The sequence below is a fragment of the Streptomyces sp. NBRC 110028 genome (assembly GCF_001417735.1).
Classification (GTDB): domain Bacteria; phylum Actinomycetota; class Actinomycetes; order Streptomycetales; family Streptomycetaceae; genus Streptomyces.
This window is the reverse complement of the sequence record NZ_BBUZ01000025.1, coordinates 610,096-667,766: the sequence shown is the minus strand read 5'-3', so window position 1 is coordinate 667,766 and position 57,671 is coordinate 610,096. Positions and strand designations below refer to the sequence as shown.

General features: G+C 72.3%; 47 protein-coding genes (1 of these 47 running past the window's edge). 27 read left to right on the top strand and 20 right to left on the bottom strand.

Translation table 11 applies throughout. The annotated features are described in order from the left end of the window. Positions 1–173: 173 nt before the first annotated feature. Positions 174–305 (top strand): hypothetical protein, encoded by a 132-nt coding sequence (locus ASC60_RS43720; RefSeq protein WP_257231808.1) that lies wholly within the window; start codon positions 174–176, stop codon positions 303–305. 155 nt (positions 306–460) lie between these two features. Beyond that, positions 461–1,075: a winged helix-turn-helix domain-containing protein gene (locus ASC60_RS15120; RefSeq protein WP_055551146.1), complete on the top strand. Its 615-nt coding sequence runs from the start codon at positions 461–463 to the stop codon at positions 1,073–1,075. Positions 1,076–1,139: 64 nt separating this feature from the next. Here the strand turns inward: ASC60_RS15120 and ASC60_RS15115 are convergent, their stop codons facing one another. Then, a complete protein-coding gene (locus ASC60_RS15115) occupies positions 1,140–3,335 on the bottom strand; it encodes an MMPL family transporter (RefSeq protein ID WP_055550953.1) in 2,196 nt (731 codons plus the stop codon). A gap of 253 nt (positions 3,336–3,588) precedes the next feature. Between ASC60_RS15115 and ASC60_RS15110 the strand changes: the two genes are divergently transcribed. From ASC60_RS15110 to ASC60_RS15065, 10 genes are all read left to right on the top strand, one after another. Then, positions 3,589–4,866 carry a histidine kinase gene (locus ASC60_RS15110; RefSeq protein WP_055550951.1) on the top strand — a complete coding sequence of 426 codons (1,278 nt, stop codon included), beginning with the start codon at positions 3,589–3,591 and terminating at the stop codon, positions 4,864–4,866. Between the two features lie 85 nt (positions 4,867–4,951). After that, complete coding sequence (locus tag ASC60_RS15105; RefSeq protein ID WP_055551144.1) at positions 4,952–5,620, top strand: response regulator transcription factor; 669 nt, start codon at positions 4,952–4,954, stop codon at positions 5,618–5,620. Positions 5,621–5,720: 100 nt separating this feature from the next. Next, the gene (locus tag ASC60_RS15100; protein WP_055550949.1) at positions 5,721–8,858 is read left to right on the top strand and encodes an alpha-N-acetylglucosaminidase; all 3,138 of its coding nucleotides are present in this window, start codon (positions 5,721–5,723) and stop codon (positions 8,856–8,858) included. A 95-nt stretch (positions 8,859–8,953) separates the two neighbouring features. Continuing rightward, positions 8,954–10,930 carry a hypothetical protein gene (locus tag ASC60_RS15095; RefSeq protein ID WP_055550947.1) on the top strand — a complete coding sequence of 659 codons (1,977 nt, stop codon included), beginning with the start codon at positions 8,954–8,956 and terminating at the stop codon, positions 10,928–10,930. Positions 10,931–11,166: 236 nt separating this feature from the next. Continuing rightward, complete coding sequence (locus tag ASC60_RS15090) at positions 11,167–12,810, top strand: IS200/IS605 family element transposase accessory protein TnpB (protein ID WP_079038404.1); 1,644 nt, start codon at positions 11,167–11,169, stop codon at positions 12,808–12,810. Between the two features lie 247 nt (positions 12,811–13,057). Then, on the top strand, positions 13,058–14,719 hold the full coding sequence (locus tag ASC60_RS15085; protein ID WP_055550945.1) for a glycoside hydrolase family 13 protein: 1,662 nt from the start codon (positions 13,058–13,060) through the stop codon (positions 14,717–14,719). Between the two features lie 25 nt (positions 14,720–14,744). Further along, positions 14,745–15,770 (top strand): LacI family DNA-binding transcriptional regulator, encoded by a 1,026-nt coding sequence (locus ASC60_RS15080; RefSeq protein WP_055550944.1) that lies wholly within the window; start codon positions 14,745–14,747, stop codon positions 15,768–15,770. A gap of 94 nt (positions 15,771–15,864) precedes the next feature. Then, entirely contained in the window at positions 15,865–16,743 is an 879-nt protein-coding gene (locus ASC60_RS15075) for a phosphatase PAP2 family protein (protein WP_079038403.1), read from the top strand. Positions 16,744–16,911: 168 nt separating this feature from the next. Next, positions 16,912–17,712, top strand: coding sequence for a Cof-type HAD-IIB family hydrolase (locus ASC60_RS15070; protein ID WP_055551140.1), 801 nt, complete (start codon positions 16,912–16,914; stop codon positions 17,710–17,712). Positions 17,713–17,797: 85 nt separating this feature from the next. Further along, the gene (locus ASC60_RS15065) at positions 17,798–18,454 is read left to right on the top strand and encodes a transcriptional regulator (protein WP_234356949.1); all 657 of its coding nucleotides are present in this window, start codon (positions 17,798–17,800) and stop codon (positions 18,452–18,454) included. Between the two features lie 6 nt (positions 18,455–18,460). Here ASC60_RS15065 and ASC60_RS15060 read toward each other — a convergent pair whose 3' ends face one another. From ASC60_RS15060 to ASC60_RS15050, 3 genes are all read right to left on the bottom strand, one after another. Next, on the bottom strand, positions 18,461–20,038 hold the full coding sequence (locus ASC60_RS15060) for a hypothetical protein (protein ID WP_055550938.1): 1,578 nt from the start codon (positions 20,036–20,038) through the stop codon (positions 18,461–18,463). Further along, a complete protein-coding gene (locus tag ASC60_RS15055; RefSeq protein WP_055550936.1) occupies positions 20,035–22,194 on the bottom strand; it encodes a hypothetical protein in 2,160 nt (719 codons plus the stop codon). The genes ASC60_RS15060 and ASC60_RS15055 overlap by 4 nt, the downstream gene beginning before the upstream one ends. Positions 22,195–22,264: 70 nt before the next feature. After that, the gene (locus ASC60_RS15050) at positions 22,265–22,942 is read right to left on the bottom strand and encodes a response regulator (RefSeq protein ID WP_079038402.1); all 678 of its coding nucleotides are present in this window, start codon (positions 22,940–22,942) and stop codon (positions 22,265–22,267) included. Between the two features lie 158 nt (positions 22,943–23,100). Here ASC60_RS15050 and ASC60_RS15045 point away from each other — a divergent pair, with 158 nt between their 5' ends. From ASC60_RS15045 to ASC60_RS15035, 3 genes are read left to right on the top strand one after another with little or no spacing between them, the layout of a single operon-like run. After that, positions 23,101–24,096 carry a tripartite tricarboxylate transporter substrate binding protein gene (locus tag ASC60_RS15045; RefSeq protein ID WP_063787142.1) on the top strand — a complete coding sequence of 332 codons (996 nt, stop codon included), beginning with the start codon at positions 23,101–23,103 and terminating at the stop codon, positions 24,094–24,096. Continuing rightward, the gene (locus ASC60_RS15040) at positions 24,093–24,626 is read left to right on the top strand and encodes a tripartite tricarboxylate transporter TctB family protein (RefSeq protein WP_055550934.1); all 534 of its coding nucleotides are present in this window, start codon (positions 24,093–24,095) and stop codon (positions 24,624–24,626) included. The genes ASC60_RS15045 and ASC60_RS15040 overlap by 4 nt, the downstream gene beginning before the upstream one ends. 3 nt (positions 24,627–24,629) lie before the next feature. Then, complete coding sequence (locus ASC60_RS15035; RefSeq protein ID WP_055550932.1) at positions 24,630–26,126, top strand: tripartite tricarboxylate transporter permease; 1,497 nt, start codon at positions 24,630–24,632, stop codon at positions 26,124–26,126. Positions 26,127–26,232: 106 nt separating this feature from the next. On the opposite strand, the gene ASC60_RS15030 is transcribed toward ASC60_RS15035, so the two are convergent. Then, positions 26,233–26,433: a DUF397 domain-containing protein gene (locus ASC60_RS15030; RefSeq protein ID WP_055550930.1), complete on the bottom strand. Its 201-nt coding sequence runs from the start codon at positions 26,431–26,433 to the stop codon at positions 26,233–26,235. Between the two features lie 9 nt (positions 26,434–26,442). After that, positions 26,443–27,336, bottom strand: a complete 894-nt coding sequence (locus ASC60_RS15025) for a DUF5753 domain-containing protein (RefSeq protein ID WP_055551135.1) — start codon at positions 27,334–27,336, stop codon at positions 26,443–26,445. 173 nt (positions 27,337–27,509) lie between these two features. Here ASC60_RS15025 and ASC60_RS15020 point away from each other — a divergent pair, with 173 nt between their 5' ends. The 4 genes from ASC60_RS15020 to ASC60_RS15005 all read left to right on the top strand — a co-directional run bounded on the left by ASC60_RS15020 (position 27,510) and on the right by ASC60_RS15005 (position 31,994). Further along, on the top strand, positions 27,510–27,938 hold the full coding sequence (locus ASC60_RS15020) for an ATP-binding protein (protein ID WP_055550928.1): 429 nt from the start codon (positions 27,510–27,512) through the stop codon (positions 27,936–27,938). Further along, positions 27,935–28,249 (top strand): hypothetical protein, encoded by a 315-nt coding sequence (locus ASC60_RS15015; RefSeq protein ID WP_199830960.1) that lies wholly within the window; start codon positions 27,935–27,937, stop codon positions 28,247–28,249. The genes ASC60_RS15020 and ASC60_RS15015 overlap by 4 nt, the downstream gene beginning before the upstream one ends. A gap of 197 nt (positions 28,250–28,446) precedes the next feature. Beyond that, entirely contained in the window at positions 28,447–31,665 is a 3,219-nt protein-coding gene (locus ASC60_RS15010) for a bifunctional [glutamine synthetase] adenylyltransferase/[glutamine synthetase]-adenylyl-L-tyrosine phosphorylase (RefSeq protein WP_055550923.1), read from the top strand. A 119-nt stretch (positions 31,666–31,784) separates the two neighbouring features. Continuing rightward, positions 31,785–31,994, top strand: a complete 210-nt coding sequence (locus tag ASC60_RS15005; protein ID WP_055550921.1) for a hypothetical protein — start codon at positions 31,785–31,787, stop codon at positions 31,992–31,994. A 104-nt stretch (positions 31,995–32,098) separates the two neighbouring features. Here the strand turns inward: ASC60_RS15005 and glnA are convergent, their stop codons facing one another. Beyond that, on the bottom strand, positions 32,099–33,460 hold the full coding sequence (glnA, locus tag ASC60_RS15000; RefSeq protein WP_055550919.1) for a type I glutamate--ammonia ligase: 1,362 nt from the start codon (positions 33,458–33,460) through the stop codon (positions 32,099–32,101). 423 nt (positions 33,461–33,883) lie between these two features. Here glnA and ASC60_RS14995 point away from each other — a divergent pair, with 423 nt between their 5' ends. Then, positions 33,884–35,539: a multicopper oxidase family protein gene (locus ASC60_RS14995; RefSeq protein ID WP_055550917.1), complete on the top strand. Its 1,656-nt coding sequence runs from the start codon at positions 33,884–33,886 to the stop codon at positions 35,537–35,539. Positions 35,540–35,635: 96 nt separating this feature from the next. Beyond that, positions 35,636–37,396, top strand: a complete 1,761-nt coding sequence (locus ASC60_RS14990; protein WP_055550915.1) for an NAD+ synthase — start codon at positions 35,636–35,638, stop codon at positions 37,394–37,396. A gap of 120 nt (positions 37,397–37,516) precedes the next feature. Here ASC60_RS14990 and ASC60_RS14985 read toward each other — a convergent pair whose 3' ends face one another. Continuing rightward, positions 37,517–38,110: a TetR/AcrR family transcriptional regulator gene (locus ASC60_RS14985; RefSeq protein ID WP_055550913.1), complete on the bottom strand. Its 594-nt coding sequence runs from the start codon at positions 38,108–38,110 to the stop codon at positions 37,517–37,519. A gap of 80 nt (positions 38,111–38,190) precedes the next feature. On the opposite strand from ASC60_RS14985, the gene ASC60_RS14980 reads away from it, so the two are divergent. Next, positions 38,191–39,123 carry an NADP-dependent oxidoreductase gene (locus tag ASC60_RS14980; protein WP_055550911.1) on the top strand — a complete coding sequence of 311 codons (933 nt, stop codon included), beginning with the start codon at positions 38,191–38,193 and terminating at the stop codon, positions 39,121–39,123. A 55-nt stretch (positions 39,124–39,178) separates the two neighbouring features. Here ASC60_RS14980 and ASC60_RS14975 read toward each other — a convergent pair whose 3' ends face one another. From ASC60_RS14975 to ASC60_RS14960, 4 genes are all read right to left on the bottom strand, one after another. Beyond that, positions 39,179–40,384: an MFS transporter gene (locus ASC60_RS14975; protein ID WP_055550909.1), complete on the bottom strand. Its 1,206-nt coding sequence runs from the start codon at positions 40,382–40,384 to the stop codon at positions 39,179–39,181. Positions 40,385–40,516: 132 nt separating this feature from the next. Then, a complete protein-coding gene (locus ASC60_RS14970) occupies positions 40,517–41,542 on the bottom strand; it encodes an endonuclease/exonuclease/phosphatase family protein (RefSeq protein WP_055550907.1) in 1,026 nt (341 codons plus the stop codon). Positions 41,543–41,771: 229 nt separating this feature from the next. After that, positions 41,772–42,371 (bottom strand): TetR/AcrR family transcriptional regulator, encoded by a 600-nt coding sequence (locus ASC60_RS14965; protein WP_055550905.1) that lies wholly within the window; start codon positions 42,369–42,371, stop codon positions 41,772–41,774. After that, positions 42,368–43,963 carry a DHA2 family efflux MFS transporter permease subunit gene (locus tag ASC60_RS14960; protein ID WP_055550903.1) on the bottom strand — a complete coding sequence of 532 codons (1,596 nt, stop codon included), beginning with the start codon at positions 43,961–43,963 and terminating at the stop codon, positions 42,368–42,370. Before ASC60_RS14960 ends, ASC60_RS14965 begins: the two co-directional genes overlap by 4 nt. 189 nt (positions 43,964–44,152) lie before the next feature. On the opposite strand from ASC60_RS14960, the gene panB reads away from it, so the two are divergent. The 3 genes from panB to ASC60_RS14945 all read left to right on the top strand — a co-directional run bounded on the left by panB (position 44,153) and on the right by ASC60_RS14945 (position 46,976). After that, entirely contained in the window at positions 44,153–45,013 is an 861-nt protein-coding gene (panB, locus tag ASC60_RS14955; protein ID WP_055550901.1) for a 3-methyl-2-oxobutanoate hydroxymethyltransferase, read from the top strand. Positions 45,014–45,132: 119 nt separating this feature from the next. Beyond that, entirely contained in the window at positions 45,133–46,155 is a 1,023-nt protein-coding gene (locus tag ASC60_RS14950; protein ID WP_055550899.1) for an ATP-binding cassette domain-containing protein, read from the top strand. Beyond that, a complete protein-coding gene (locus ASC60_RS14945) occupies positions 46,152–46,976 on the top strand; it encodes an ABC transporter permease (protein ID WP_055550897.1) in 825 nt (274 codons plus the stop codon). Before ASC60_RS14950 ends, ASC60_RS14945 begins: the two co-directional genes overlap by 4 nt. Positions 46,977–46,984: 8 nt before the next feature. On the opposite strand, the gene ASC60_RS14940 is transcribed toward ASC60_RS14945, so the two are convergent. Together ASC60_RS14940 and ASC60_RS14935 are read right to left on the bottom strand one after the other, a co-directional pair. After that, complete coding sequence (locus tag ASC60_RS14940) at positions 46,985–50,305, bottom strand: BTAD domain-containing putative transcriptional regulator (RefSeq protein ID WP_055550895.1); 3,321 nt, start codon at positions 50,303–50,305, stop codon at positions 46,985–46,987. A 42-nt stretch (positions 50,306–50,347) separates the two neighbouring features. Then, a complete protein-coding gene (locus ASC60_RS14935) occupies positions 50,348–50,902 on the bottom strand; it encodes a Uma2 family endonuclease (RefSeq protein WP_055550893.1) in 555 nt (184 codons plus the stop codon). Between the two features lie 153 nt (positions 50,903–51,055). Here ASC60_RS14935 and ASC60_RS14930 point away from each other — a divergent pair, with 153 nt between their 5' ends. After that, on the top strand, positions 51,056–51,853 hold the full coding sequence (locus tag ASC60_RS14930) for a site-2 protease family protein (protein ID WP_055550891.1): 798 nt from the start codon (positions 51,056–51,058) through the stop codon (positions 51,851–51,853). On the opposite strand, the gene ASC60_RS14925 is transcribed toward ASC60_RS14930, so the two are convergent. From ASC60_RS14925 to ASC60_RS14900, 6 genes are all read right to left on the bottom strand, one after another. After that, positions 51,843–52,031: a hypothetical protein gene (locus ASC60_RS14925; RefSeq protein WP_055550889.1), complete on the bottom strand. Its 189-nt coding sequence runs from the start codon at positions 52,029–52,031 to the stop codon at positions 51,843–51,845. The two genes, ASC60_RS14930 and ASC60_RS14925, sit on opposite strands and share 11 nt — an antisense overlap. Before the next feature lie 111 nt (positions 52,032–52,142). Further along, positions 52,143–52,880 carry an NADPH-dependent F420 reductase gene (gene npdG, locus ASC60_RS14920; protein WP_055550887.1) on the bottom strand — a complete coding sequence of 246 codons (738 nt, stop codon included), beginning with the start codon at positions 52,878–52,880 and terminating at the stop codon, positions 52,143–52,145. A 24-nt stretch (positions 52,881–52,904) separates the two neighbouring features. Next, positions 52,905–53,735, bottom strand: coding sequence for a carbohydrate ABC transporter permease (locus tag ASC60_RS14915; RefSeq protein WP_055551134.1), 831 nt, complete (start codon positions 53,733–53,735; stop codon positions 52,905–52,907). Positions 53,736–54,013: 278 nt separating this feature from the next. Continuing rightward, positions 54,014–54,946 (bottom strand): carbohydrate ABC transporter permease, encoded by a 933-nt coding sequence (locus ASC60_RS14910; protein ID WP_055550885.1) that lies wholly within the window; start codon positions 54,944–54,946, stop codon positions 54,014–54,016. Then, on the bottom strand, positions 54,943–56,280 hold the full coding sequence (locus ASC60_RS14905) for an ABC transporter substrate-binding protein (RefSeq protein WP_107097080.1): 1,338 nt from the start codon (positions 56,278–56,280) through the stop codon (positions 54,943–54,945). The genes ASC60_RS14910 and ASC60_RS14905 overlap by 4 nt, the downstream gene beginning before the upstream one ends. Next, positions 56,277–57,386 (bottom strand): exo-alpha-sialidase, encoded by a 1,110-nt coding sequence (locus tag ASC60_RS14900; RefSeq protein ID WP_055550881.1) that lies wholly within the window; start codon positions 57,384–57,386, stop codon positions 56,277–56,279. The genes ASC60_RS14905 and ASC60_RS14900 overlap by 4 nt, the downstream gene beginning before the upstream one ends. 219 nt (positions 57,387–57,605) lie before the next feature. On the opposite strand from ASC60_RS14900, the gene ASC60_RS14895 reads away from it, so the two are divergent. Further along, positions 57,606–57,671, top strand: the beginning of a protein-coding gene (locus ASC60_RS14895; RefSeq protein ID WP_055550879.1) for a hypothetical protein. It continues 543 nt past the right edge of the window; the window shows 66 of its 609 coding nt (coding positions 1–66); its start codon is at positions 57,606–57,608; its stop codon lies off the right edge, out of view.

Genomic DNA, 57,671 nt, shown 5'->3' with positions numbered 1-57,671 from the left:
AGTCTGACCGCGCAGTGCGGCAATATCACCGCACCACCATTGTGCGCCTCGCCTTGCTTTATAGGTAGATGTCTGTTTGAGGATGCTGTCCACCGTTCCGCCATGAATCCGCAGGGGCGGACAGGGTCGCCGTCTCGATGTGCCCCGGCCCCTTCTTCTGCTTCAATGGGGGCATGGTCAGCCTCATCAACGCCGCGACGGGTCGTCTCGACCTCGAGCCGTTCTGGCCGTCCCGGCAGGCGCACCACTTCGACCGCGAGTGTTGCCGCGCATCCGTTGCGCGGGCCCGCTCGCTCGGCTGCTGACGCCGCCCACCCGGCCGCTCAGCCCGCCGCCCGGCTCCGGGGCATCGTTCTCCCCGGTCCGGTTCCCCGGCCCAGCCCGCGCGCATGACGTCCACCGACGCCCCTCAAGCGCGAAAGAGCCGGTTCCCATGACGAACATGACGAACGTGACGAACGTGACGAACGTCCGTACCCTCTCCGCCTCCCCGGCCACCGCCCCCGCGGCCACCGCCCCGGCCACCGCCGTGCCAGGGCGGGCCCCGCTCAGCGCCCGCCAGCGGCTACGAGCCGTCGCCCGGGACGAGGTGCCCCCGGTCGACGACTTGCTGCACCCCGGCGCCACCTGGCTGCCCGCTCCCCCGCACACCGTCCCCGCCCTGCCCGGGCACCCGCCGATGATCGGCTACCTGGTGCTGGTCCCGGCCGACCTGCGGGAGCCCCGGGCCGCCGCGGCCACCGCCGCGCCCACCACGCCCCCCGCCCCCGCCCCGCTCACCGTCGACGACGGGCCGGTGAGCGTCGACCCCGAGCAGCGGACCGCGCGGGTCGCGGGGCGTCCGCTCGACCTCACCTATCTGGAGTTCGAGCTGCTGGCCCACCTCGTCGCCCATCCGCACCGGGTGCACACCCGCGATCAGCTGGTGACGACGGTGTGGGGCTACGGGCACGTCGGCGACGGCCGGACCGTGGACGTCCATGTGGCCCGGCTGCGCCGCAAGTTGGGCGCGGAGCACCGGGCCTCGATCGTGACCGTGCGGCGCGTGGGCTACAAGTACGTCCCGACCGCGTAGCGCGGCGGCGAAGAGCGCCGTACGGGCCATGGCTCGGCCCGTACGGCGCTCGCGCGACCGGCGGTCAGCGTTCGGCGCCCACCAGCGGGCGGGACTCCTCGGCGGCCGGAGTGTCGCCGTGGCTGACGTTCGGCAGCCACCGCAGCGCGCGCGGCAGGTACCAGGTGCGCTCGCCGAGCAGCGCCATCAGCGAGGGCAGCAGCAGCATCCGTACGAGGGTGGCGTCCACCAGCACCGCGACCGCGAGCCCGACGCCCATCTGCTGCATGTCCTGCATCCGCAGCAGCGCCAGGACCGCGAACACCGCGACCATGATGGTGGCCGCCCCGGTGACGGATCCCGCCGTCGTGCGGATGCCCTCGCGGATCGCGTCCCGCGTCGTCAGGCCCCGCTCGTGTGCCTCACGGATCCGCGAGACCACGAAGACGTGGTAGTCCATCGACAGCCCGAAGAGGATGACGAGGACGAACAGCGGCATCCACGACTCGATCGCCCCGGCCGGTTCCATGCCCATCAGCTCCGCGCCCCAGCCGTGCTGGAAGACGGCGGTCATGGTGCCGTACGCGGCGCCCACCGACAGCAGGTTGAGCAGGATCGACACGATCGCGATCGGCAGCGAGCGGAAGCACACCAGCATGAGCAGGAAGGTGACCGCGGCGATGAAGAGGAAGACCGGCGCGATGTCGGTCTTCAGCTGGTCGGTGAAGTCGATGTTCGAGGCGAGTTCACCGCCCACGTACGCCTTGTCGGAGACCGGGCCGAGGACGTCCGGCACCAGGTCCTCGCGCAGGGTCTCCAGCGCGCGCCGCGACTCCGCGTTCTCGCCGTTGCCCGCGAGCGGCACCTCGATACGGGCCACGCCCTGCCGGGGGTGCAGATCGACGTCGACGGCCTTGCCGAACCGGCCGGAGTCGGCCAGCTGCTTCTTGAAGTCGGCGACGGCCGCGCCGAAGCGGGGCGAGGAGATGTCGTCGGCCCGCAGCACGACCCGGGCCGGGGCCGGGCCGCCCGGGAACGCGCTGGTGATCTCCTTGTACGCCACCGTCAGCGGGGCGTCCGAGCCGAACTGCTTCTCCATGCCGAGCTGTTCGGTCTTCATCCCGAGCGCGGGGGCGCACAGCACCAGCAGCAGGGCGGCCGAGATGGCGGCGAACAGCTTCGGCCGGGCCAGCACCGGCTTCATGAGGGTGCCGGAGATCCCGCCGCTCGCCTGGACGCCCTGCTTCCGGCGGCGATTGAGCAGCGGCACCCGTCCCTTGTCGACCCGGTCGCCGAGCCAGGACAGCGTGGCGGGCAGGACCGTCACCGACCCCAGCATCGCCATCAGGACGACCAGCAAGGTGGCGACCGCGAAGCCCTGGAAGAGCATCAGCCCGGACAGGAACATGCCCGACATCGCCAGCATGACCGTGATCCCCGAGACCAGCACCGCCCGACCGCTGGTCTCCGCGGCGATGCGCAGCGCGGTCTGCGGGTCCCGGCCCGCGGCCCGCTCGTCCCGCTCGCGCCGCAGGTAGAACAGGCAGTAGTCGACACCGACGGCCAGCCCGACCAGGAACATCACGGAGTTGGTGGAGTCGTACAGCGGCAGCTTGTGGCTGACCAGGGCCAGCAGCCCGAAGGTGCCGATGCAGGCGGTCACCCCGAGCAGCACCGGCAGCAGGGCCGCGACCAGCGCCCCGAAGACCACCAGCAGGATGCCCAGCGCCAGCGGCACGGCCGTGAACTCGGCCTTCTTGAAGTCGTCCTTCAGCATCCCGTCCAGCTCGTGCTGGGCGGTGGCGTCGCCGAACTCATGGACGGTGATCCCCCGGTGCGCGGACCCGGTCGCCGCCACCGCGTCCAGGACGGGCTTCACCCGCTCCCCGGCGGTGTCCGGATCGCCCTTCATCTGGAAGGTGACCAGCCCCTCACGGCCGCCGGCCGAGCGCACCGGCGGCTGGACGCGCGCGGTCTCGCCGGTCTTCTCCAGCCGGCCGGCGAGGTCGCGGGCCGCGGACCGCCAGCCGTCCGGGTCCGTGCTGCGCAGCATCACCATCTCGCCGGCCGGTGTGGTGAGCCCGGAGTCCTCGAGGATCTTCTGGGCGCGTGCGGAGTCGCCCGCGCCGTTCTCGGAATTCGTCATCTGCCGGGATCCGGACATGCCGCCGACGACGGCGACGACGACCACGAACAGCAGCCATCCGATGATCGCGGACTTGCGGTGACGGGTGCTCCACCCGCCGAGCCGCACGGCCAGGCCTCGCCTCGTTGCGCTCATGGCGTCTCTCCCACTGGGGATGCGTACTGGATACGGACCGGATCGGTCATGTCCTCGACGCTAGAAAAAGGCGCGGTCCCGCCCCAGCCGGTCAACACCCGAATCCCCGAGGCGTAGGGCGAGGCCCGGGGGTGGTGTTAGGTGTACCCCCGGACGGGGCGCGGCCCCCGTGACCGATCATGCGGCGTCCAGCAGACTTGAGCCATCGAAGAAGCGGGAAGCCGCACAGCTGAAGAACCCTGGAGGGCGTGCGATGAAGGTCCGCGACAGACTGTTGGCCGCTTTACGGGGCCTCGCCCTGGCGTTCGTCACGCTCGCGGGGTCGATCATCCTGTTCGTGCTGACGGTGCTGTCCGTCGTCCTCATGCCGCTGGGCCTGGGTGTCCTCACCACCCCCGCGATGATCGGCTTGGTGCGCAAGCACGCCAACCAGCGGCGGCTGCTGGCCGCCCAGTGGTCCGGGGTCCAGATCCGGCTGCCCTACCGGGCGCTCCCCGCCGACCGGCGTTCCGGTCTGACCGGGCAGGTGGAGCTGTGCACCCATCTGCTGAAGGACCCGGCGACCTGGCGGGACCTGCTGTGGCTGCTGGTCGACATGACGGCGGGCTGCGTCACCGCGATGCTCGCCTGCGTCTTCCTGCCGTACGGGGTCGAGGGCTGGGTGCTGGCCGCCGGGGTCTGGGAGCCGATCGTCGACGCGGGCGGCACGTACTGGTACGCGTTCGTCCCCGTGGAGTCGCAGACGACCGCGAACCTCGCCGCCCTGACCGGCGTCGGCTTCGCCCTCCTCGGGCTGTTCGCCTCGCCCGTGCTGCTGCGCGCCCACTTCCTGCTGGCCCGCGCCTTCCTCGCGCCCACCCCGCAGATGGCCCTCGCCGAGCGCGTCGAGCGGCTCACCGAGACCCGGCACGACGCCGTGGACACCTCGGCCGCCGAGCTGCGCCGCATCGAGCGCGATCTGCACGACGGCGCACAGGCCCGGCTCGTGGCCATGGGCATGAGCCTGGGCACCGTCGAGGCGCTGATCGAGAAGGACCCGGCCAAGGCCAGGGAACTCCTCGCCGCGGCCCGCACCAACTCCGCCGAGGCCCTGGCCGAACTGCGCGACCTGGTCCGCGGCATCCACCCGCCGGTGCTCGCCGAACGCGGCCTGGGCGACGCGGTGCGCGCCCTCGCCCTGCGGATGACCATCCCGGTGGAGACCGAGGTGGAGCTGTCGGGCCGGTTCGAGGAGCCGGTCGAGGCGGCCGCGTACTTCGCCGTCAGCGAGATCCTCACCAACGCGGCCAAGCACTCCGGCGCCGAGCGCATGTGGCTCGACATCCACCACGAGGCCGGGATGCTGCGCATCGCGGTCACCGACAACGGCAGCGGCGGCGCCCGCATCGCGCCGGGCGGCGGCCTCAGCGGCGTCGAACGGCGGCTGGGCACCTTCGACGGCGTCCTCGCCGTCAGCAGCCCGCCCGGCGGGCCCACCATGGTGACGATGGAGATCCCCTGCGCCCCGACCGCCCCGCGACCGGCGGTCTGACCCCCGGCGGGGGCGTCGCGACGGTACATTCGACGCATTCGGCCCGGAGTCCCGTTCCGGGCCCGATGACGTCATGGAGCCCGCCGTGCGCGTAGTCGTTGCCGAGGATCTGTTCCTGCTCAGGGACGGGTTGGTGCGAATGCTGGAGGCCTACGATTTCGAGATCGCCGCCGCCGTCGAGAGCGGGCCGGAGCTGACGCGGGCGCTGGCGGAGCTGAAGCCGGACGTGGCCGTGGTGGACGTGCGGCTGCCGCCGTCGTTCACCGACGAGGGCCTGCAGTGCGCGCTGGCGGCGCGGCGGGACCGGCCGGGGCTGCCCGTGCTGGTGCTGTCGCAGCACGTGGAGCAGCTGTACGCGCGGGAGCTGCTGGCCGACGGGAGCGGTGGGATCGGCTATCTGCTGAAAGACCGGGTCTTCGACGCGGACCAGTTCATCGACGCGGTGCGGCGGGTCGCCGAGGGCGGTACGGCGATGGACCCGCAGGTGATCTCGCAGCTGCTGACCCGGCGCTCGCAGGACCGGCCGATGGGGCATCTGACGCCCCGGGAGCGCGAGGTGATGGAGCTGATGGCGCAGGGCCGATCGAACGCGGCGATCGCGGCGCAGCTGGTGGTGACCGAGCGGGCCGTCGCCAAGCACACCTCGAACATCTTCGGGAAGCTCGGCCTGCCGCAGTCCGACGACGACAACCGCCGGGTGCTGGCCGTGCTGGCGTACCTGGACCGGGGGCGTGCGGAGGCGAGCGGCGGCTGACCGGCGCTTCCCCCGGCGCGCGCCCCATTGCTCCCGCCCCGCATCGCTGGTTAAGTGCCTCGCGCACCACCACCGTTGGCCGTTGTCCGTTGGGGGGCGCATGAGCGACCTGAGCAGACGCACGCTGATCGGAACCGCCGGAGCACTCGGGGCCGGGGCCGCGTTAGGGGCTCACTCCCCCGCGCTGGCCGACACCCCGCGGCCACCACAGGACAGCGCACAGGACACCGCCGTGACCGCCTTCGACACCGCGCCCGCGCACGCCGCGCTGCGGCGCCTGCTGCCGCGGCACGCCGGGCAGTTCCGGCTGGTGGCCCTCCCCAAGGGGACGAAGGAACGGTTCGAGGTCACGGGTAAGGCGGGGCGGATCACCGTGGCCGGGACGAGCCCCGCGGTGCTGCTCACCGGCGTCCACTGGTACCTCAAGTACACCTGTCACGCCCAGATCACCTGGGCGGGCGATCAGCTGGACCTGCCCAAGCGGCTGCCCGCGCCGGGCGGCACCGTCGAGCGGTCGACCGCGCTGCCGCACCGCTTCGCGTTCAACGACACCCACGACGGTTACACCGCCCCGTTCGCCGACTGGGACCGCTGGGAACACCTGATCGACATCGCGGCCCTCCACGGCTGCAACGAGCTGCTGGTCACCGCGGGCCAGGAGGCCGTCTACCACCGGCTGCTCCAGGACTACGGCTACACGGACGCGGAGGTGCGCGCCTGGCTGCCGACCCCCGCCCACCAGCCGTGGTTCCTGATGCAGAACATGAGCGCGTACGGCGGCCCGGTGTCCACGGCACTGATGGAGAAGCGGACCGATCTGGGGCGGCGCATCGCCGACCGGATGCGGGAGCTGGGCATGCGGCCCGTCTTCCCCGGCTACTTCGGCACCGTCCCCGACGGCTTCGCCGACCGCAACCCGGGGGCGCGCACCGTGCCGCAGGGCGACTGGAACGGGCTCCGGCGGCCCGACTGGCTCGACCCGCGCACCGACGCGTTCCACGAGGTGGCCGCGGCCTTCTACCGCCACCAGCAGGACCTGTTCGGCGAGTGCGACCTGTTCAAGATGGATCTGCTTCATGAAGGCGGCAATGCCGGTGACGTTTCGGTACCGGACGCCGCGCGCGCCGTGGAGAAGGCGCTGCAGACCGCCCGCCCCGGCGCCATCTGGGTGATCCTGGGCTGGCAGGCCAACCCCCGGCGCGACCTGCTGGACGCGGTGAACCACGATCACATGCTGGTCGTGGACGGCCTGTCGGATCTGGACACGATCACCGACCGGGAGAAGGACTGGGGTTCGGTGCCGTACGCGTTCGGCACGATCCCCAACTTCGGCGGCCGCACGACGATCGGCGCCAAGGCCCACATCTGGGCGCAGCGGTTCACCGTCTGGCGGGACAAGCCGGGCAGCAAGCTGGCCGGCACGGCGTACATGCCGGAGGCGGTCGAACGCGATCCGGCGGCGTTCGAGCTGTTCAGCGAGTTGGCGTGGCGGGATCAGGCGGTGGACCGGGACGAGTGGTTCCGTACCTACGCCGATGTCCGCTACGGCGCTCCGGACGGAAAGGCGCGGGAGGCGTTCGCGGCGCTGCGCGACACCGCGTACGAGATCAGCAGCAAGGACGGCCGCCCCCATGACTCCGTCTTCGCCTCCCGGCCCTCGGTCGCCGCGCGCTCGGGCACGTACTACGCCACCCATGTGCCCGCCTTCGACACCGCCCGCTTCGACGCGGCCCTGGCGGCGCTGCTGGGGGTGCGGGCCGGGCTGCGCGACAGCGACGCGTACCGCTACGACCTGGCCGACACCGCGCGGCAGGCGCTCGCCAACCGCTCCTGGCAGCTCGCCCCGCAGCTGGCGGACGCGTGGGCCCGCAAGGACCTGGACACCTTCCGGGCGCTGTCCCGGCTGTGGCTCAAGCTGATGCGGCTGAGCGACGACATCACCGGCACCCACCGGCGTCTGCTCCTCGGCCCCTGGCTGGAGGACGCCAAGCGGATGGCCTCGGGCGAGGAGGAGTCCGTCCAGCTGGAGTTCGCCGCGCGTGCCCTCATCACCACCTGGGCGGACCGGGGCGCCGCGGACACCGGCAAGCTCGCCAACTACGCCAACCGCGACTGGCACGGCCTCATCGGCGACTTCCACCTGCCCCAGTGGCAGTCCTACCTGGACGAGCTGGAGGACGCGCTCGCCCAAGGCCGTGCGCCGCGCGCCTTCGACTGGTACGCGCTCGAGGAGCCGTGGACGCGGGAGCGCAAGAGCTATCCGGTCCGGCCGGTCGCGGACGCGTGGCGCACGGCGCGCCGGGTGTACGAGGCGCTGGCCAAGGCCCCGTACCAGGGGACGCTGACCGTCGGCACGGAGCCGGGGACGCTGCCGCCGGGCGGCTCCGGGGTCATCACCGCGACCCTGCGCAACGTCAACGGGCTGCGGGCCACCGGCCGCGTCGACTTCGACCTGACCGTGAGCGGCCTGGACCCGGCGCCGCAGGGCCCCACCTCCTTGCCGTCGGTGCCGGCGGCGGGCAGCGGCGCGGTCCACTGGCGGGCCACCGCGCCCGACGACCCGCCGGCCGATCCGCTGAAGCCGTATCCGTACGAGCTGGCCGTACGGTACGGGCCGCGCGGCGAGGACCCGGTGCGGGCGGTGCGCACCGGCACCCTGTGGGTGGCGGCCCCCCTGGCCGGCGGCTGGAAGACGGTCACCAACAACGGCGCGGTGTTCGGGCAGTTGGGCGAGCGGTTCGCGATCGACGGGGCGGGCCAGGACCTGTGGAAGGCGACCGCCGAGTTCGGCGCCGCGTACCGGGAGGGCGCGCTGCGGGCGGGGGTGGCGGTGACGGTCAAGGTGGACGCGCAGGCCGTCACCGGGCCCTGGGCCCGCGCCGGGATCATCGTCCGCAACACGCTGGCGACGGCGGGCTCCCCGGGATTCCTGAACCTGTCGGTCACGCCCGCCAACGGGGTCGTCCTGTCGTACGACTCCCATGGCGACGGCACGCTCGACACCTACCAGCGGATCACCGGCGTGAAGGCTCCGGTGCTGCTGCGGCTGACGCGCGCCTCCGCCACCTCCTGCACCGGCGAGCTGTCGACCGACGACGGCGCGAACTGGCGCGAGGTGGCGACGGTGACCGTGCCGGGCGCGGCGGCCGCGCAGGACGCCGGGCTGTTCATGAGCGCGGCCCACGGCGGCAGCGGGGCGCGCGGCACGGTCGAGTTCAGCGGCTGGCGCGTGAGCTGACGCGTCACGCTTCCCCGTCAACGCTCCGCCACCACGTGCCGGTGGCGGAGCCGCCCGCCCGGTGACCTCCTGCCACCGCCGCTCGTTTACGCCACGTGGAGCAGCAGCAGGCGACAGCCACCCCCCTCGACGACACCGCCGGCCTCGACGACACCGCCGAGGCCGCGGGCCCGATCGACGTCGAGCAGGCCGAGGCCGCCATCGTCGAGCACTATCCGCGGCTGGTGCGGCTCGCGTATCTCATCCTGCCGCCCGGAATGGGCCGCACCCGGCGCGTGCTGGCCGCGCACGCGCTGGCGCAGCGGGCACTGCCGCGCAACCAGAGCAGGCCCGAGGCCCAGGAAGTCGAACTGCCGTGGCAGCGCGGCACGAAGGGCGCGGCGGGCGACGCGGGATACGCCTATGTGCGGCTGCGCGTGCTGCGCTCCGCGCTGCGGGCCGCGCGGCCGCGGCGCCTGTGGGCGCTGACCGCGCCGCTGCCCCTGGTGTGGGGGCTGCGGCTGTTCCCCCGCTCCGGCGGGGCCGATGAACTCGCCCTGGACAAGGCGCTGTCCGAGCTGTCGGGCCCCGGTCGGGCCGCGTACGTACTGCGCGAGCTGGAGCGGCTGGAGGACCGCGAGGTGCGGGCGCTGCTGCAGGCCGCGGGCGTCGAGGACGCGCGGGACGCGCTCGACGAGGCGGACGAGGTGCCGGAGCCGGCGGGCAGCCGGGACGACGGTTCGCTGCTGGAGTCGGCCGAGTTCGACCCCTGTTCGCTGCAGGCGCGGCCCACCGATCTGATGCGCCGCCGCCAGCATCTGCGGGCGCTGCTGGTGACCGTGGTGGCGCTGGTGGTGTGCGGGTCACTGCTGGGGATGCCGGGCGAGGGCTGGGGGCGAAGCGGCGCGGCGGCGCCGAGTTACGCCCGTAACCCCTCCTCCGAACGGGCGCTGGACCCCGACCGGTTGACGCGCGCCGAACCCGCCGCGTGGCGCACCGCGACCCGCGCGGACTTCTCGTCCTGGCCCGCGCGCGGCGACCGGCTCGGCGACACCGCGCTGCTGCGCCGCGCGCTGGCGGTCTGGGCGCGGCCGGGCCGTTCGGTGCGGGTGTCGGCCACGGCGGGCACCCAGTCGGGGCCGCCGTCCGGGCCGCCGCAGCTGCTGTACGCGGGCGTGGTGGACCAGGCGGCGGTGGTGCTGCTGTACGACGGGCTGCGCGTCGCCCGGTACGCGGAGGGGCGCGGCAGCGAGAGCGGTGCGGTGGCGCTGGACCTCGCCCGCCTCGACGCGGCGGACGCGGCCGCCTCGACCGCGCTGGTGCTGGGCCGCGCGGATGGCAACGTCCGCTATCTGGCCGCCCCCTGGGTGCGCCACGTCTCCGTACGGGACCTGCTGCGCCCCACCGACCGGCCGCGCCCGGTGCGCCTGGCCGCCGACGGGGTGACCGGCCCGGTGCGCACCATGCCGCGGCTGCGCCCGTGCCGGGGCTGGCCCGCGCTGCGGTTCGGCTCGCGGCTGGTGGCCGACCTGGGCGAACTGGCCCCGGCCCGGCTGACGTACGGCGACCCCGGGGCCAGATCGCGTGGCGGGCCGCGCGATGTGGCGGGCCGCGCGGCCCGGTTCGACTGGGCGCGGACGGCCTGCCGGCTGCCGGTGATGGCGGGGCGCGGGGTGCGGTCGGTGAACGTCTGGCGGTTCGGGACCCAGCGGCTGCCCGAGGCGGGCGGCCGGGCGGCCTGGCTGTGCACCCGGGCCGAGACCTGGCGGGACGCGGGCAGCAGGGTGCTGGCCCAGTTCCAGCCGTGGAACACCCGCCGGGGCTCGGCGGGCGCGGTCGCCGCCGCGGCGGACGGCTCCCCCGCCTGCGGGCCGCGCGCACCGCGCGTCCTGGCGGGCGTGCTGTGGAAGGCCCGGTCCGGCCACTGGTTCCTGCTGGCCGCGGGCAGCCGCCAGGTGCACGGGATCGCGGCGAGCGGCGGCGTGAGGGGCCGATCCCACGGCCGCGCCCTGACCGTCCCGGTCAAGCCCGGCGCCCACGCCACCCTCACGGCCCGCCTGAGGAACGGCGCCCGGCTGGACGCCCTGCGCTGAGCGCCCGCCGCGGGGTTCGGAGCTACTGTCGTTCGACCGTGTACGTGTGCACTTCGGCGACAAGCATGAGTGAGCTTGGCGCCGATGGCCGAGACATGCGTGCGTGCGGGCCTTGGGCCGATGGGAACGGGAGGTGGTTCATCGAATGCGTGTCCTTTGTGGGCGGGGGTCGTTGGATGGAGTGACAGCATCTTCGATACCGGGTGGGGGTGAAGGGGTTGGGCGTCGTACGGGGGGTGGTGGTGCCGTTCGTAGTGCCTGGCCCAACGGGGACGGCCGTTCGGGCGCGGCTCCACGTGTCGAGGCTCGATGCGGCGGTTCTGACCGAGGTGGGTGTGTTTCTCGGTGCACTGGCTGCGGGTGATCTGGCGGTGCGTTCCCGGGAGGGCCTGGAGCACGACAGTAAGACCTGGGCGGTGCGCAAGCGGGAGCTGACGGGGGTCTCGTCGGCGCGGTGGGCGGGCAGTATCACTAAGGCCGCCCACGATCAGTGGGCCTTGGCCCGGCGAGGGCAGACAGCCGAGATGGCGTGGCTGCGCAAGCAGATCGCGTCGATCCAGGCGCGGCTGGTCCGTCCGCTGGGGGCGAAAGCGGACAAGCGGGAAGGGGTGGTGCGCGGCTACGGTTCGCGGGCCGAGTGGCATGCCAAGTCCCGGCGCCTGCACGCGCTGCGGGTTCGGCTGGCTCGGGTGGAGACGGACTGGGCAGCGGGCCGCGTGCGGGTGGCGCGGGGCGGGAAGAAACTCACGCGCCTGCGTCACCGCTTGGACCAGGCAGGGCTGAGCGAGCAGGCGTGGCGAGAGCGGTGGAAGGCGGCGCGGATGTTCCTGGCCGCCGACGGGGAGTCCGGCAAACGCCTGGGCAACGAAACCATTCGCATCACCGCCACCGGACAGCTCTCGATCAAACTCCCCGCCACCCTGGCGCAGCTGGCCAACGCACCGCACGGCCGGTATGTGCTGGACGCGACCGTGGCGTTCCAGCACCGGAGTGAGAAATGGCGGGACCGGATCACGAACAACCGGGCGGTGGCCTACCGCATCCACCACGACCCAGTACGCGGCCGCTGGTATGTGACCGCCTCTTGGAAGCGCGCCCCCGTCCCCGTACTGCCGCTGGAAGCGGCGCTCGCCCGGGGTGTGGTCGCCGTCGACATGAACGACGATCACCTGGCCGCCTGGCGTCTGGACATCCACGGCAATCCGGTGGGCGAGCCCCGCCGTTTCTTCTACGACCTGTCGGGGAGCGCCCGGCACCGGGACGCCCAGATCCGGCACGTGCTCACGAGGTTGCTGCACCACACCCGCGCCACCGTGGCGGGGGCGATCGCGATCGAGGACCTGGACTTCACCGACGGCCGGTGCCGGGAGAAGTACGGCCGCAACAAGCGCTTCCGCCGCCTGATCTCCCGCTTCCCCACCGCGAAGCTGAAAGCGCGGCTGGTGGCGATGGCCGCCGAGCAGGACATCGCGATCGTGGCGGTCGATCCGGCCTATACCTCCCGCTGGGGCGCCCAGCACTGGCAGCAGCCCCTCACCACCAGCAACCGCAAGGTTTCCCGGCACGATGCGGCCAGCATCGCGATCGGGCGACGCGCCCTCGGACACCCGATCCGGCGACGGACGACACCGCCCCCACACGACCGGAGCGATCGTGTGGGGCATCGGACCGCCCAGGCCCGACCGGAGATCCGACGGCGTGAGGAACCCCGCCCCCGCCTTCCCGGACCACGGACGAGATCCGTGCCGCCCGGCAGCGGAGAGAAAGCGGACGACCAGCGTGCCCAACACCGTTCGGAGCACGCGGCTGAGCAACAGTCCTGGACACAGGACTCACTCCTGCTCAGTCCCGAGGAACGGTTCACATGCGACACGGCATAACGGCCAGTGCGGCCGAGGTGCGGGCGAAGACCACCGAGAAGCTGAGCCACGGGACCCCGGAAAGACCTCCGGAAAAATCTTGCGAGGATTTTCTGCAAGAAAACCCGAATCGTTACGCCCACGTGTCCCGGTGGTAGCCGCCAGGCGCTTGACAGGGTCGCCATAAGGCCCAGGGGTGCGCCTTTTGGCGCCACCCACCCCTGCAAGCTCTTCCGCAAGCCATTGCAGAGCTGTTACGTTCACCGGCATGACCCAGGAGCTCACGACCTCCCTCCAGGCCGAGCCGAGGCGATCGCCCGAAGCGGCCGCCTGGTGGCGGGACGCCGTCATCTACCAGGTGTACGTCCGGTCCTTCGCCGACAGCGACGGCGACGGGATCGGGGATCTGCGCGGCGCGCGCGAGCGGCTGCCGTATCTGGCCCGGCTCGGGGTGGACGCCGTCTGGCTGACGCCGTTCTACGCCTCGCCGCAGGCCGACGGCGGCTACGACGTGGCCGACTACCGCGCCGTCGATCCGCTCTTCGGCACCCTCGGGGACGCCGACGATCTGGTGCGCACCGCCCATGAGCTGGGGCTGAGGGTGATCGTCGATGTCGTCCCCAACCACACATCGGACCGCCATCCGTGGTTCGTCAGCGCGCTCGCGGACCGGCCTCGGGGGGCGGCCCGCGAGCGGTACCACTTCCGTCCCGGCCGGGGCGCGGACGGTGAACTGCCGCCGAACGACTGGGAGTCCGTCTTCGGCGGCCCGGCCTGGACCCGCACCACCGGACCCGACGGCACCCCGGGCGAGTGGTATCTCCACCTGTTCGCGCCCGAGCAGCCCGACCTCAACTGGGACTGTCCGGAGGTCCGCGAGGAGTTCGACTCGGTGCTGCGCTTCTGGCTGGACCTGGGCGTGGACGGATTCCGTATCGATGTCGCACACGGCATGGTCAAGGCCCCGGGGCTGCCGAACATCGGCCGCACCGAGCAGGCCAAGCTGATCGGCTCGCAGGTGCTGCCGTTCTTCGACCAGGACGGGGTGCACGAGATCCACCGCGGCTGGCGGCGGCTGCTGGACTCCTACCCGGGGATGCGGATCGGCGTCGCCGAGGCCTGGGCGCCCAGCGCCGAGCGGCTGGCCCTGTACGTACGCCCGGACGAGCTGCACCAGGCGTTCAACTTCCAGTTCCTCAAGTGCCCGTGGGACGCGGCCGCGATGCGCGAGGTGATCGACGAGTCGCTGGCCGCCACCGCCTCGGTCGGCGCCCCCACCACCTGGGTGCTCTCCAACCACGACGTGGTCCGGCACCCCACCCGGTACGCCGACGGCCGCCCCGGGCAGGGGCTGCGGCGGGCCCGGGCCGCGGTCCTGCTCACCCTGGCGCTGCCGGGGTCGGCCTATCTGTACCAGGGCGAGGAGCTGGGCCTTCCCGAGGTGACCGACCTGCCGGACGAGGCCCGCCAGGACCCGGCGTTCTTCCGCACCTCCGCCGAGGGGCAGGACGGTCAGGACGGTCAGGAGGGCCGCCGCGACGGCTGCCGGGTGCCCCTGCCCTGGTCGCGGTCGGGTCCCAGTTACGGGTTCGGGCCGGGCGGCAGCTGGCTGCCACAGCCCGACGGCTGGGGCGACGCCTCGGTGGAGGCGCAGACCGGCGACCCGGGGTCCACACTGGAGCTGTACCGCGGCGCGCTCGCGCTGCGCCGGGAGCTGCCGGGGCTGGGCGACGGGCCGATGAGCTGGCTGAACGCCCCGGCCGGGGTGCTGGCGCCGGCGCGCCCGGGCTTCGTGTGCACGCTCAACACCCTCGGGGAGGAGGTCGAGCTGCCGCTCCCGGGGCGCGCGCTGCTGTCCTCCGCGCCGCTGGCCTACGGCGCCGGTACGGTGCGTATTCCTCCCGAATCCTGCGCGTGGTGGGCAATCTGACATGCGACCGGTAAGGTCCCACTCCATGACCGCACGGCTTGCCGACATCGCAGCCCAGGCGGGGGTCAGCGAAGCCACCGTCAGCCGCGTCCTCAACGGCAGGCCGGGCGTGGCCGCGGCCACCCGCGAGTCCGTCCTCGCCGCCCTGGACGTCCTCGGCTACGAGCGGCCGGTGCGGCTGCGGCAGCGCAGCGCCGGGCTGGTGGGACTGATCACGCCCGAGCTGGAGAACCCGATATTCCCCGCGCTCGCCCAGGTGATCGGGCAAGCGCTGACCCGCCAGGGCTACACCCCGGTCCTCGCCACCCAGACCCCCGGCGGCTCGACCGAGGACGAGCTGACCGAGATGCTGGTGGACCGGGGCGTGGCCGGGATCATCTTCGTCTCGGGGCTGCACGCGGACACCTCGGCCGATATGCAGCGCTATGACCAGCTGCGCGGCCAGGGCGTGCCGTTCGTGCTGGTGGACGGCTTCTCGCCGAAGGTGCGGGCGCCGTTCATCTCCCCCGACGACCGGGCGGCGATGCTGCTGGCCGTCACCCATCTGGTCTCCCTCGGGCACACCCGGATCGGGCTCGCGCTCGGGCCCAGGCGGTACGTGCCCGTGCTGCGGAAGATCGAGGGCTTCCAGCACGCGATGCGGGACCGGCTGGGGATGCCTCCCGAGGAGTCGGAGGAGCTGATCCAGCATTCGCTGTACTCCCTGGAGGGCGGTCAGGCGGCGGCGGGCGCGCTGATCGACCGGGACTGTACGGCGGTGGTGTGCGCGAGCGACATGATGGCGCTGGGCGCCATACGCGCGGCCCGCCGGCGGGAGCTGCGGGTCCCCCAGGACGTCTCGGTGGTCGGCTTCGACGACTCCCCGCTGATCGCCTTCACCGATCCGCCGCTGACCACCATCCGCAAGCCGGTGCAGTCGATGGGGCAGGCCGCGGTGCGGGCGCTGCTGGAGGAGATCGGCGGCACCCCGGCGCCGCCCAGCGAGTTCGTCTTCCTGCCCGAACTGGTGGTCCGCGGGTCGACCGCCGCGGCGCACGGCGCCCACCCATAACGGGGCATAAGCCTGCCTTGCATCGGACATAAGCGACGAAGAAGCGACCTATGGGTGGCCTCCGGATGGACGCGGTCTGGCAGACTGTTGCCCTATGGGTGAAGCGACATCTCGGACCACGGCGGGCCAGACGGCCACCCCGTCACCCATCGAGGAGCCCGAGGCGCGACGGGCCGCGGGCCGGACCGCGATGGCCCGGCTGCGCGCGCCCCGCAGACCCCGGCTCTGGTTCGAGGTCGCCCTGATCGCGGCCGCCTACTGGACGTACTCCATGATCCGCAACGCCGTCCCCGAGCAGCGCGCCGAGGCGCTGCGCAACGCGGGCTGGGTCTGGGACTGGGAGCACCGGCTCGGGATGGGCTTCGAACGCGGCGTCAACCATGCGGTCGACTCGATCAGCTGGTTGATCGTCGGCATGAACTACTACTACGCCACGCTCCACTTCATCGTGACGCTCAGCGTGCTGGTGTGGCTCTACCACTGGCATCCGGGCCGCTACGCCGCCATCCGGCTGGCCCTCTTCGCGACCACCGGCGTGGCCCTGCTCGGCTACTACCTCTTCCCGCTGGCCCCGCCCCGGCTCATGCACGGCGGGCACTTCATCGACACGGTCGTGGTGCACCACACCTGGGGCTCGATGGCCTCGGGGAACCTGGCCACCATGTCCAACCAGTACGCGGCGATGCCCTCGATGCACATCGGCTGGTCGCTGTGGTGCGGCCTCACCATCGCCACCCTGGCCCGCCCGGTGTGGGTGCGGCTGCTGGGTCTGCTGTACCCGACGGCGACGCTGCTGGTGATCGTCGCGACGGCGAACCACTTCTGGATGGACGCGGTCGGCGGCGGCGTCTGCCTGTCCTTCGGCTTCGGCCTCTCGTACGCCTGGTACGGGGCGCTGCCGTACCGGCTGCCGAAGCAGGTGACCGGGCGGCGGCGGGCGTCCGAGCGCGAGGGTGAGCTGCGTACGGCCTGATCGGCGCCTGCCTGCACGGTTTGATCGTCCCCGGCCGACCCGCCATTCTGATGCACCGTGTACATCGCTGACGCCACTTCCGCCACTCCCGCCTCTCCGCAAGCCGCTCCGGAGGCATCGCCGGGCGTCCTGCTTCCGCGCCCCCGAGCCGCGGGGCCGCGCTTCCGGCTGGTGGCCACCGACCTCGACGGCACCCTGCTGCGCGGCGATCTGACGGTCTCGCCGCGCACCCGGGCGGCGCTGGCCGCCGCGGTCCGCGCCGGGGCGCGGCATCTGGTCGTCACCGGGCGCCCGGCCGCGTCCTGCCGGGAGTTCCTGGTGGCGATGGGCTACCGGGGGCTCGCGGTGTGCGGGCAGGGCGCGCAGCTGTACGACGCGACCGCGGACCGGCTGCTGGTCTCGGCCGCGCTCGACCGCGACCTGGCCCGGTCGGTGGTGGAGCGCACCGAGGAGGCGCTGGGGGCGGGGCCGCTGGAGCTGGCCGTGGTGACGGCCGCGCCGGAGAACCGCTTCGTGGTCACGGCCGGGTTCGCCGACGGGCGGCGGCCGGGCTGGGACGAGAGGGTGGAGCGCGAGGCGCTGTGGGCGCGGCCGATCGAGAAGGTGCTGATGCGCCACCGGGAGGTGGCGGACGACCGGGTCGCGGCGGCCGCCGCGCGGGTGGGCGCGGGCGAGGTGTCGGTGACGCATTCGGAGAAGGGCATGATCGAGGTGCTGCCCTCGGGCATCACCAAGGCGGCGGGGCTGGAGCTGGCCGCGGAGCGGATGGGGTTCACCCCCGCGGACACGGTCGCCTTCGGCGACATGCCGAACGACATCCCGCTGCTGGGCTGGGCCGGGTACGGGGTCGCGATGGGCAACGCCCATCCGGACCTGATCGCGCTGGCCGACGAGGTGGCGCCGCGCAACGACGAGGACGGGGTGGCGGTGGTGCTGGAACGACTGTTCGCGCACGTCGCGCCCGCTTGAATGGACCTTGTTCCCCGCTTGTCTTCCACTTGAGTGGCCCCAAGAGACCTTGACCCTACATTCACAACTAAACAGAATGTCCAAGGTGCGAGCCGAACCACAGGAGCCGCGCGACAGCGCCGAGGACGACGTGCTGCTGCGCGAGGCCGAGAAGATCGTCACCGCCATCGGCCGGATGTTCCCCGGCCTGTGCGAGGTGGTGCTGCACGATCTGCGCCGCCCCGACCAGGCCATCCGGGCCATCGAGTCCAACCTCTCCGGCCGGTCGGTCGGCGACCCGGCCACCGAACTCGGCCTCGCCCGCATCGAGGACCCCGACTTCCCCGGCATCGTCCAGAACTACTCCAACCGCTTCCCCGACGGCCGCCCGGCCAAGAGCACGTCCATCGGCATCAAGAACAGCGCGGGCACCTACATCGCCGCCATCTGCCTCAACCTGGACGTCTCCCTCTTCGCCAGCGTCGCCCGCAGCCTCAACAACCTGGTGCGCACCGACGATCAGGAACAGCCCCTCCCGGAGACCCTGAGGGCCCGGACCGTCACCGAGCTGCGCACCGTCGTCGAGGAATTCGCCGCCGCCCGCGGCCACACCCCGCGCAGCCTGGGCACCGCCGCCAAGAAGGAACTCGTCCGCTCCCTCCAGACCCGCGGCTTCCTCCAGGTCAAACACTCGGTGCGGGTGGTCACCGAACTCCTCGGCGTCTCCCGCGCCACGGTCTACAACTACCTGCGCGCGCCGTGAGCGGTCTCAGTCCGGTGCGGCCGTGCATTGTTCGGCGGGCGGGTGGCCGTCCGGCCAGGCCAGCTTCTCGAACTCGATGTGCCGGTCCTTCCTGGGCGACAGCTTCACGATGGCCACCGCCTTGTCGTACGGCGTCCCGTACCCATTGAGGCAGATCCAGCCGCCGGCCCCGCGCACCATCTGGTCCCCGTGCAGCCGAGGCCACGCCGCCGCGATGGAGTCCAGGTCCGGCACCTGCCCCTTGGTGGTGGTGCGGTTGCGGATGCCGGCGATGGCCGTCGTCGCGGAGTCGTAGGTGGTGATCGTCCGGCCGTCGGCGAGCCCGGTCGGGCCGATGTCACCGGCCGCCGAGGTCTTGCCCCCGCCGCCGGCGAGGGTGCTCAAGTCCCGGAAATCGGCCGCCGAACCGCCCGTCGCGGGCGGGTTGCCGGTGGTCCAGGCGCTCTCGTGGGTGATCGTCGCGTACTCGACGGTCAGCCCGGCACCGTAGGAGAAGGCGCCCCAGTCCATCGCGGGGTCGTACGCCAGCGTCGACGCGCCCGAGACCGTGACCACGCGGTAGTGCCGATCCGCGCAGCCGCGCCTTCCCAGGGCCCTGATCAGCTGGGCGAGCGCGGGCGGGCGGCCGGAGAAATAGATGGTGGTGGCCCGGGAGTCACAGAGGTTGTTGACCATCTGGACGAAGTCGTTCGGGATGGCCTTCGAGGAGTCGTACTGCTCGGAGTACGGCGTTCCCGTGGTCTCCGCGCGGAAGGCGGCGCGCAGCGACCTCGCGTAGAGGTCGTCCGCGTGGGTGTCCTCCACCAGGAAGGTGTCCCGGGGCTTCACCTTCAGATGGTGGGTGAGCGCCCGCGCCTGGTCGCGGTTGGACGGAACGATCTTCGCGAGCCCGGGGTACCTCCGGGGGTGCTCCCGGTCGTTGCCCAGATCGTCCGCGGTGATCGGGCCGCCCACGACCGCGATGCCCTTCTCCCTGGTCAGATAGGCGATGGTCTGTTCGGTCCGGGTGACGCTGAGGTTGAACCCGAACACCGCGCGCAGCCGGTCCTTCCCGGAGTGCGCCATCCCCGCGAGCTGGTCGGACACCTCCTTCCAACGGGTCATGTCGCGGCCGGGATTGGCGAGCACCAGACGGATCGACGGCTCGTCGCCGCTCTCGTGGTTCGCCCGGTACTGGGCGAGATAGGCGCCCTGGACCTCCCGCACCACCTGGGCCCGCTCCGCCACGTCGTCCTCCCGGAACGTCAGGGGGATCATCAGGGCGATGGTGGCGTACGCCTTGCCGCTCTTGGTGACCTTGCCGTTCTCGGCCTTGATGCGGTCCGACACCGGGCCCAGTTCGGCCATGAAGGCGTAGCCGCCGTCGGTGACGCCCGTGCACTCCTCGTCGCCCGCGCGCTTGTCGACCCCGGCGCCGCACGAGCGGTCGGGCGTCAGCGTGACGATGCCGACCGCCACCAGGCCGCCCACCACCAGCCCCACCAGCAGCCAGTTCAAGGTTCGGCGGATCGGCGGAAGGGCGGAGTGCCGGCTGCGGACGGTTCTGAAGGGACGGGTCAGGGCGTGGGTCAGGGCGTGGATCATCGGCTACTTCCCTTGACTGGAAGATCAGGGGCCTGCACCCCGCTGACCAGGGCGTCGATCCAGCCGCCGTCGGCGATGGCGTCGACGTACGCGTTGTACGCCCGCTCGCGGCGCGGGCTGTTGCCGTAGTCGGAGCACAGGGCTTCCAGCGCGGTCCGCACATGCACCAGATCGGCGTCCCGGTAGCTCGGCGGCACCGCCGACAGCGGCGCGGACAGCCGCCATACGGTGGCCAGCAGCAGCCGGATCGCGGCGTGGACCCGCTGATCGGCGTCGGACTCACAGGACGCGCAGCCGGGCGCGTCGTCAGGCGGTTCCCCGGGGGCGAAACCGGTCCGCGCCGGGGGTGCGGCCGCGATCAGGTTGAGGTCGCCCAGCCACTCGGCGGGGGCGCGGTGCAGATACCGGTAGTGCATCGCCCGCGCCACCAGGGTGTCGATGCGGCCCTGGGCGAGCGCGTGGTGCAGATAGCGCCGGTCGTGCCGGTCGGAGTCGTCCGACCGCACGTCCCCGTCGTTGTAACAGGCGGCCGACAACGCGTGCAGGCCGGTCCAGCGCGCCTCGTCGGCCCCCGTTCTCAAGCGATGCAGCAGCAGCGCGCGCAGCGCCCGGTCGGTGATCAGCGGCGTCCGCTCGGGGTGCCGCGTCGGCCAGGGCCGGTGGTCCCAGTGCGGCCGCTCCAAGGTGGCGTCCCGCAGCCGTCTGACGCGCAGTTCGGGGCTGATGCCGGGCAGCGCGGCCCGGTCGGCCCGGAGCAGCCGCGCCGCGGCCTCCGCGTCCAGCGCGGGCGCGATCCGCAGCACCTCCTCCCGTACGTCCCCCTCCGGCAGCAGCCGCTCCAGCAACCGCGCGCCCACCGGCTCGGCCGAGCCGGGGACGGCAAGCGACAGCAGCCGGTCGAGGGCGAAGGGGCCCGGCTCGTCCAGCCGCGCGGTCGCGGCCCCGGCGAGCAGCAGGGCGTCGCCCGTACGCCCGCCGCTCAGCCGGGCGATGACGTCGGGCAGCGACGGCGGGTACGCGGCGTCGTCGCCGAGCATCGAACGGATCTCCGCGTCGTCGACCTTGGGAATGCCGAGCCGCAGCAGCCACACGTGCGGCGGGCACCGCTCCGGTTTGGTCCACGGGGGCACGTCGGTGGTGAGGGACGGCTGCGCCGAGCCGTCCCCGAGCGAGGTGGCGAAGACGACGGGAAGCATGATCCGCCCGCGCCCGCGCCACTCCCCGCTGTCCCGCGCGTACCGGTCGACGAACGGGCCGAGGAAGCGCTCGCGCAGCGCCTCGTCCACGTTGTCCAGCAGGATCAGCGGCGGATGCTGGGTCCTGCGCTTCCAGGGGCCGTACGCGCCGTTGATGTCCGCCAGCAGGGCGGCGATCAGATCGGCCTCCACCTCGGCCCGGGCCGCTCCCCCTCGGCGGAACTTCCGCACCAGCGCGAACAGCCGCTGCACGGCGTCGCCGTCGATACGGTCCAGATGGGAGCGCCACCACGACGAGCCGTCCCGGCCGTCGTCGCTGCGGGCGAGCAGGGTGTCGGTGGCGGCGCTCAGCACCTCCTGGAGCCCCGGCACCCCGGGCAGCAGCCCCGCCACGACCCCGCCCAGCGCGTTCAGCCACCGGCCGACGACCACCTTCCGCGCCTGCGGGTCGGGGTCGCGCTGCGCGAGGATGTCCCCCAACTCCTCCTCCGCCGCCACCAGATCGGCGGGCGCCACGTCGTCACGGTGCGGGGCGTCACGGCCCCGGGACTCCGGCCGCCACGCGCTGATCACCAGCAGCGCGGGCGCGAGCCGGGGGAAGGTCAGGGTGTGCCTGCTGCCGTCGCGTTCGTAGCCGAGCTGGTGGGAGACGGTGAAGAGGAGATTGGTCACCGGGGACGCGCTCGCGGTGTCCAGCCGGGCCCGGTCCCCCGGATCGCCGGCCGAGTACGGCGCCTCCCCCAGGTCCACCCGGGCCGTGGGCACCCAGGCGTGGTAGCCGTCGTACAGCGCGTCCAGCAGCGCCGTCTTGCCGGTGGCCCGGCCGCCGACGACCTCCACCACCGGCTCGCCCGCCGGAAACGTGCGCTTCCCCCACGGACCGCCGCCCGGCGGCATCCCGAGCAGCGCGGGAGCCAGTGTGTCCATGACCCGGCCGAGGTTGTACAGGCCGCTCCCCATCGTGCCCCCCGTGGCTCGCCCTTCCCCCGCTATACCCCCGTGACGCGCCCCTGTACCCCGCGTTCGACGCTCAGGCGATCCAGCGGTAGCGATGCTCGGGGCGGCCCGTGCCGCCGTAGCGCAGGGTGACCTCGGCCTGGCCCGTATCGGCGAAGTACTCCAGATAGCGGCGCGCGCTCACCCGCGAAAAGGCACCCGCCTCGGCGCACTCGGCGGCGGACAGCCCGTCGGCGTGGGCCCGCAGGGTCCGCTCGACGAGGTCGGCGGTGTGCGAGGCCAGCCCCTTGGGCAGCTCGCGGGAGGCGCGCGGGCGCCCGCCGAAGATCTGGTCCACGTCCTCCTGGCGGGCCTCGCCGAGGGTGTCGAGCCGGGCGCGCAGGGCCGCCGCGTGCCGCAGCTGGTCCTGGAGCGCGGCCCGGTCGAACGGCTTGATCAGGTAGTGCAGCGCCCCCGCGCGCAGCGCCTCGCGCACGAGATGCGCGTCCTTGGCGGCCGTCACGAACAGGGCGTCCACATGGTGCCCGCCGTCCTCCCTCGCGCGCAGCTCGCGCAGCACGCTGATGCCGTCCATGTCCGGCAGATAGATGTCGAGGAGCACGAGGTCGGGGCGGAGTTCATCGGCGGCGCGCAGCGCCTCGGCCCCGGTGTGCGCGACCCCGGCGACGGTGAAGCCGTCCGTGGCCGCCACATAGCGGGTGTGCAGCTTGGCGACCATGAAGTCGTCCTCGACGACCAGCACTGTCGTCACCGACCGGCCCCCTCTCTTGCGAACGTGCCCGCTACCACAACGACCACAAAATCTTTTAATACCGGAAGCGAGACAGCCCGGTAACCCATAGGCAACATGTGGCGCACCTCACAGGCAAGTCCGAAAGGTGGTGTCACCAGGTGCGACAGCGTCCGAGTCTGCCGCTGCCTTCTGCCCTGCGTACCCCGCTGGCCGTGCTCTCGGCGGCCCTGCTCGTCCTCCTCGCCCCGCCACTGCTCAGCTCCGGGGACGGCTCCGCGAACGGTACCCACATTCCGGGCCTGCGCTTCATGGTGCCCAACACTCCCGGCGGCGGCTACGACATCACCGCCCGAACGGCCGCCAAGAGCGCCGAGGACGCCGACCTCGCCAACAACATCGAGGTCTTCAACCTCCCCGGCGCCGGCGGCACGGTCGGGCTGAGCCAGCTCGTGGCCGAGCGCGGCAACGGCAAGCTCGCGATGTCCATGGGGCTGGGCGTCGTCGGCGCCGTCCACACCAACCACGCGCCCTCCTCGCTCGCCGACACCACGCCCGTGGCCCGGCTCACCGAGGAGCCGGACATCGTGGTCGTCGCCAAGAACTCCACGTACCGGACCTTCGACCAGCTCCTCGCGGACTGGCGCGCGAAGCCCCACTCGCTCCCGGTGGGCGGCGGCTCCTCCCCCGGCGGGCCGGACCACCTGGCCCCCATGCTCATGGCCAAGGCCGCCGGGATCGCCCCGAAGACCGTCAACTACATCGCCTACGACGGGGGCGGCGAACTCCTCGCCTCCGTCCTCGGCGGCAAGGTCGCCTTCGGCGTCTCGGGCATCGGCGAATACCTCGACCAGATCAAGTCCGGCGACCTCCGGGTGCTCGCGGTCACCAGCGCCGAGCGGCCGGAGGGGCTCGACGCGCCGACGCTCAAGGAATCCGGGCTGGACGTGACGTTCACCAACTGGCGCGGCATCGTCGCCCCGCCCGGCCTGAGCGACAGCGAACGCGACAAGCTCACCGGCCTGATCGCGAAGCTGCACGCCTCGAAGGAGTGGAAGGACGCCGTCGAGCGCAACCAGTGGACCGACGCCTATCTGCCGGGCGAGGACTTCGGGCGCTTCCTGGACGCGCAGGACAAGCGCGTGGACACCGTGCTGAAGGAGCTGGGACTTTGACCCCCGACCCCACTTCCCCCGCCGAGCCCACCGGGCTCGCGGACCGCCTGCGCGGCCGCTCCGAACTCGGCGTCTGCGCGCTGCTGCTGGTCCTCGGCGTCCTCGTCCTCTCCGACGCCCTCACCATGGACACCAGCTTCACCCAGCGCGGCCCGGTCGGCCCCAAGACCGTGCCGCTCGTGGTCGGCGCGGGGCTCCTCCTCGTCGCCGTCCTCCTCGCCGTGGACGTGCTGCGCGGCGGGCGGGGCGAGGCCGAGGGCGGCGAGGACATCGACCTGAGCGCGCCCGGCGACTGGCGCACCGTGCTCCTCCTCGGCGGGGTCTTCCTCGGCAACGCCGTCCTCATCCAGCCCCTCGGCTTCCCCCTCTCCGGCGCGCTGCTCTTCTGGGGCTCCGCGTACGCGCTGGGCAGCCGCTCCTTCCACCGTGACCCGATCATCGCGGCCGTCCTGTCCGTGGTCACCTTCTTCGTCTTCGACCGGCTGCTCGCGGTGCCGCTGCCCGGCGGCCCGCTGATGGGGGTGCTCTGACCGATGGATTCCCTGAACTCCCTCCTCGACGGCTTCGGCACCGCCCTCTCCCCCATCAACCTGCTGTGGGCGGCCGTCGGTGTGCTCCTGGGCACCGCGATCGGCGTGCTGCCCGGCATCGGCCCGGCGATGGCGGTCGCGCTGCTGTTGCCCGTCACGTACGGGCTCGATCCCACGGCCGCGTTCATCATGTTCGCGGGCATCTACTACGGCGGCATGTTCGGCGGCTCCACCACGTCCATCCTGCTCAACACCCCGGGTGAGACGGCGGCCGTGGTCGCCGCCATGGAAGGCCATCCCATGGCCAAGTCCGGGCGCGGCGCGCAGGCCCTCGCCGCCGCCGCCATCGGGCACTTCGCGGGCGGCATGATCGGCACGACACTGCTGGTGTTCCTCGCCCCGACCGTCGCCGACCTCGCCGTCGACATCGGCGCCCCCGACTACTTCGCCATCATGGTCCTGGCGTTCGTCGCCGTGACCTCCGTCCTCGGCAGCTCCCGCATCCGCGGCTTCGCCTCCCTGCTCATCGGCCTCACCCTCGGCCTCGTCGGCCTGGACCGGCTCACCGGGCAACAGCGGCTCACCTTCGGTTCGCTGCAGCTCGCCGACGGCATCGACGTGGTGATCGTCGCCGTCGGGCTCTTCGCCATCGGCGAGGCGCTGTGGGTGGCCCTGCACCTGCGCACCCGCCCCGACCAGCCCATCCCCGTCGGCCGCCCCTGGCTCGGCAAGGCCGAACTGCGCCGCACCTGGCGCCCCTGGCTGCGCGGCCCCGCGATCGGCTTCCCCTTCGGCGCCATCCCCGCGGGCGGCGCCGAAATCCCCACCTTCCTCTCCTACGTGACGGAGAAGCGGCTCTCCAAGCACCGCGACGAGTTCGGCAAGGGCGCCATCGAGGGCGTCGCGGGCCCCGAGTCGGCGGCCTCCGCGTCCGCCGCGGGCACCCTCGTCTCCATGCTCACCCTCGGCCTGCCCACCACCGCCGTCGCCGCGGTGATGCTGGCCGCGTTCCAGCAGTACGGCATCCAGCCCGGCCCGCTGCTCTTCGAACGCGAACCGGACCTCGTCTGGGGCCTGATCGCCTCGCTCTTCATCGCCATGGGCCTGCTGATCGTCCTCAACCTGCCGCTGGCCCCCCTCTGGGCCAAACTGCTGAAGGTGCCCCGGCCGTACCTCTACGCGGGCATCCTCTTCTTCGCGGCCGTCGGCGCGTACGCGGTCGGCGGCGAGCCGCTGGACCTGGTCATCCTGCTCATCATCGGCCTGCTGGGCCTGCTCATGCGGCGCTACGGACTCCCCGTGCTGCCCGCCGTCATCGGCGTCATCCTCGGCCCCGGCGCCGAACTCCAGCTGCGCCGCGCGCTCCAGATCAGCGACGGCAGCCTCACGGGCCTGGTCAACACGCCGTTCGCGATCACCGTGTACGTGGTGATCGCCCTGATCGTGGCCTGGCCGGGGGTCCGGAAGCTGCTGCCGCGCCGCGCGGAGGCGCGGTTCTGACGCCAGGGCCCTGACGCAGGGCCCGAGCACGCCCTGACGTACGCCCGCCTCTGCGGAGAGCAGAGGCGGGCGCTGCCGTGGGCGTGTGGCCCCTGACGCGCCCCCCTTACGCGAGGTGGTCGAAGGTGCCCTGCTTGGCCCCTCGCACGAAGGCCGCCCACCGGTCCGGGTCCGTGGCGATGACGACCCCCGGGTCGTCGCTCTCGCGCAGGAGTATGACGCGCTGGGGCGCGTCCGCGACCTCGACGCAGTCCTGGCCCCCGACTCCGCTGCTGAAACTCGACTTCCGCCATGCAAGTCCGGCCATGGGTCCTCCTCATAGCATGTACAGCAGATGCTGCACGAGCCTAAGGGAGTCGCTCCTTTTATAGGACTCAGGTTCGGGACTCGGGGCAATCGGTGACAGTGCCGCAGCCGTGAGGCGTTCGAAAGCGGTGCCGTACTGAGCAAGATGCACCTGCTCCCCGAGGAACGCCGAGGACACCGGGTGTTCCACGTAGACCGTGTTCAGCTCGGGCACCTCGGCCTCGAAGAGGACGAACGCCGTGGCCGGTGTCGCCGGAGAAAGGGCCGCCTTGAACGGCAGAAGCTGAATGCGGACGTGCGGCAGCCGGGCCATCTCCACCAAGTGCTCGATCTGGCGGCGCATGACATCGTGATCGACGAACTGCATGTGGAACGCCGCTTCGTGGATGACCGCGTGGAAGATGGGTGGGGACTCCCCGGCCAGGACGTCCTGACGCTTCAGCCGGAACTCGACGTAGGTGTCCAGCAGGCTGCTGTCCGCCTCGGGCTCGCCACCGGCGGTGAGGGCTCTCGCGTACTCAGGGGTCTGGAGCAACCCGGGCACGTACATCCACTGGAACGAGCGGTGAGCGACCGAAGCCGCCTCCAGCTCCGCGAGGTCACGGGAACTCTGGGGAAGCGGGGACCTGCGGTAGTCCGACCACCACCCCCTCCCCTTGGACTCGCTCATGGCCACCAGGGCGTCAACGAATGCTTCATTCTGGCAACCATACCCAGCGAGCAGTGCTCGAAGCTTCGCCTCGGGAATGGCCGTTCGAGCCGCTTCGATGTGTCCGAGGTGCGGCGACCCGAGACCTGCGAAGGCGCCCGCCTCCGCAGCGGAAAGGCCGCGTTCATTGCGCAGTCTCCGCAGTTCCAGACCCAAACGCCTCTGTCGATGCGACGGGTTGGTCCGTAGCCCCATGTCGACCTCCTCCAACTCGTGAGCAGTCTGCACTGCTTGGCCCAGCCGAGGCCACTCGTTGGAGGTAATCAAGCCATACAAGTTGCAATCTGGAAACCGTCATCTCTATCGTCGAAGACGAATCGCCCAACCGGCGTCCTTCCAACGGCCGTTGGCCGAAGGAGGCAACACCCATGAGCCACGTGCTCCCCCGTGCCGACTTCTCCCTCGTCTTCCCGCCCGACCCCGGCTGGGTCCGCACCGCCCGCGAAGCCGTCCGCACCGCCCTGCGCACCGCGAACCGCACGGACCTCACCGACACGGCCCTCCTCCTCACCTCGGAGGCGGTCACCAACGCCGTGAACGCCTGCCGCCACAGCGGATGTTCGGCGCCCGTCACCCTCTACGCCGAGTGGGGCGCCTACGGCACCCTCCGCGTGCTCGTCAGCGACGACGCCCCCGGGCTCCCCGCGCAGCGCACCCTCGCCGGAGACGCGACCGACACCGAAAGCGGCCGGGGACTCCTCATCATCGGCAGCTCCGCCACCGACTGGGGCGTCTGCCACCACGGGCCGGGCCCCGGCAAGGCGGTGTGGTTCCAGGTCAACGGAACGTGCTCATGAGTCCCTGGGCCAGGCGTTCAGGACGCGCCCTCAAGGGACCGGTGCGCACCTGCGACCGCCATGTGCTGTTCGGCCACCCCGAGCTGCGGCTGATGACGGTCGAGGACCCACGGCTGGCCGCGCTCTACGGCCCCCTGTCCCTGGACGGCGCCGCTCACCGGATCAGGGCCCGTGGCCATGACGGGGTCGGGTTCGTCCGCGACGACCTGGGCCTGTTCCAGGCCGAGTGCCAGACCGGGGACGTCACCTTCCTGGTGCGGGCGGACGACGGCAGCCGCCCCGGTGCCATCCGGGCGCTCCTCCCCCGCTAGGTGGCCGCGGAAGCCGACCGCATCGGCTGCGGTCCGCTCCGTATCGCCGTGCCCGAGGACGCCTGACGGGCCGGGGCTCCGGCCCTCCCGGAGGGGGCCGGACCTGCCGCCGTGCGGGGCTCGTCGCTTAGGCTCGGCAGCGGGCCTTGATCACGGCAGGGCGTGGGACGCCAGACACGGGACGAAAGGCGGCGCGGATGGCCGTACCGCAGGGACGCAGGAGCAGCACCTTCACCCGGCTGCTCCGGCACGGCTTCACCGACCCCTCCGCCGCTCAGCGGCTGCTGGACTCGCCCGAGGTGGCGGGCGTACGGGCCGACTCGGTGCTGCTGGACGCGCTGGGCGGGACCGCCGATCCGGATCTGGCGCTGCGCGGTCTGGTGCGGCTGGTGGAGGCGCTGCCGGAGGATGCCGGGGACGGCGAGGAGGCGGGGTCGCGCCAGGCGCTGCTGGACACGCTGGTCACCGCCAAGCCGCTGCGGGACCGGCTGCTGGGGGTGCTCGGGGCGTCCGAGGCGCTGGGCGATCATCTGGCGCGGCATCCGCAGGCCTGGCACGCGCTGCTGACGTACGAGCCCGCGGATCTGCATCCGACGACGCCCGAGTTCGAGCAGGCGCTGGCCGAGGGGATCTGGGGCGGGCCGGGGGCGGGAATGCCGCGGCCGGACGCGCTGCGGGTGGCGTACCGCAAGGCGCTGCTGGCGATCGCGGCGCGCGATGTGTGCGGGACCACCGATGTCACGCAGGCGGCGGCCGAGCTGGCGGATCTGGCGACGGCGACGCTGCGGGCGGCGCTGAAGATCGCGGCCGAGGAGCAGCCCGAGGACGCCGCCGCGTGCCGGCTGGCGGTGATCGGGATGGGCAAGTGCGGCGGGCGCGAGCTGAACTACGTCTCGGACGTCGACGTGATCTTCGTGGCGGAGGGCGTGGACGGGGTCGAGGAGGGCAGGGCGGTGCAGGCGGCCACCCGGCTGGCCGCGCGGCTGATGCGGATCTGCTCGGATGTGACCATCGAGGGCACGATCTGGCCGGTGGACGCCAATCTCCGGCCGGAGGGGCGCAACGGTCCGCTGGTGCGGACGCTCTCCAGCCATCTGGCCTACTACCAGCGGTGGGCCAAGACGTGGGAGTTCCAGGCGCTGCTGAAGGCCCGGCCGGTGGCGGGCGACGGCGCGCTCGGGCAGGCGTATGTGGACGCGCTGGCGCCACTGGTGTGGCAGGCGTCCGAACGCGAGAACTTCGTGCCCGATGTGCAGCAGATGCGCCGCCGGGTCGTCGAGAACATCCCGGTCGCGGAGATCGACCGGGAGCTGAAGCTGGGCCCCGGCGGCCTGCGGGACGTCGAATTCGCCGTGCAGATGCTGCAGTTGGTGCACGGGCGGAACGACGCGTCGCTGCGCAGCGGCACCACGCTGGACGCGCTCGCCGCGCTGGCCGCGGGCGGCTATGTGGGGCGTTCGGACGCGGCCGCGCTGGACGAGGCGTACCGCTTCCTGCGCTCGATGGAGCACCGGATCCAGCTGTACCGGCTGCGCCGCACCCATCTGGTGCCGGAGGACGAGGCGGATCTGCGGCGGCTGGGCCGGTCGCTGAACTTCCGTACGGAGCCGGTGGCCGAGCTGGGGGCGGCGTGGCGGCGGTACGCGCGGGAGGTGCGGCGGCTGCACGAGAAGCTGTTCTACCGACCGCTGCTGGACGCCGTCGCCCAGCTGGAGCCGGGTGAGGCCCGGCTCAGCTCCCGGGCGGCGGGGCAGCGTCTTGAGGCGCTGGGTTACGCCGATCCGGCCGGCGCGCTGCGTCATCTGGAGGCGCTGGCGTCCGGGGTGAGCCGCAAGGCGGCCATTCAGCGGACGCTGCTGCCGGTGCTGCTGGGCTGGTTCGCCGATTCCGCGGACCCGGACGCCGGGCTGCTGGGCTTCCGCAAGGTCTCGGACGCGCTGGGCAAGACGCCCTGGTACCTGCGGCTGCTGCGGGACGAGGGCGCGGCCGCGGAGAATCTGGCGCGGGTGCTCTCGGCGGGGCGGCTCGCTCCCGATCTGCTGCTGCGCGCCCCGGAGGCGGTCGCCCTGCTCGGCGATCCGGAGGGGCTGCGTCCGCGCGGCCGGGACCATCTGGAGCAGGAGGTGCTGGCCGCGGTGGGCCGCGCGGACGGGGCGGAGCAGGCGGTGGCGGCGGCGCGCGGGGTGCGGCGGCGCGAGCTGTTCCGTACGGCCGCGGCGGATGTGATCGAAAGCGCGCGGCTGGCCAACGGGTCGGTACGGCCCACCGTGAGCTGGCCGCCGCCGGGCGGCGAGGAGACCACCGCCGCGGCGAAGGCCGCCACGGCCGCCGCCGTACCGTCGAGGACGCCGGAGGTGCCCCGCGCGCTGCGCGACTCCGAGCCCCATGTGCCGGCCCGCCCCGCCGGCCACGCGCCCCCGGCCGAGGAGCCCCGGGACGCGGCGGCGCTGGCCGACCTGGTCGGCGACGCCGTCTCCGACCTCAACGCGGCGACCATCGCGGGCGCGCTGCGCGCCGCGGTCGGCGACACCTGGGGCGACGAGCTGCCCACCCGCTTCGCCGTGATCGGTCTGGGCCGGTTCGGCGGCCATGAGCTGAGCTACGGCTCGGACGCGGACGTGCTGTTCGTCCACGAGCCGCGCGAGGGCGCCGACGAACAGGAGGCCTCGCGGGCCGCGTTCGCCGTGGCCAACGAGATGCGGCGGCTGCTGCAGCTGCCCACCGCCGATCCGCCGCTGCTCATCGACGCCGATCTGCGCCCGGAGGGCAAGTCCGGCCCGCTGGTGCGCACCCTCGCCTCGTACGCCGCGTACTACCGGCGCTGGTCGCTGGTCTGGGAGAGCCAGGCGCTGCTGCGCGCCGAGCCGGTCGCGGGCGACCCGGACCTCGGGGCGCGCTTCATCGAGCTGATCGACCCGCTGCGGTATCCGGCCGAGGGGCTGGGTGAGGACGCCATCCGCGAGATCCGCCGTCTGAAGGCGCGGATGGAGTCCGAACGGCTGCCCCGGGGCGCCGATCCGACCACCCACACCAAGCTGGGCCGCGGCGGTCTCAGCGATGTGGAGTGGACGGTGCAGCTGCTCCAGATGCGCCACGGCTGGGAGCAGCCGGGGCTGCGCACCACCCGCACCCGCCGGGCCCTGGCCGCGGCGCACGCGGCCGGGCTGATCGGCACCGAGGACGCCCAGACCCTGGACGAGGCGTGGGTGCTGGCGACCCGGGTCCGCAACGGCGTGATGCTGGTCCGCGGCCGCCCGGGCGACACCTTCCCCAGCGACTCGCGCGAACTGGCCGCGGTGGGCCGCTACCTGGGCTACGGCCCGGGGCATGTGGGCGAGATGCTGGACGACTACCGCCGCACGACGCGCCGGGCGCGGGCGGTGGTGGAGCGGTTGTTCTACGAGTACGAGGACTGAGCAGCCCCGCGCACTCCTCCGGGCAGGGCGCCGGAACCGGCCGGGCCATACTCCTCCGCGCATGACCCCCATGGACACGGGCACATGTGTCGCACCAGTCATCAGCCGAGGAGGATCTCATGAGCGAACGCAAGCGTTGGAACTTTGTCCCGGCGACCCGTACCAGCAGCCTGGTGATCCTGCTGGTCGGCGTTTGCGTCCTGCTGAGCACCAGTTACTCGTTAGCCGACGGCGTGGCCGTTCTCCCCGTGGCCGCCGTCGTCCTCGCGGTCGCCACCATCGCCCTCGCGGTGGCCGGTCTGGTACGGGCCCGTCCCGAAGCCGACTGAGCGGCGATCGCCGGTACCGGCCGGAGGAGGAAGCCGGACCCGGGCCGATGCCATGATGGCGGCCCGGGTCCTCGCCGGCCCGGGAAGCACCCGCTGACCCGCGCCTACAGCACCGGCAGGCTCTTGCGCAGCTCGAAGGGGGTGACCTCGGAGCGGTACTCCTCCCACTCCTGCTTCTTGTTGCGGAGGAAGAAGTCGAAGACGTGCTCGCCCAGGGTCTCGGCGACCAGTTCGCTGCGCTCCATGAGGGTGATGGCCTCGCCGAGGTTCTGCGGCAGCGGCTCGATGCCGAGTGAGCGGCGCTCGGCGTCGGACAGCGCCCAGACGTCGTCGTCGGCGCCCGCCGGGAGTTCGTAGCCGCCCTCGATGCCCTTGAGGCCGGCGGCCAGCAGCACGGCGTAGGAGAGGTAGGGGTTGGCGCCGGAGTCGAGGGAGCGCACCTCCACCCGGGTGGAGCCGGTCTTGCCGGGCTTGTAGAGGGGGACCCGGACGAGGGCGGAGCGGTTGTTGTGGCCCCAGCAGATGTACGAGGGGGCCTCGCCGCCCGCGCCCGCCGTGCGCTGGGAGCCGCCCCAGATGCGCTTGTAGGAGTTGACCCACTGGTTGGTCACGGCGGAGATCTCCCCGGCGTGGCGGAGCAGCCCGGCGATGAAGGAGCGGCCGACCTTGGAGAGCTGGAACTCGGCGCCCGACTCGTAGAACGCGTTGCGGTCGCCCTCGAAGAGGGAGAGGTGGGTGTGCATGCCCGAGCCGGGGTGCTCGGAGAACGGCTTCGGCATGAAGGTGGCCTGGACGCCCTGCTCCAGCGCGACCTGCTTCATGACCAGGCGGAAGGTCATGATGTTGTCGGCGGTGGACAGCGCGTCGGCGTAGCGCAGGTCGATCTCCTGCTGGCCGGGGGCGCCCTCGTGGTGGGAGAACTCGACCGAGATGCCCATCGATTCGAGCATGGTGATGGCCTGGCGGCGGAAGTCCATGCCGATGTTCTGCGGGGTGTGGTCGAAGTAGCCGGAGGAGTCGGCGGGCACCGGGCGGGTGCCGTCCATGGGCTTCTGCTTGAGCAGGAAGAACTCGATCTCGGGGTGGGTGTAGAAGGTGAAGCCGAGGTCGGAGGTCTTGGCGAGGATGCGCTTGAGCACGTAGCGCGGGTCGGCGAAGGAGGGGGAGCCGTCCGGCATGAGGATGTCGCAGAACATCCGGGCGGTCCCGGGGGCCTCGGCGCGCCAGGGCAGGATCTGGAAGGTGCCCGGATCCGGCTTGGCGATCATGTCGGACTCGTAGACCCGGGCGAAGCCCTCGATCGCGGAGCCATCGAAGCCGATGCCCTCGTCGAAGGCGCCCTCCAGCTCGGCGGGGGCGACGGCCACGGACTTGAGGAAGCCGAGGACGTCGGTGAACCACAGCCGCACGAAGCGGATGTCGCGCTCTTCGAGGGTACGGAGCACGAACTCCTGCTGCTTATCCATGGTCCCCTATCCTTGCAGGTCAAACGGCTCTTTCAGCGGGCGCGGGGCACCTCGACGTCCCCAGTATCACGCGGCGGGGTTTCGGCGAGGTTTCAGATCCGCCCGGACCCGCTCCTCCCGCTCCGACACGATGTGTGCATCGTACTTTCATGCGGCCCGCTCACGGACCCGTGCCGATCGCGGCGCGAGGACGACCCGGGACGCACGATGCCCCCTTTTATACCCCTTGGGGGTAAGCTGTCGTATTGTCACGATCATCAGAGGATGAGACCGGGGAGACGGCGGTGCGCGAACGCCACCGGCTGCTGGTGCAGCGCATATGGCGGCGCGTCCACCCGCCTCCCGCCCCGATGCGGCGCGGGACGCGGCGGACGCGGCCCCCGCCCATGCGCACATCTCCCACCAGCATTGGGGTCCTCACTCATGCACGCACACTCTCGCCGCGCCGTACTCGGCGCGGGAATCGCCGTCGCGAGCGGCGGTCTGCTCGGCGGCTGCAGCCCCTCCGGCGGCGGAAACGGAATGGATGACTCCGGGCTGGGCGGGCAGGCGGGACCGGCCGCGGCGGGCCCGTCGGAGTACATCTCCCCGCACGGCCCGGAGGTCCGGGACCGCGAGGACCGGCGCGGCCCGGGGCCGGTTCGGCGGCTCCAGCTCACCGCCACCGCCACCACGCTGGACCTCGGCGCCCGCCAGGTGAGGTCCTGGGCGTACGAGGACCAGGTGCCCGGGCAGGCGATCCGGGTCACCGCGGGCGAAACCCTCGCCCTCACGCTGGTCAACCAGCTGCCGCAGCCCACCACGCTGCACTGGCACGGCATCCGGCTGCGCAACGACATGGACGGCGTCCCCGGCATCACCCAGCCGCCGATCGCGACCGGCGCGGCCTTCGACTACCGCTTCACGGCGATCAACCCGGGGACCTACTGGATCCACGCCCACTCCGGTGTCCAGCTCGACCGGGGGCTGTACGCGCCGATGATCGTCGAGGACCCGCGGGAGCCGCTGACGTACGACAAGGAGTGGATCGTCGTCCTCGACGACTGGCTCGACGGGGTCGGCGGCAACACCCCCGACAAGGTGCTGGCCCGGCTGAACGGCGGCCGGCCCATGGCCCACGGGACGGACGCCCAGCCGATGACCCACGGAACGGCGGCCCGGCGGCCGGGCCAGAGGCCGGAGACGGCCGCGAGCGGTATGCCGACGATGTCCCGGCCCGGCGGCAAGCCGTCCCCCTCCCCCACCCGCTCCACCCCCTCCGGCCTGCTGACCGGCGCCACGAGCGAGCTGCTGGGCGGTGCGGCGGGCCATGTCGCCTACCGGTACTACCTCATCAACGGGCGCACCCCCGACTCCCCGCAGGTCTTCCGGGCCAAGCGCGGCGACCGCATCCGGATCCGGATCATCAACGCGGGCGGCGACACCGCCTTCCGGGTGGCGCTCGGCGGCCACAGGATGACCGTCACCCACACCGACGGCTATCCCGTGCGGCACACCACCACCGACGCACTGCTGCTGGGCATGGGCGAGCGGTACGACGTGCTGGTGACCGCGAAGAGCGGGGTGTTCCCGCTCGCCGCCCTCGCCGAGGGCAAGAGGCGGTCCACGCTGGCCGTGCTCCACACGAGCGGCAAGGGCGCCAGGAAGTTCAAGCGCCCCAGGGAGCTGGACGGCGAGCTGGTCCGGGCCGACCAGCTGAAGGCCGCGGAATCGGTACGGCTGGAGTCGCGCCCGCCGGACCGCACGCTCCGGCTGCGGCTCACGGGGTCGATGCGGAAGTTCGACTGGGCGATCAACGACAGACCGTACGAGCCGACGCAGCGCTATCCGGTGCGGGAGGGCGAGCGGGTGCGGCTGACCTTCATCAACGGCACCGAGATGTGGCACCCCGTGCATGTGCACGGCCATACCTACGAGCTGCCGGACGGCGGGCCGCGCAAGGACACCACCATCCTGCTGCCGCACCGGAAGGTGAGCGTCGACTTCGACGCGGACAATCCGGGGCTGTGGATGGTCCACTGCCACAACGTCTACCACTCGGAGTCGGGGATGATGACCGTCCTCGGCTACCAGAAGTAGTCACGGCCCTCCGGCCACCGTCCGGGCCGGAGCCTCGGGCAGGAGACCTCGGACACGCACCGGTTATCGCGTCAGACAGACGATTACACTGGCCGCGTGCCTCAACTTCGCCTCGCTCTGAACCAGATCGACTCGACCGTCGGCGACCTCGCCGGGAACGCCGAGTCGATAGTCCACTGGACCCGGCACTCCGCCGAGCAGGGCGCCCATCTGGTGGCGTTCCCCGAGATGGCGCTGACCGGGTACCCCGTCGAAGACCTCGCGCTGCGCTCCTCCTTCGTGGAGGCGTCGCGCGCCGCGCTGCGCGCGCTGGCCGAGCGGCTGGACGCCGAGGGCCTGGGCGAGCTGCCGGTGGTCGTCGGCTATCTCGACCGCAGCGAGCGGGCCCGGCGCTACGGCCAGCCCGCCGGTTCCCCGCAGAACGCCGCCGCCGTGCTGCACCGCGGCTCCGTCGTCCTCACCTTCGCCAAGCACCATCTGCCGAACTACGGCGTCTTCGACGAGTTCCGTTACTTCGTGCCCGGCGACACCATGCCCGTCGTCCGCGTCCACGGCATCGACGTCGCGCTCGCCATCTGCGAGGACCTGTGGCAGGACGGCGGCCGGGTGCCCGCCGCCCACTCCGCCGGGGCCGGACTGCTGCTGTCGATCAACGCCTCGCCGTACGAGCGCGAGAAGGACGACACCCGCCTTGACCTGGTCCGCAAGCGCGCCCAGGAGGCGGGCTGCACCACCGCGTACCTGGCGATGATCGGCGGCCAGGACGAGCTGGTCTTCGACGGCGACTCGATCATCGTCGGCCGCGACGGCGACGTGATCGCCCGCGCCCCGCAGTTCGCCGAGGGGTGCGTCGTGGTCGACCTCGACCTGCCCGCCGCCGACCCGGCCGCCGTCCCCGAGGGCATCGTGGACGACGGTCTCCGCATCGACCACCGGACCCTCTCCGCCGACCCCCTCCCCGCCTACGACCCGGAGCCGGACCTCGCGGGCGGCGAGGCGGAGCGGCTCGACGACGACGAGGAGATCTACACCGCGCTGGTGGTGGGCTTGCGGGCCTACGTCGCGAAGAACGGCTTCCGCAGCGTGCTGATCGGGCTCTCCGGCGGCATCGACTCCGCCCTCGTCGCGGCGATCGCGTGCGACGCGGTCGGCGCGCAGAACGTCTACGGCGTGGCCATGCCGTCCCGCTACTCCTCCGAGCACTCGATCGCCGACGCGACCGAGCTGGCGCGGCGCACCGGGCTCAACTTCCGCACCGTCCCGATCGCCCCGATGTTCGACGCCTACATGGGTTCGCTGAACCTCACCGGGCTCGCCGAGGAGAACCTGCAGTCGCGGCTGCGCGGCACGATGCTGATGGCGCTCTCCAACGAGGAGGGCCACATCGTCCTCGCCCCGGGCAACAAGTCCGAGCTGGCGTGCGGGTACTCGACGCTCTACGGGGACTCCGTGGGCGCGTACGGCCCCATCAAGGACGTCTACAAGACGTCCGTCTTCCGGCTCGCCCAGTGGCGCAACCGCGCCGCGGAAGAGCGGGGCCAGACCCCGCCCATCCCCCAGAACTCCATCACCAAGCCGCCGAGCGCCGAACTGCGGCCGGGCCAGGTCGACACCGACTCCCTCCCGGACTACGACGTGCTCGACCGCATCCTTGAGCTGTACGTGGACCGCGACCAGGGGCGGCAGGAGATCGTCGCGGCGGGCTACGACGACGAACTGGTGACGCGGATCCTGCGGCTCGTGGACACGGCGGAGTACAAGCGCCGCCAGTACCCGCCGGGGACGAAGATCTCCGCGAAGGGCTTCGGCAAGGACCGCCGCCTCCCGATCACGAACCGCTGGCGCGAATCCGGCTGAGCCTGCGTGCGGAGTCCCGGTGCGGGGTTCCGGTGCGGGTGCGGGGTGGGTACGCCCGGGGCTTGTTCCGGGTGCCGGGGCGCGCCCTTCCGCGGGGTCCAGGGGCGCGGCTTCCTGGCACTACGGGGGCGGGGGCAAGGGGGCCGGCGGGACGGTGGGGTGGGCCCGGAGGGACTGGAGCAGCAGGGCCACGAGGCGGCGGGAGGCGGCGGCGGAACCGACGCCTCCGTTGGCCATGATCAGCAGCTTGATGTCGCCCGGTACGAAGTCGGGCCGCAGCTGTCCGCTCCGCTGCGCGCGCAGCGTCAGCTCGGCGAAGCGGCGCACGTGGTGGTCGCGGACGCGCTCGAAGTCGGTGGTCAGCGAGTCGGGGAGGGCGGCGAGGAAAGCGGCGGTGAAGCCGCGGTCCTCGGCCTGCATCGCGCACACCTTCTCGATGAACGTGGAGAAGCCGTGCCAGGGGTCGGGATCGGCGAGGACGGTGTCGAGGGTCTCCACGCAGCGGGCCATCTGGTCGGCGAAGGCCTCGGCCACGAGGGCTTCCTTGGCGGGGAAGTGGCGGTAGAGGGTCGCGGGGCCGACACCGGCGCGGCGGGCGATCTCGCGCATCGGCACATCGAGCCCGTGGGCGGCGAAGGTGTCGCCGGCGACCTCGATGATGCGCTGGCGGTTGCGCCGGGCGTCGGTGCGTTTCCGAGACGGATCGTCGGTCATGTCTCTTACTTTAGAAGGAAGCGGACGCCCTGTTCCGATTCGCTGTTAGCTTCGGCGGCAGTCGAGCGAGAGGTGCAGGAATGTTCGCTTTGCAGTACTCCGAGCTGGGCCCGCCGGAGGTGCTCACCGTCGGTGAGGCCGACGAGCCGCACGCCGGGCCCGGGGAGATCCGCATCGCCGTACGGGCCGCTGGGGTCACCCCGAGCGACTGGAAGCTGCGGGCGGGGGCGATCCCAGCCGGGGTCCTGCCCGACCTGCCGCTGCCGCACATCCCCGGGATGGACGCCGCGGGGGTCGTGGACGAGGTCGGGGAGGGCGTCAGCGGGGTGGCGGTCGGGGACCCGGTGTTCGGGATCGTCGCCACCGACCGGCTCGGGGGCGCGGCCGCCGAGTTCGCCGTGCTGGCCGCCTGGGCGGCCAAGCCGGACGCGCTGAGCTGGGAGGAGGCGGGCGGGGCGGCGGGCAACGTGGAGACGGCGACCCGCGCGCTGAACCTGCTGGGCGTCACGGAGGGTACGACGCTGCTGGTCGAGGGCGCGGCCGGGGGTGTCGGCACGGCGGCGGTGCAGCTCGCGGCCGCCCGGGGCGCCACCGTGATCGGTACGGCCCGGGAGGTGAACCACGCGTTCCTCGCCGGGCTCGGGGCGGCGCCCACCACGTACGGCCCCGGTCTGGCGGAGCGGGTCGCGGCGCTGGCGCCCGGCGGGGTCGACGCGGTGCTGGACGCGGCGGGCTCGGGCTCGCTGCCGGATCTCGTCGCGATCGCGGGGGACGCGCGGCGGGTGGTGTCGGTGGCCGACATGGCCGCGCACGAGCACGGCGCGCATATGACCTGGGCCGGCAGCGGGGACGCGCCCGGCCACGACGGGCTCGCGGTGGCGGCGGCCCTGGCCACCGAGGGCCGGTTCCGGGTGCCGCTGGGCGGGGTGTTCCCGCTGGCGGACGCGGCGAAGGCCCATGAGCTGAGCGCCACCGGCCACGCCCGGGGGAAGATCGTGCTGACGGTGCCGTAGGGGTAACGAAATGCGCCCCCGCCACACGGCGGGGGGCGCATGGCCGTGCGGAGGGTCAGCGCACCTCGGACAGGGTGGGCACCGAATCGCTGCCCGCGACGACGCGGGACTTCTCCGAGGAGCCGCGATCCAGCAGGCCCGCGGTCACGGCTATCGCCAGGCCGACCACCGCGAGCGCCGCGCCGACCAGGGTCGGGGAGGTCCAGCCCCAGCCGGCCGAGATGGCAGCGCCGCCGGCCCAGGCCCCGCCCGCGTTGGCGAGGTTGAAGGCCGAGTGGTTGGAGGCGGAGGCGATGGTCGGGGCGTGCTTCGCCTTGTTCATGACGAGCATCTGCAGCGGAGTGGTGGTCATGAAGCCCACCGCGCCGAGCAGGACGACCGAGACCAGCGCCGCCCACTTGATGTGCACGGTGAAGTCGAACACCACCAGCATCACGGCCAGCGCCGTCAGCGACCCGTACAGCGTGGGCCGCAGCGCGCGGTCGGTGAGCGGTCCTGCGACCAGCGCGCCGAGGGTCATGCCGATGCCGAAGAGGGCGAGCACGATCGTCACGGAGGACTCGGCGAAGCCGGTGACCTCGGTCATCATCGAGGCGAGGTAGCTGTAGACGGCGAAGACGCCGGCGAAGCCGAAGACCGCGGTGAGCAGCCCGAGCAGCACCTGCCGGTTGCCGAGGGCGCGCAGTTCGTGCGCGAGGCCGCCGTGCTGGTTCCGCGGCACCTGCGGGACGAGCCGGGCGAGGGACGCCATGGCGACGACGCCGATGCCGGTGACGACCAGGAAGGTGGCGCGCCAGCCCAGGCCCTGGCCGAGCGCCGTGCCCACGGGGACGCCGACGATGTTGGCGATCGTCAGGCCCAGGAACATGGTGGCGACCGCGCGGGCCTGCTTCTCCTCGCTCACCAGCCGGGAGGCGACCACCGCGCCGACACCGAAGAACGCGCCGTGCGGCAGCCCGGCGAGCACCCGCCCGGCGAGCAGCAGCCCGAAGGAGGGGGCGAGCGCGGAGGCGAGGTTGCCGATCGTGAAGAGCGCCATCAGCAGGACGAGCATGCGTTTGCGCGGGATGCGCGCGCCGAGGGCGGTGAGCAGCGGGGCGCCGATGACGACGCCGATGGCGTAGGCGGAGACGAGGTAGCCAGCGGTCGGCACCGAGGTGCCCAGATCGTCGGCGACGTTGGGCAGCAGGCCCATCATCACGAATTCTGTGGTGCCGATACCGAAGGCAGAGATCGCGAGAGCGAGCAGTGCCAGGGGCATGAGAGACCTTTCACAAGCGGTGAGGAAGGAGATCGTGCGTATGTTCTCTACCGGAACAAAGTCTCTCACGCGCTTTATTTCCTGAGCACCGTCCTCAAGGTGAACAGCGTGTTAGATCTTCGATGAGCAGGCTCAGAGCGTCACGGACGCCGCTACCGGAAGGTGGTCGCTGCCGGTCTGCCGCAGCGTCCAGGCCGAGACCGGGTTCACCCCGCGCACCATGATCTGGTCGATGCGGGCCATCGGGAACGAGGCGGGCCAGCTGAAGCCGAAGCCGTCGCCCGCGGCGCCCTGCGCGGAGCGCATCTGCGAGGTGACGGGGGCCAGCGAGCGGTCGTTCATCGTGCCGTTCAGGTCGCCGAGCAGGATCACCTTGTCCAGCGGCTCGTCACGGATGGCCTCGCCCAGCGCGTCGGCGCTCGCGTCGCGCTGCCCGGCGGTGAAGCCCGCGTTGAACTTCACGCGCACGGAGGGGAGATGGGCGACGTAGACGGCGACCTCGCCGCTCGGCGCGCTGACGGTGGTGCGCAGCGCCCGGGTCCAGCCCATCTTGATGTCGACCGGCTTGGTCCCGGACAGCGGGTACGTGCTCCACACCCCGACCGTGCCCTGCACGGCGTGGTAGCGGTAGGTGCCCGCGAGCGCCTTGGCGTACGTCGGCACGGCCTTGGTGGTCAGCTCCTCCAGCGCCACCACCTGCGCGCCCGAGGCGGCCACGTCCTTCGCGGTGGCCACCGGGTCGGAGTTGTCGGCGTTGACGTTGTGGGTGACGACGGTCAGGTCGCCGTCGCCGCCGGACTTGTCGGAGAACATCAGCCCGCCGAAGAGGTTCAGCCAGACGGCGACCGGCAGCACCAGCGCCACCAGGGCGCTCGCCGACCGCCGCACCAGGCCGAGCACCAGCAGCACCGGGAGGAACACCCCGAGCCACGGCAGGAAGGTCTCCAGCAGGCTGCCGAGGTTGCCGACGCGGTTGGGGATGTCGGCGTGGAAGATCATGACCAGTGCGAGCAGGATCGCGAACGCCGCGAGCAGCAGACCGCGCCGCCAGATTCCGCGGCTGTGCCGGAGCCGGTCGCGCAGGCGGTCGAATCGGGAGCCGGTCCGCTGGGGTGCGCCCCCGGACTGTCCCGTCTCCTGCGTGTACGCCTGCACCATGCGCTGTCCGTCCCTCACTTGCCGCTGCCCGCCTACCGTTCAAGACCCTAGGCGATGACCAGGGCATTCCCGACGCCCCCACCGGGCGTCCCTGCCCGGTGGACGCCCGGGCGGTACGCGGGGGTTCCGCCTCCCGTGACAACGGGGGCGGTTGTGACGCAACAGGCACAGAGCAACAGGCGCCACGGCGCCGGGACGCGCCGTCCGTCCTACGCTCGCATACGCCCTCTCAGCCGCGCGCCGAGACCCCCTCCAGAACGGTGTCCACGATCCGCTCGGCCAGCCCCTCCGGCAGCTCCTGCCACTCACGCAGGATCGCGCGCGCCAGCATCGGCCCGGTGAACAGGTCGGCCAGCAGCTCAAGATCGGTGTCCGCCCGGATCTCACCGCTGGCGATGCCCCGCCGCAGCACCGACCGCAGCGTCTCCCGGCGGACCTCGATGACGTTCTCCTCGTACGCCCGCCACAGCTCCCGGTGGGCGTGCGCCTGGGCCAGGACGCTGCGCATGAGGGCGGAGTCGCGCTTGGCCAGCCCGCGCCGGCGCAGGAACTCCAGCAGGGTGACGAGGTCGTCGCGGGCCGAGACCCCGGCCGGTGCGGGGCCCGGTTCCTCCAGCGACCGCAGGACGTCCAGCATCAGCGCGTTCTTTCCCGGCCAGCGGCGGTAGACGGTGGCCTTGCCCACCCCCGCCGCGCGCGCGATCCCCTCGATGGACAGCGCGCCGACACTCGAGCCCTCCTCCAGCAGCCGCAGCGCGGCCTCGATGATCGCGGCGTCGGTGGCGGCCCTGCGCGGCCGCCCGCGTGCCGGGACGGTGGGCGCCGTCATCGGTCGGCCCCCGCCCCGGCCTTCTCCCGTGGCCGCCCGCTGCCGGGGCCGCCGCCGTCCGCGCCCTTGCCGGGCAGGAAGGCCGCCACGACCAGCGCGCCGAACAGGGCGACGCCCGAGGCGCCGAGCGCGGTGAGGTGCATCGCGTGGATGAAGGAGTCATGGGCCGGGCCCAGCAGCACATGCCCCGCGGGACCCATACGGTCGGCGAGGGCGAGGGTGGCCTCGACGGACTCACCCGCCGAGTGCCGTACGGAGGCGGGCAGCCCGGGGACGGCGGCGAGGGTGCCCTGGATGCCCTCGCGGTAGGTGGCGGAGAGCACCGAGCCGAGGACGGCGACCCCGAGCGCGCCGCCGACCTGCCGGAAGGTGTTGTTCAGGGCCGAGCCGGAACCGGCCTTCTCACGCGGCAGCGCCTGCATGATCGCGGTGGTGACCGGCGGCATGATGTGCGCCATCCCCGCGCCCTGGAAGAAGAACAGCGTCTCCAGCACCCACAGCGGCGAATCGACGTCCAGCAGCAGGAACCCGGCCATGGTGGCGGCCACCAGCAGCATCCCGCCCGTGCACACGGCGCGGGCGCCGAACCGCTCCACGACCAGCCGGGCGCGCGGCGCGAACAGCAGCTGGGCGACGGCCAGCGGCAGGAGCAGCAGCCCGGAGTCCAGGGCGCTGAAGCCGCGCACGCTCTGGATGTAGAAGACCATGAAGAACGTCACGCCCATGAGCGCGAAGAAGACCAGCGCGACGGCGGCGATGGCGGCCGAGAAGGCGGGGTTGCGGAAGTAGCCGACGTCGATGGCCGGATGGTCGCTGCGCTTCTCGTGCCGGACGAACAGGCCCAGCACGAGGAGTCCGGCGCCGATCGTGGCCAGCACCTGGGCGTCGGTGAAGTCGGCGAGCTGGCCGCCCTTGATGATCCCGTACACCAGCAGCACCAGGCCGATGACGGACAGCAGCACGCCCAGCGGGTCCAGCCGGCCGGGTGCGGGGTCCCGGGAGTCGGGGACGAGCAGGATCATGGCGATGATCCCGGCGGCCACGACGGGCACGTTGACGAAGAAGACCGAGCCCCACCAGAAGTGCTCCAGCAGCACACCGCCGGTGATCGGCCCGATGGCGATGGCGAGGCCGACCGCGGCGACCCAGATGCCGATGGCCTTCGCCTGCTCCTCGCGCTCGAAGACGTTCACCAGGATGGCCAGGGTGGCGGGCATGACGAAGGCCGCGCCCAGGCCCATCAGCGCGCGGAAGCCGATCAGCTCGCCGGGCGAACCGGAGAAGGCGGCCAGCACCGAGCCCATGCCGAACACGGTCATGCCGCCGAGCAGCATCTTCTTGCGGCCGAGCCGGTCGCCGAGCAGCCCGGCGGTGAACAGCAGCCCCGCGAAGACCAGCGTGTAGGCGTTGATGGCCCACTCCAGCTGGCTCTGGGTGGCGCCGAGACCGGTGGGCTTGGGGCTGGCGATGGTCTTCATCGCCACATTGAGTATCGAGTTGTCCAGGACGACGACCAGGACGCTGAACATGAGGACGACCAGGATCGCCCACCGTCTGCGGTGAATCGCCTCGGCGGAGGGGGCTGCTGCCATATGGCCCAGGCTAGAACCGTTTCGATACGGCCCCGTCTCGTATGGCAAAGACTTTGCGAGCCTTTGTCCATCGAATGCTCATCCGTGCGCGAATGTCCCCACTTTCGCAGCGTCGGGAGGCGTGCCAGCATGGAGGTGGTCCGGGGACGCCGTCAGGGCGCCTCGAGATGACGAACAGGAGCCGTCGTAATGACGCACGTCAGCCCTGCGCAGAAGCAGTCACCGAAGGCGCTGTACGGGGGGACGAGTTCCCGCCGTGTCACCGTCCGTGACATCGCCGCCGCCAAGGAGCGCGGCGAGAAGTGGCCCATGCTCACCGCCTACGACGCGATGACCGCCTCCGTCTTCGACGAGGCGGGCATTCCCGTCATGCTGGTCGGCGACTCGATGGGCAACTGCCACCTCGGCTACGAGTCCACCGTGCCCGTCACGATGGACGAGATCGCCCTGCTGTCCGCCGCCGTCGTACGCGGCACCAAGCGCGCCCTCGTCGTCGGCGACCTGCCCTTCGGCTCGTACCAGGAGGGCCCGGTCCAGGCGCTGCGCAACGCCACCCGGCTGGTCAAGGAGGCCGGGGTGGGCGCGGTCAAGCTGGAGGGCGGCGAGCGCTCCGCCCACCAGATCGAACTGCTCGTCCAGTCCGGCATCCCGGTCATGGCGCACGTCGGCCTCACCCCGCAGTCCGTCAACGCGTACGGCGGCTACCCGGTGCAGGGGCGCGGCGAGGAGGCCGCCCAGCAGCTGCTGCGCGACGCCAAGGCCGTGCAGGACGCGGGCGCCTTCGGCGTCGTGCTGGAGCTGGTCCCGGCCGAGCTGGCCGCCGAGCTCACCCGCTCGCTGCACATCCCGACCATCGGCATCGGCGCGGGCGCGGAGTGCGACGCCCAGGTGCTGGTGTGGACGGACATGGCGGGCATGACCAGCGGCCGGGTGCCGCGCTTCGTCAAGCAATACGCCCGGATGCGGGAGGTGCTGGGCGACGCGGCGCGCGCCTTCGCCGAGGACGTCGTCGGCGGGGCGTACCCGGCCGAGGAGCACTCCTTCCACTGATGTTCCACTGAGACACAACGAGCCATCGCGGTACATCGACAGCCCGCCGACCGTCCCCCGTCGGCGGGCTGTCCGCCGCTTGTCGGCGATCTGTCGGCGAGGGGTGTCACTCTTACGGCATGACGCGACAGGAACACAAGATCAGGGACGGCAACGCCGTCGAAGTACGGGGGCTGGTCAAGCACTTCGGCGACACCAAGGCGGTCGACGGGGTGGATCTGGACGTGCCGGAAGGCACCGTCCTCGGTGTCCTCGGCCCCAACGGAGCCGGGAAGACCACCCTCGTCCGCTGTCTGTCCACCCTGCTGGTGCCGGACGCCGGCACCGCCGTCGTGGCGGGGTACGACGTGGTGCGGCAGCCCCGGCAGCTGCGCCGCACGATCGGTCTGACCGGGCAGTACGCCTCGGTCGACGAGAAGCTTTCCGGCTGGGAGAACCTGTACATGATCGGGCGGCTGCTCGATCTGCCCCGCAAGGAGGCCCGGGCGCGCGCGGACGCCATGCTGGAGCGGTTCTCGCTGACGGACGCCGCGAAGCGGGCCGCGGCCACCTACTCCGGCGGCATGCGGCGCCGGCTGGACCTGGCCGCCTCCATGATCGGCCGGCCCTCGGTGCTCTATCTGGACGAGCCGACGACCGGTCTCGACCCGCGCACCCGCAACGAGGTGTGGGACGAGGTCAAGCGCATGGTCGCCGAGGGCTCCACGGTGCTGCTGACCACCCAGTACATGGAGGAGGCCGAGCAGCTGGCGCACGACCTCACGGTCATCGACCGCGGCAAGATCATCGCCGAGGGCCGGGTCAACGAGCTGAAGGCCAAGGTCGGCGGGCGCACCCTGCAGATACGCCCCTCCGACCCCGGTGAGCTGAACCGCATGGTCGGCGCCCTCGCGCAGGCCGGGCTCGACGGCGTCGGCGGCGCGACCGCGGACATGGAGGAGGGCCTGGTCAACGTGCCGATCGTCAGCGACGAGCAGCTGACCGCGGTGATCGGCCTGCTCGGCGAGCGCGGCTTCACGATCGCCGGGATCGACACCCATCTGCCCAGCCTGGACGAGGTGTTCCTGGCCATCACCGGCCAGAAGACCTCCACGCCCGAGAACAGCACCCACGACAAGGCTCTTGAGGAGGTGGCCGCGTGACCACGGCAACGGTGCCCGCGTCCGCGAAGGACCTGCCCGGCGAGGGGCGGATCGGGCTGCGCGCCAATCTCCGGCACATCGGCGCGCTGGTGCGGCGTAACGCGCTGCAGATCAAGCAGGACCCGGAGTCGATGTTCGACGCGCTGCTGATGCCCATCGTCTTCTCGCTGCTGTTCACCTATGTCTTCGGTGGCGCGGTGTCGGGCGGCGACCGCAGCGAGTACGTCAACTACTTCATCCCCGGGATGATGGCGATGGGCGGGCTCAACATCGCCATGTCGGTCGGCACCGGTGTCAACGACGACTTCCGCAAGGGAGTGATGGACCGCTTCCGCACGATGCCGATCGCCCGCTCCTCGGTGCTGATCGCCAAGCTGATCGTGGAGACCGGGCGGATGCTGGTGTCCACCCTCATCCTGCTGGCCATGGGCTTCATCATGGGCTTCGAGCTGAAGACCGGCCCGGCCGAACTGGCGGCCGCAGTCGTCCTGGCCCTGATCTTCGGGTCGTCGCTGACCTGGGTCTTCATGCTGCTGGGGCTGTCGCTGAAGACACCGCAGGCGGTGCAGGGCCTCGGCTTCCTGGTGATCATGCCGCTGCAGTTCGGCTCGTCGATCTTCGCGCCGACCAACACCATGCCTGGCTGGCTGCAGTCCTTCACCAAGTACAACCCGCTCTCCCAGCTCGCCGACGCGGCACGCTCGCTGACCAGCGGCCACGGCCCGCTCGCCCATCCGGTGACCGTCGCCCTGGTGTGGGCGCTGGCCATCACGGTGGTCATGGCGCCGCTGGCGGTGCGCAAGTTCCGTACGAAGACCTGAGCGGTGGTTCAGACGAGGGCGGCGGCCTCCTCCACGGTGAGGCCCCCGCCCTCCGCGTACGCCCGCTCGTACCTCCCGTCGTCCAGCCAGGCCCGCGCCGCCGCCTCGCCCGCCGCCCGGTCCGCGCCCTCCTTGGCGGGAACCCGCTGGAGGCCGGGCCGCAGCGCGTCGTACGCGCCGAGCAGCCGTGCCGCGGCCTCGGCCCGCTCCGTGCCGCCGAGCGCGGCCAGCGCCCGCGCGGCGGTCACCAGCTGGATCACGGGCACCTGCGGGGCGACCACATGGGTCATGAAGTCGCCGGTCTTCGCCAGCGCCCCGCGAATCCGGGTCAGCGCCTCCCCCGGCTGCCCCTCCATCAGGTCCAGCCAGGCCATCATCCCCTCGACCAGGCCCTGGAACAGGTCGAGCGCCCGGTGGCGGAACTCGTGGTGCAGCACCGCCAGATGCTCCCGGGCCTCGGCCACCCGGCCCGTGACGCCGCACCGGTGGGCCAGGTGCATCCGGACGTACGTCGCGGCCTCGGCATCCGCCTGCGCCCGCTCCGCCAGCAGCTCGCGCAGGACCCGCTCGCCCTCCGCCGCCTCCGCCTCGTCCCCGTGCTCGACGTGCAGCCCCGCCAGCCGGGCCCTGAGCAGCGAGACGTGGGAATGCGCGTCCAGCTCCTCGACGTAGGCGATCGCCGCCCGGTAGTCGTCGGCCGCGGCCCGGCCGTCGCCGATCAGCTCCAGGGTCTCGCCGCGCCCGGACAGCGCCTCGGCCGTGCCCCAGGCGTCACCGAGGCTCTTGAAGATCTCCAGACTCTCGTCGGCGTCCCGGCGCGCCTGCTCCCCGGGATCGCCGCCGCCGCGCTGGGTCATCACCTTGGCCCGCATCTGGAGGGTGAAGGCCAGCTCCCAGGTGTAGCCCAGCTTCCGGCTGGTGCGCACCGACGCGTCCACGACGTCCCGCATCAGGGCGAGGTCGCCCGTCAGCAGCACCGCGAAGAACCACATGACGCCGGGGACCCGGCAGTTCTGCGGCAGTCCCGGGCGGTAGGCCTCGACGATGCCCCGCATCTCGCGCCGGGACTCCTCGTCGTCCATGGCGCGCAGATTGCCTTCGAGGTTGGCCAGCGCGAGCAACCGCACCCCGCGCCGCGCCTCCTGAAGCAGCTCGGGCTCCATCGGCGGCGGTTCGGCCGTGCAGCTCCGGTGCAGCGGGGGCGCCGGGGCGACCGGCGGCTCGAACGGGTTGGGGCCCATCCGCGCCACGGCCGTCGCCCACTGGCGTGCGTCGCCGCGGTGGCCGCGCAGGTTCCAGAACCAGCCGAGCGACAGCACCAGGCACAGCGCCTCCTGCTCGTCGCCCGCCGCGACGGCCCGGCGCAGCGCGGTGCGCAGGTTCTCGTGCTCGGTCTCCAGCCGGGGCAGCCAGACGCGCTGTTCGCGGCCGCGCAGCAACGGGTCGGCGGTACGGGCCAGCTCCCGGTACGCGACCAGGTGCCGCCGTTCGACCACGGCCCGCTCCCCCGCCTCGTCCAGCCGCTCCGCCGCGTACTCGGCGACGGTCTCCAGCAGCCGGTAGCGCATCTCGCCGTCCGTCCCGGGCGCGGCGACCACCAGCGACTTGTCGACCAGCGACCCGAGCAGCGCGGCGACGTCCCGGGGATCGACGGGCCTGCGGTCGCGCGGATCGCCGCAGACCGCCTCGGCCTCGGTGAGGTCGCAGCCGCCCGCGAAGACGGAGAGGCGGGCGAGGACGGTGCGCTCGCGGTCGTCCAGCAGGTCCCAGGACCAGTCGACGACGGCGCGCAGCGTCTGCTGGCGGGGCAGCACGGTGCGGCTGCCGCTGGTCAGCAGGCGGAAGCGGTCGTCGAGGCGGTCGGCGATCTGCCGTGGGCCCAGCAGCCGCAGCCGGGCGGCGGCCAGTTCGACGGCCAGCGGCAGGCCGTCCAGGCGCCGGCAGATCTCGGCGCACGCCGCCGGGTCGTCGTCGGTGCGGAAGCCGGGGCGGGCCGCCGCGCCCCGCTCCTGGAACAGCCGCAGCGCCACCGGGTCCGGCAGCGGCTCCACCGGGCGCACCAACTCGCCGGGGACCGCGAGCGGTTCGCGGCTGGTGGCCAGGACGGTGACGCCGGGGCAGCGGGCCAGCAGGGAGTCGGCGAGCCGCGCCGCGGCCTCGACCAGATGCTCGCAGTTGTCGAGCACGATCAGCATCCGGCGCGGTTCGCAGTGCTCCACGAGCCGCGCGAGCGGATCGTGGGCGGTCGGGTCGGCCGCGGCGCGCAGCCCCTCGGCGGCGCTGCCGCGGATGACGGTCTCGCGCGCGCCGAGCGCGGTGAGCACGGTCTCGGGCACGGTCTCCGGGTCGTCCACGGGGGCGAGTTCGGCCAGCCACACCCCGTCCGGCCAGGCGCTCGCGACCGATTCGGCGGCCTCCTGGGACAGCCGGGTCTTCCCCGCGCCGCCGGGCCCGAGGAGGGTGATCAGCCGGTGCGCGGCCAGATCGGTGCGCAGCGCGGCCAGATCGGCCTCCCGGCCGACGAAGCTGGTGAGCCGGGCCCGCAGATTGCCGCCGCGCGCGGGGCGCTCCGCCCGCTGGGGCCGCGGGGGCCGCTGGGCCTTCCGTGGCTCGGGAGCCAGCAGCTCGGCGTGCAGGGCGCGCAGCTCGGGGCCCGGGTCGGCGCCCAGCCGGTCGGCGATCTCCGCCCGGATCGCCTCGTACGCGGCCAGCGCCTCCGCTGGGCGGCCGGTGTCCCGCAGGGCGCGGATGCGCAAGCCGTGCAGCGGCTCGTCCAGGGGGTGCGCGTCGCACAGCTCGGCGAGCGCGGGGAGGGCCTGGGCGGCGTCGCCGAGGGCGAGGGCGGCGGTGATCCGGCCGCGCCGGGCGTCCAGCCGCTGGGCCTCGGCGCGGGCGGCCGCGGCCATCGCGTCGGGCAGGTCGGTGAGCGCCGGGCCGCGCCACAGGGCGAGGGCGTCGTCGTAAGCCGCGGCGGCCTTGGCCGGGTCGTCGTCGGCGAGGGCGCGGGCGCCCTCCTCCGCGAGCCGTTCGAAGCGGTGCAGATCGACGTCGTCGGGCTCGGCGCACAGCCGGTAGCCGCCGGGGCCGGACGCGATCGCCGCCTTGCCGACGGCCCGCCGCAGCCGCGCGACGAGGGCCTGCAGCGCCCCGTTCTCGTCGGCGGGCGGGTCGGTGTCCCAGACCTCGGCGATGAGCGCGCCGTTCGTCCGCAGCCGCCCCGGGGTCAGGGCGAGCGCCGTCAGCAGGGCGCGCAGCCGTGCGCCGCCGAGGTCGACGGGGGTGCCGTCGTCGTGGTGGGCCTGGGTGGTGCCGAGTATGGCGTAGCGCACGGCCCCATTGTTGTCGATGCGGCGCGCGGCCGGGCGTGGGCCTCAGCCTCGCACCACTCGCGCGAACTGCGAGGAGTCGAGGACGAGCGTTTGGTCGTCCACCGGGATTTCGATCTTCTCGCCGAAGTCACCGGTCACGGTGTGCCGGTAGTTCCCCTCCTGCGGGCGGGTCAGCAGCGTCCAGCGGGCGGTGAGCACGTTGACGACGAGGTACGCCTCGATACCGCGCAGGGCGTAGTGATCGGCCTTGGTGCTGTAGTCGCGCTCCTCGCTCTCCGGAGAGACGATCTCCACGACGAAGCTGAGCAGCTCTTCCGGAAACCTGCTGGCACCATCGACGAATTTGTCATTCGGCACGGCCGACACGTCCGGTTCCGGGCTGTAGCCCTCCCGGGGCGGGACCACGCTGAACTCGCCCACCGCTGTCCAGCCCGGCAGACCTTCCTCGATCTGGCTTGCAATGCGCCGCTGGGTCCTCCAGTGCGCTTGGGTAATCGGTACCAACGTGAGTCCGTTCCTGGTCAGCCGCAGCCGCATGCTTCGGGGCAGCCGAATCTGCTCGTGCAGTTCCACCGCCCGGTCCTCCATGATCGTCATGCTTCCTCCCTGGCCAGGTTGGTCTCAGATTAGCCGCTGGAGAGCCCGTCCGCGTGGCGCTGATCACGTCTGTTCCCGCTCGACCGGAACTCTGCGCACACTGATCACCGTTCTCCCGTCAGTGCCCACCACCCTGTACGGAGACCTCACTCGATGACCACCGCCATCAGCCGCCGTGAGCGGCGGATCAGCCCTGTGTTCCTCGGCCTGGTAGCGATCATGGCCGTGTCCGCGTGGGCGGTGTGGACGGACTACTCCTCCAGCCCCGGCTTCGCCGTCTTCCTCTTCGTGGTCTCCGGCTGGGTCGTCTCGCTGTGTCTGCACGAGTACGCGCACGCCCGTACCGCGCTGCACGGCGGTGATCTGTCGATCGAGTCGAAGGGCTATCTGACCCTCAACCCGCTGAAGTACACGCATGTGGCCCTGAGCATCGTGCTGCCCGTCATCTTCGTGATCATGGGCGGGATCGGGCTGCCGGGCGGGGCGGTCTTCATCGAGCGGCACCGGATCCGGGGCCGCTGGCGGCACAGTCTGATCTCGGCGGCGGGACCGCTGACGAACGTGCTGTTCGCCGCCGCGCTCACCGCCCCGTTCTGGCTCGGCGGCGCGGGGCAGGTGCCGCTGGTCTTCCGCTTCGCGCTCGCGTTCCTGGCGCTGCTCCAGGTCACCGCCGCGATTCTGAACTTCCTGCCGGTGCCGGGGCTCGACGGCTACGGGGTGATCGAGCCGTGGCTGTCCCACCGGATCCGGCGGCAGGTCGAGCCGTACGCTCCGTTCGGCCTGCTCGCGGTCTTCGGCATCCTGTGGATACCCGAGGTCAACCAGGTCTTCTTCGACGCGGTCGACACGATCATGCGGGGGCTCGGCGTGACGCCGTTCGAGACCTACTTCGGTCAGGAGTTCTTCCGCTTCTGGCAGGGCGCGCCGCAGTTCCCCGGGATCAGCTCGTAGCGCCCGCGGCCTCCCGCTCGGCCTTGGCCTTGCGCAGGGAGAACCAGGCCATGTTGGACGAGATCCCGGCGAGCAGGACCCAGACGACGCCGAGCCAGCTGCCCCGCGCGAACGAGACGACGGCCGCGGCGACGGTCAGGGCGCAGACGAGGAGGGCGTAGACGGCGAGGCGGGGCATGGGGGTGGCTCCTGTGGGGTCCTGTCGGGGGTGTGCCTGTCGACATTGTCGCCCATGCCCCGCCGGGGCGTACGGCGCGGGCTCCGCACGGACGTCCGCTCAGACGTCCGCTCAGATGTCCGTCACGCGCAGGCCCGCGTGGGCCTTGTAGCGGCGGTTTACCGAGATCAGGTTGGCCACCAGGGACTCGACCTGGTGGGCGTTGCGCAGCCGGCCCGCGAAGACGCCCCGCATGCCCGGGATGCGGGCGGCCAGGGCCTGCACCAGGTCGGTGTCCGCGCGGGACTCGCCCAGCACCATGACGTCCGTGTCGATCTCCGCGATCTCCGGGTCCTGGAGCAGTACGGCCGACAGGTGGTGGAAGGCGGCGGTGACGCGGGAGTCCGGGAGCAGGGCCGCGGCCTGTTCGGCGGCGCTGCCCTCCTCCGGCTTCAGGGCGTACGCGCCCTTCTTGTCGAAGCCCAGCGGGTTGACGCAGTCGATGACGAGCTTGCCGCTCAGCTCCTCGCGCAGCGCCTCCAGCGTCTTGCCGTGGCCCTCCCACGGGACGGCGACGATCACGATGTCGCTGCGGCGCGAGCACTCGGCGTTGTCCGCGCCCTCGATGCCCAGCTCGGCGCCGCCCAGCTCCTCGGCCGCGGTCTGTGCGCGCTCGGCGGCGCGGGAGCCGATGATCACCTTCTGCCCGGCCCGGGCCAGCCGGTAGGCGAGGCCGCGGCCCTGGTCGCCGGTGCCGCCGAGCACGCCGACGACCAGGCCGGAGACGTCCGGGAGGTCCCAGGGGTCCTTGGCGGGGGCCTTCTTGGCGGGGGCTTCGTTGGGGGCGGTCGTGCCGTCAGGAGTAGTCATGACAGCGATACTGTCACGCCCACGTCAGGCCTTCACGCTCCCGTCCGTCAGCCCGGTGCGCCAGTACCGCTGGAGGACGCCCATCAGCACCATCAGCGGCAGCACGGACAGGAAGGCGCCGCCGACCGTGTACTGGTACAGCTCCGGCTGCCGGTCCGCGTAGCCGGTCCAGGAGGTGAGGCCGAGCTGGATCGGATAGAGGTCGGAGTCGGAGAGCATGACCAGCGGCAGGAAGAAGTTGTTCCAGATGTGCACGAACTGGAACAGGAAGACGGTGACCAGGGCAGGGGGCATCAGCCGCAGCCCCACCGTGGAGAAGATCCGCGCCTCCCCCGCCCCGTCGATCCGCGCCGCCTCCATCAGCGAGTCGGGGACGGCGGCCGCCGCGTAGATCCGGCAGAGATAGACGCCGAAGGGGCTGACGACGCTGGGGACGAGGACGGCCCAGTAGGTGTTGGCCAGGCCGACGCGGCTGAAGAGGAGGTAGAGGGGGAGGGCGAGCGCGGTGCCGGGGATGAGGACCCCGGCCAGGATGACGTTGAAGATCCCCTCCCGCCCGGGGAAGCGGAACTTGGCGAGGGCGTACCCGGCGGCGGCCGACAGCAGGGTCGCGGCGAGGGCGCCGACGCCCGCGTACATCAGGCTGTTGGCGAACCACCGTGCGTAGATGCCGTCGTCGTACGTCAGTACCTGGCGCAGACGGCCGAGGGGGTCCGGGTCGTGGAACCAGAAGCCGAAGGTGCCGAAGAGGTCGCTGCTGGACTTGGTCGAGGAGACGACGAGCCAGTAGACGGGCGTGAGGAAGTAGACGGCGGCGACGGCGAGCAGCGAGACGGTGATGACGCGGTACCGCAACGCGGGCCGCCGCCCGCGCTCCGGGCGTCGGCGGTCCGCGCGTCGGCGGTCCGGGCGGGCCGTGCCCGGTGCGGGGCCGCCGCCGTCGTCCGACCCGCCGGTGCGCGCTCCGGGGGCCGATTCCGTGCCCGAGCCGGGGCCGGAGCGTGGCGCGGGCACGTCCCCGGGGCGGCCCGGGGCAGCCCGCCCGGCCCGGACCGGCGGCTCGGCACGCCCGGGGCCGCCGCCCGCGCCGGTGGCCGATTCCGCACCCTGCCGGCCCGGGTCGTTCGCCTGGCTCACCGGCCCTCCCCTCCCTTCCCGCGCTGCCCCACCAGCCGCAGAAAGCCGAAGGACAGCACGCACGCCACCACCGCCAGCAGCACCGCCTCGGCCGCCGCGATGTGCTGGTTGTTGCTGGTGAACGCCTCGTTGTAGGCGGCCAGGTTGGGGGTGTAGCCGGAGTCGATCCCGTTGCTGAGCGGTTTGAGCACCTTGGGCTCGGCGAACAGCTGGAGGGTGCCGATGAGGCTGAAGACCGTGGTGAGGACGAGGGCGGGCCTGATCAGGGGGAGCTTGATGTGCAGGGCGATCTGCCCGGCACTCGCGCCGTCGATCTTCGCCGCCTCGTACAGCTCCCCCGGCACCGCCTTGAGCTGCGCGATCAGCACCAGCATGTTGTAGCCGGTGAACTGCCAGGTGACGATGTTGGCGATGGACCACAGCACGGTGGAGCGGCCCAGGAAGTCGACGTCCCAGCCCGCCGAGTGCGCCATTTCCACCAGCGGGCTGATCCCCGGTACGTAGAGGAAGCCCCACAGGATCGAGGCGATCACCCCGGGCACCCCGTACGGCAGGAAGAAGGCGGTGCGGAAGAAGCCGACCCAACGCGCCGACGCCGCCTCCAGCAGCAGCGCCAGCGCGGTGGCGAAGGCGATCATCACCGGGATCTGGACCGCGCCGAAGAGCAGCACCCGCCCGAATCCGGCGGTGAAGTGGCCGTCCTGGAGGGCGTGGGTGTAGTTGGCGAGGCCCGCCCAGACGTCCTTCGTCCCACCGCCGAGGCCGAGCGGGCCGGTGCGCTCGACCCTCAGCAGGCTCTCGTAGAGCGCGAAGCCGATGGGGGCGATGAAGCAGAGGAGGAACAGCGCGAGGAACGGCAGCAGGAAACCGGCCGCCGCCCGCGCGCCGCGCGCCTCGGCCCGCGTGAGCCGGCGCACCCGGCCCGTCATCCGGCCTCCGCCTTGAGGCCCTTTTCCTTCAGGTCGCTGATCGTGTCCCGCTGGACCTTCTTCAGCACCGACCGGAACGACGAGCCGTCGCCGATGGCCGCCGTGAAGGCGTCGCCGAGCCGCTGGTAGAGGGTGTCGGTGGCCGGGCCCCACGTCCAGCTGGTGTCCACGCCCTTGCTCGCGTCGTCGAACACCTTGCTGTACGCCTGCCCGCCGAAGAAGTCCTTGTGGACGTCGAGGTCGGAGGTGGCGTAGCCCTGCTTGGCGCCCGGGGTGCCGTAGCCGTTCTCGATCAGCAGCTTGATCGACTCGGGGTCGGTGTTGAGCCAGACCGCGAACGCCAGGGCGTCCTTGGGGTACGTGGACTGGGCGAAGACGGCGGTCGTGGAGCCGCCCCAGTTGGCGTACGCGCCGTCCCCCCGCTTCCACTGCGGCATGGGGACGACCCGCCACTTCCCGGCGGTCTCGGGCGCGTTGCCGACCAGCAGCGCGTCACCCCAGCTGGCGCCGAGCCAGGACGCCATCGCGCCGGTCTGAACGTCCTTGTACCAGGCGTTCTGCCGGTCCGGGATGGTCTTGATCAGCTTCTGTTTGACCAGCGCGTCCCAGTAGTCGGCGACCTTGACGGTCGGCTCGTCGTCGATCGAGACGGTCCAGGTGTCGCCCTGGGCGCCGAACCAGCGCGCCCCCGCCTGCCAGGCGAGGCCCGCGAAGCGGTTGCCGTTGGTCGCCGAGAAGGTCTCGATCCAGGCGCCCTTCTTCCGGATCGCCTTGGCCGCCGCCTCGTACTCGTCCCAGGTGGCGGGCGGCTCGACGCCCCACTTGTCGAACAGGTCCTGACGGATGAACAGCCCCATCGGCCCGGACGCCTGCGGTACGGCGTACACGCCCTTGCCGAACACCGACTGCTGCCACTGCCAGCCGACGAACCTGTCCTTGTAGCGCCCGATCCCGTACTTCGTGAGATCGAGCAGCCCGTTGTCGATCAGGAAGCCGGGCACCACCGGGTACTCGATCTGCCCGAGGTCCGGCGGGTTGCCCGCCTTGATCGCGGCGTGCATCTTCGCGTACTGGGCGCCCTCGACCGCCGACACCTTCTCGACCTTGACCCGGACCTCGGGGTTCTTGCTGTTCCACAGGTCCACGGGCTTGTCGATGCCCGGCACCCAGGACCAGAAGGACAGGGTGATCTTCTCGCCCTTCTTACGGCCCTTGGGCTCATCGCCCCCGTCGTCGTCCCCGCCGCATCCGGCGAGGGCGAACCCGGCCGCCGCGGCGGCCGCGCCGCCGAGGACGGCACGCCGCCCGAATCCCGCGTTTTCTGACATGCTCATACCAGCTCCTCCACCGGAATGCGCCGGAATGTGATGGCCGAGTAGGCGCTGAAGTCGCCGGTCTCGTAGAGCAGTCCGACCGTGTCCCGATCGATCCTGACCAGGTCGGAGTAGGCCGCGGGCAGCCCGTCCACGGTGTGCGCCACCTGCCAGGTGACCCCGCCGTCGCGGCTCGCCCGCACCGTCATCAGGGCCCGGAAGCCGGGCGCGGCGGGCCCGGAGTACAGCAGGACATCCGGGTCACCGAGGTGCAGCACACAGCCCTCGACCACCGGCGTCACCAGCCCGGCCTGCGGCCGGAAGGGGGTGGCCAGGGTCTCGCCGCCGTCGCAGGAGCAGGCGTCGGCTCGGGTGCCGGGCGCGGTCGCGTCGTTCCGGGTGTTGAAGTAGACCCGGCCGTCGGGGAGTTCGGCGGCGGTCGTCTCGTTGACGTTGATGTAGCCGTCCGGGTTGTCGTCCACGTACCCGATCCGCCAGGTCTCGCCGTCGTCGTCGCTCAGCAGGTCGTGCCCGCCGTTGTAGCGGCCCTCGGTGCCGGTGTCGCCGGGGACCGCCGGGGGGAGGGAGTGGTTGGCCGGGACGACGATCCGGCCCGCGTGGCCGCCGTGGCGTAATCGCAGCGCGTGGCCCGGAGTCGTGGCGTACCAGCGCCACTCGGGGCGTTTCGCCCCCTCGGTGATCTCACGGGCCGCGCTCCAGCCGAGGCCGTCGTCGTCGCTGTACGTGAGCCACACCCGCCGCCCGTCCTCCGCGGACACCTCGCCGCGGCGGATCCGGTCCTCGGTCGCGGAGGCGGCGCTGCGGACGTGCACCAGGACGATCCGGCCCGCGTGCGGCCCGTCCTCCAGCACGACCGGCGCGGGGTTCCCCGCCGTTCCGTCCCCGTTGCGCGCGACGACCGCGGGCGCGCCCCAGGTCCGGCCCCCGTCGGCGGACCGCTTCAGCACCAGGTCGATGTCCCCGTGATCGGCGGACGACCCCACCCGCCCCTCGGCGAAGGCCAGCAGCGTCCCGGCGCGCGTGACCACCACCGCCGGAATCCGGTAGCTCGCGTACCCCCCGGCCCCGGCCCGGAACGGGACGGAGACCTCGTACGGGCATGCCATGCGGACCCTCCCGATGCGCCGTTGCAATCGATCGAGTGCTCAGCGGAAAAATGGGACGTAGGACGTCCCTTGTGTCCGGCGACCATAGGGTTTGCCTCACAGAGCGTCAAGAGTCGGCACAATGAACAGTTGTCGCCGCGTGGTGCCCGTGCCCTCGAAGGGGTGACCGTCCCCCATTCCTCCGGCCCCCTCGCCCCACCCACGGCAGGATCCGGTGCCATGGACGCCGTACGGGTCGCGCTGCTGCGCGAAGTGCTCGCCGGAACCGAGTGGTTGCAGTCCACC

Bases quoted from the DNA above. Each gene is read 5' to 3' on its own strand.
- ASC60_RS15075 (WP_079038403.1), top strand. From the start codon at position 15,865: ATGGGTGAAGCGACATCTCGGACCACGGCGGGCCAGACGGCCACCCCG.
- ASC60_RS14935 (WP_055550893.1), bottom strand. From the start codon at position 50,902: ATGACGATCATGGAGGACCGGGCGGTGGAACTGCACGAGCAGATTCGG.
- ASC60_RS15055 (WP_055550936.1), bottom strand. From the start codon at position 22,194: ATGGGGAGCGGCCTGTACAACCTCGGCCGGGTCATGGACACACTGGCT.
- ASC60_RS14965 (WP_055550905.1), bottom strand. From the start codon at position 42,371: ATGACGGCGCCCACCGTCCCGGCACGCGGGCGGCCGCGCAGGGCCGCC.
- ASC60_RS15015 (WP_199830960.1), top strand. From the start codon at position 27,935: ATGAGTCCCTGGGCCAGGCGTTCAGGACGCGCCCTCAAGGGACCGGTG.
- ASC60_RS14930 (WP_055550891.1), top strand. From the start codon at position 51,056: ATGACCACCGCCATCAGCCGCCGTGAGCGGCGGATCAGCCCTGTGTTC.
- npdG (WP_055550887.1), bottom strand. From the start codon at position 52,880: ATGACTACTCCTGACGGCACGACCGCCCCCAACGAAGCCCCCGCCAAG.
- ASC60_RS14995 (WP_055550917.1), top strand. From the start codon at position 33,884: ATGCACGCACACTCTCGCCGCGCCGTACTCGGCGCGGGAATCGCCGTC.
- ASC60_RS14905 (WP_107097080.1), bottom strand. From the start codon at position 56,280: ATGAGCATGTCAGAAAACGCGGGATTCGGGCGGCGTGCCGTCCTCGGC.
- ASC60_RS14970 (WP_055550907.1), bottom strand. From the start codon at position 41,542: ATGGTGCAGGCGTACACGCAGGAGACGGGACAGTCCGGGGGCGCACCC.
- ASC60_RS15020 (WP_055550928.1), top strand. From the start codon at position 27,510: ATGAGCCACGTGCTCCCCCGTGCCGACTTCTCCCTCGTCTTCCCGCCC.
- ASC60_RS14985 (WP_055550913.1), bottom strand. From the start codon at position 38,110: ATGACCGACGATCCGTCTCGGAAACGCACCGACGCCCGGCGCAACCGC.
- ASC60_RS14960 (WP_055550903.1), bottom strand. From the start codon at position 43,963: ATGGCAGCAGCCCCCTCCGCCGAGGCGATTCACCGCAGACGGTGGGCG.
- ASC60_RS15005 (WP_055550921.1), top strand. From the start codon at position 31,785: ATGAGCGAACGCAAGCGTTGGAACTTTGTCCCGGCGACCCGTACCAGC.
- ASC60_RS15030 (WP_055550930.1), bottom strand. From the start codon at position 26,433: ATGGCCGGACTTGCATGGCGGAAGTCGAGTTTCAGCAGCGGAGTCGGG.
- ASC60_RS15060 (WP_055550938.1), bottom strand. From the start codon at position 20,038: ATGATCCACGCCCTGACCCACGCCCTGACCCGTCCCTTCAGAACCGTC.
- ASC60_RS15110 (WP_055550951.1), top strand. From the start codon at position 3,589: ATGAAGGTCCGCGACAGACTGTTGGCCGCTTTACGGGGCCTCGCCCTG.
- ASC60_RS14925 (WP_055550889.1), bottom strand. From the start codon at position 52,031: ATGCCCCGCCTCGCCGTCTACGCCCTCCTCGTCTGCGCCCTGACCGTC.
- ASC60_RS43720 (WP_257231808.1), top strand. From the start codon at position 174: ATGGTCAGCCTCATCAACGCCGCGACGGGTCGTCTCGACCTCGAGCCG.
- glnA (WP_055550919.1), bottom strand. From the start codon at position 33,460: ATGGATAAGCAGCAGGAGTTCGTGCTCCGTACCCTCGAAGAGCGCGAC.
- ASC60_RS15035 (WP_055550932.1), top strand. From the start codon at position 24,630: ATGGATTCCCTGAACTCCCTCCTCGACGGCTTCGGCACCGCCCTCTCC.
- ASC60_RS15115 (WP_055550953.1), bottom strand. From the start codon at position 3,335: ATGAGCGCAACGAGGCGAGGCCTGGCCGTGCGGCTCGGCGGGTGGAGC.
- ASC60_RS14900 (WP_055550881.1), bottom strand. From the start codon at position 57,386: ATGGCATGCCCGTACGAGGTCTCCGTCCCGTTCCGGGCCGGGGCCGGG.
- ASC60_RS15010 (WP_055550923.1), top strand. From the start codon at position 28,447: ATGGCCGTACCGCAGGGACGCAGGAGCAGCACCTTCACCCGGCTGCTC.
- ASC60_RS15080 (WP_055550944.1), top strand. From the start codon at position 14,745: ATGACCGCACGGCTTGCCGACATCGCAGCCCAGGCGGGGGTCAGCGAA.
- ASC60_RS15025 (WP_055551135.1), bottom strand. From the start codon at position 27,336: ATGGGGCTACGGACCAACCCGTCGCATCGACAGAGGCGTTTGGGTCTG.
- ASC60_RS14950 (WP_055550899.1), top strand. From the start codon at position 45,133: ATGACGCGACAGGAACACAAGATCAGGGACGGCAACGCCGTCGAAGTA.
- ASC60_RS15085 (WP_055550945.1), top strand. From the start codon at position 13,058: ATGACCCAGGAGCTCACGACCTCCCTCCAGGCCGAGCCGAGGCGATCG.
- panB (WP_055550901.1), top strand. From the start codon at position 44,153: ATGACGCACGTCAGCCCTGCGCAGAAGCAGTCACCGAAGGCGCTGTAC.
- ASC60_RS14980 (WP_055550911.1), top strand. From the start codon at position 38,191: ATGTTCGCTTTGCAGTACTCCGAGCTGGGCCCGCCGGAGGTGCTCACC.
- ASC60_RS15100 (WP_055550949.1), top strand. From the start codon at position 5,721: ATGAGCGACCTGAGCAGACGCACGCTGATCGGAACCGCCGGAGCACTC.
- ASC60_RS14910 (WP_055550885.1), bottom strand. From the start codon at position 54,946: ATGACGGGCCGGGTGCGCCGGCTCACGCGGGCCGAGGCGCGCGGCGCG.
- ASC60_RS14975 (WP_055550909.1), bottom strand. From the start codon at position 40,384: ATGCCCCTGGCACTGCTCGCTCTCGCGATCTCTGCCTTCGGTATCGGC.